The 53,083-nt window shown below is 67.1% G+C and carries 62 protein-coding genes (2 of these 62 cut by a window edge); 12 read left to right on the forward strand and 50 right to left on the reverse strand.

Annotated features, from left to right (window positions below; all coding sequences use genetic code 11):
* From nuoL to CEW88_RS09200, 28 genes are all read right to left on the reverse strand, one after another.
* Positions 1 to 373: the 5' end (the start) of an NADH-quinone oxidoreductase subunit L gene (gene nuoL / locus CEW88_RS09065; RefSeq protein ID WP_108966098.1), read on the reverse strand. Its footprint begins 1,799 nt before the window's first position; only the first 373 of its 2,172 coding nucleotides appear in the window; its start codon is at positions 371 to 373; its stop codon lies off the left edge, out of view.
* 6 nt (positions 374 to 379) lie between these two features.
* Positions 380 to 685 (reverse strand): NADH-quinone oxidoreductase subunit NuoK, encoded by a 306-nt coding sequence (nuoK, locus tag CEW88_RS09070; protein WP_108966100.1) that lies wholly within the window; start codon positions 683 to 685, stop codon positions 380 to 382.
* 122 nt (positions 686 to 807) lie between these two features.
* On the reverse strand, positions 808 to 1,416 hold the full coding sequence (locus CEW88_RS09075) for an NADH-quinone oxidoreductase subunit J (RefSeq protein WP_108966102.1): 609 nt from the start codon (positions 1,414 to 1,416) through the stop codon (positions 808 to 810).
* Positions 1,413 to 1,835 carry a carboxymuconolactone decarboxylase family protein gene (locus CEW88_RS09080; protein ID WP_108966103.1) on the reverse strand — a complete coding sequence of 141 codons (423 nt, stop codon included), beginning with the start codon at positions 1,833 to 1,835 and terminating at the stop codon, positions 1,413 to 1,415. The genes CEW88_RS09075 and CEW88_RS09080 overlap by 4 nt, the downstream gene beginning before the upstream one ends.
* A gap of 112 nt (positions 1,836 to 1,947) precedes the next feature.
* Positions 1,948 to 2,442 carry an NADH-quinone oxidoreductase subunit NuoI gene (nuoI, locus tag CEW88_RS09085; protein ID WP_108966105.1) on the reverse strand — a complete coding sequence of 165 codons (495 nt, stop codon included), beginning with the start codon at positions 2,440 to 2,442 and terminating at the stop codon, positions 1,948 to 1,950.
* A gap of 6 nt (positions 2,443 to 2,448) precedes the next feature.
* Entirely contained in the window at positions 2,449 to 3,486 is a 1,038-nt protein-coding gene (nuoH, locus tag CEW88_RS09090) for an NADH-quinone oxidoreductase subunit NuoH (RefSeq protein WP_108966107.1), read from the reverse strand.
* Between the two features lie 10 nt (positions 3,487 to 3,496).
* The gene (locus CEW88_RS09095; protein ID WP_438839463.1) at positions 3,497 to 3,865 is read right to left on the reverse strand and encodes a hypothetical protein; all 369 of its coding nucleotides are present in this window, start codon (positions 3,863 to 3,865) and stop codon (positions 3,497 to 3,499) included.
* Positions 3,866 to 3,892: 27 nt separating this feature from the next.
* Positions 3,893 to 5,881 carry an NADH-quinone oxidoreductase subunit NuoG gene (nuoG, locus tag CEW88_RS09100; RefSeq protein WP_108966110.1) on the reverse strand — a complete coding sequence of 663 codons (1,989 nt, stop codon included), beginning with the start codon at positions 5,879 to 5,881 and terminating at the stop codon, positions 3,893 to 3,895.
* An 85-nt stretch (positions 5,882 to 5,966) separates the two neighbouring features.
* A complete protein-coding gene (locus tag CEW88_RS09105) occupies positions 5,967 to 6,380 on the reverse strand; it encodes a DUF5333 domain-containing protein (protein ID WP_108966112.1) in 414 nt (137 codons plus the stop codon).
* 128 nt (positions 6,381 to 6,508) lie between these two features.
* On the reverse strand, positions 6,509 to 6,856 hold the full coding sequence (locus tag CEW88_RS09110; protein WP_108966114.1) for a hypothetical protein: 348 nt from the start codon (positions 6,854 to 6,856) through the stop codon (positions 6,509 to 6,511).
* 2 nt (positions 6,857 to 6,858) lie between these two features.
* The gene (locus tag CEW88_RS09115; RefSeq protein WP_159099584.1) at positions 6,859 to 7,254 is read right to left on the reverse strand and encodes a DUF5333 family protein; all 396 of its coding nucleotides are present in this window, start codon (positions 7,252 to 7,254) and stop codon (positions 6,859 to 6,861) included.
* 40 nt (positions 7,255 to 7,294) lie between these two features.
* Positions 7,295 to 8,590, reverse strand: a complete 1,296-nt coding sequence (gene nuoF / locus CEW88_RS09120) for an NADH-quinone oxidoreductase subunit NuoF (protein ID WP_108966117.1) — start codon at positions 8,588 to 8,590, stop codon at positions 7,295 to 7,297.
* Between the two features lie 3 nt (positions 8,591 to 8,593).
* The gene (locus CEW88_RS09125; protein WP_108966119.1) at positions 8,594 to 8,812 is read right to left on the reverse strand and encodes a DUF5337 domain-containing protein; all 219 of its coding nucleotides are present in this window, start codon (positions 8,810 to 8,812) and stop codon (positions 8,594 to 8,596) included.
* A gap of 67 nt (positions 8,813 to 8,879) precedes the next feature.
* Positions 8,880 to 9,614: an endonuclease gene (locus CEW88_RS09130; RefSeq protein WP_108966121.1), complete on the reverse strand. Its 735-nt coding sequence runs from the start codon at positions 9,612 to 9,614 to the stop codon at positions 8,880 to 8,882.
* Between the two features lie 27 nt (positions 9,615 to 9,641).
* The gene (nuoE, locus tag CEW88_RS09135) at positions 9,642 to 10,523 is read right to left on the reverse strand and encodes an NADH-quinone oxidoreductase subunit NuoE (protein WP_108966123.1); all 882 of its coding nucleotides are present in this window, start codon (positions 10,521 to 10,523) and stop codon (positions 9,642 to 9,644) included.
* Between the two features lie 94 nt (positions 10,524 to 10,617).
* Positions 10,618 to 10,956 (reverse strand): hypothetical protein, encoded by a 339-nt coding sequence (locus CEW88_RS09140; protein WP_254694377.1) that lies wholly within the window; start codon positions 10,954 to 10,956, stop codon positions 10,618 to 10,620.
* Positions 10,953 to 12,173, reverse strand: coding sequence for an NADH-quinone oxidoreductase subunit D (locus tag CEW88_RS09145; RefSeq protein WP_108966124.1), 1,221 nt, complete (start codon positions 12,171 to 12,173; stop codon positions 10,953 to 10,955). Before CEW88_RS09145 ends, CEW88_RS09140 begins: the two co-directional genes overlap by 4 nt.
* Positions 12,173 to 12,784, reverse strand: coding sequence for an NADH-quinone oxidoreductase subunit C (locus tag CEW88_RS09150; protein ID WP_108966126.1), 612 nt, complete (start codon positions 12,782 to 12,784; stop codon positions 12,173 to 12,175). The genes CEW88_RS09145 and CEW88_RS09150 overlap by 1 nt, the downstream gene beginning before the upstream one ends.
* Positions 12,785 to 12,801: 17 nt before the next feature.
* Positions 12,802 to 13,419 (reverse strand): NuoB/complex I 20 kDa subunit family protein, encoded by a 618-nt coding sequence (locus CEW88_RS09155; RefSeq protein WP_193989024.1) that lies wholly within the window; start codon positions 13,417 to 13,419, stop codon positions 12,802 to 12,804.
* The gene (locus tag CEW88_RS09160; RefSeq protein ID WP_108966128.1) at positions 13,410 to 13,775 is read right to left on the reverse strand and encodes an NADH-quinone oxidoreductase subunit A; all 366 of its coding nucleotides are present in this window, start codon (positions 13,773 to 13,775) and stop codon (positions 13,410 to 13,412) included. The genes CEW88_RS09155 and CEW88_RS09160 overlap by 10 nt, the downstream gene beginning before the upstream one ends.
* A gap of 367 nt (positions 13,776 to 14,142) precedes the next feature.
* Positions 14,143 to 14,934, reverse strand: coding sequence for a crotonase/enoyl-CoA hydratase family protein (locus CEW88_RS09165; protein ID WP_108966130.1), 792 nt, complete (start codon positions 14,932 to 14,934; stop codon positions 14,143 to 14,145).
* A gap of 27 nt (positions 14,935 to 14,961) precedes the next feature.
* The gene (locus CEW88_RS09170) at positions 14,962 to 15,816 is read right to left on the reverse strand and encodes a hydroxymethylglutaryl-CoA lyase (RefSeq protein WP_108966132.1); all 855 of its coding nucleotides are present in this window, start codon (positions 15,814 to 15,816) and stop codon (positions 14,962 to 14,964) included.
* Between the two features lie 74 nt (positions 15,817 to 15,890).
* Positions 15,891 to 16,553, reverse strand: a complete 663-nt coding sequence (locus CEW88_RS09175) for a glutathione S-transferase family protein (RefSeq protein ID WP_108966133.1) — start codon at positions 16,551 to 16,553, stop codon at positions 15,891 to 15,893.
* Positions 16,550 to 18,490, reverse strand: coding sequence for an acetyl/propionyl/methylcrotonyl-CoA carboxylase subunit alpha (locus tag CEW88_RS09180; protein WP_108966135.1), 1,941 nt, complete (start codon positions 18,488 to 18,490; stop codon positions 16,550 to 16,552). The genes CEW88_RS09175 and CEW88_RS09180 overlap by 4 nt, the downstream gene beginning before the upstream one ends.
* A gap of 135 nt (positions 18,491 to 18,625) precedes the next feature.
* Positions 18,626 to 20,230: a carboxyl transferase domain-containing protein gene (locus tag CEW88_RS09185; protein WP_108966137.1), complete on the reverse strand. Its 1,605-nt coding sequence runs from the start codon at positions 20,228 to 20,230 to the stop codon at positions 18,626 to 18,628.
* Positions 20,227 to 21,801 (reverse strand): AMP-binding protein, encoded by a 1,575-nt coding sequence (locus tag CEW88_RS09190; protein WP_108966138.1) that lies wholly within the window; start codon positions 21,799 to 21,801, stop codon positions 20,227 to 20,229. The genes CEW88_RS09185 and CEW88_RS09190 overlap by 4 nt, the downstream gene beginning before the upstream one ends.
* Positions 21,798 to 22,100 carry a hypothetical protein gene (locus tag CEW88_RS09195; RefSeq protein ID WP_108966140.1) on the reverse strand — a complete coding sequence of 101 codons (303 nt, stop codon included), beginning with the start codon at positions 22,098 to 22,100 and terminating at the stop codon, positions 21,798 to 21,800. The genes CEW88_RS09190 and CEW88_RS09195 overlap by 4 nt, the downstream gene beginning before the upstream one ends.
* 5 nt (positions 22,101 to 22,105) lie before the next feature.
* Positions 22,106 to 23,269: an isovaleryl-CoA dehydrogenase gene (locus CEW88_RS09200; protein ID WP_108966142.1), complete on the reverse strand. Its 1,164-nt coding sequence runs from the start codon at positions 23,267 to 23,269 to the stop codon at positions 22,106 to 22,108.
* 159 nt (positions 23,270 to 23,428) lie between these two features.
* Here CEW88_RS09200 and CEW88_RS09205 point away from each other — a divergent pair, with 159 nt between their 5' ends.
* Both CEW88_RS09205 and CEW88_RS09210 read left to right on the forward strand, forming a co-directional pair.
* Complete coding sequence (locus CEW88_RS09205) at positions 23,429 to 23,911, forward strand: pyridoxamine 5'-phosphate oxidase family protein (RefSeq protein WP_108966144.1); 483 nt, start codon at positions 23,429 to 23,431, stop codon at positions 23,909 to 23,911.
* A 20-nt stretch (positions 23,912 to 23,931) separates the two neighbouring features.
* Positions 23,932 to 24,399, forward strand: a complete 468-nt coding sequence (locus CEW88_RS09210) for a CreA family protein (RefSeq protein ID WP_108966146.1) — start codon at positions 23,932 to 23,934, stop codon at positions 24,397 to 24,399.
* A gap of 18 nt (positions 24,400 to 24,417) precedes the next feature.
* Here the strand turns inward: CEW88_RS09210 and CEW88_RS09215 are convergent, their stop codons facing one another.
* Together CEW88_RS09215 and dksA are read right to left on the reverse strand one after the other, a co-directional pair.
* Positions 24,418 to 25,587 carry an FAD-dependent monooxygenase gene (locus CEW88_RS09215; protein ID WP_108967681.1) on the reverse strand — a complete coding sequence of 390 codons (1,170 nt, stop codon included), beginning with the start codon at positions 25,585 to 25,587 and terminating at the stop codon, positions 24,418 to 24,420.
* Positions 25,588 to 25,695: 108 nt separating this feature from the next.
* Positions 25,696 to 26,118 carry an RNA polymerase-binding protein DksA gene (gene dksA, locus CEW88_RS09220; protein ID WP_108966148.1) on the reverse strand — a complete coding sequence of 141 codons (423 nt, stop codon included), beginning with the start codon at positions 26,116 to 26,118 and terminating at the stop codon, positions 25,696 to 25,698.
* A 271-nt stretch (positions 26,119 to 26,389) separates the two neighbouring features.
* Here dksA and CEW88_RS09225 point away from each other — a divergent pair, with 271 nt between their 5' ends.
* Positions 26,390 to 27,229: an AAA family ATPase gene (locus tag CEW88_RS09225; RefSeq protein WP_108967684.1), complete on the forward strand. Its 840-nt coding sequence runs from the start codon at positions 26,390 to 26,392 to the stop codon at positions 27,227 to 27,229.
* A 259-nt stretch (positions 27,230 to 27,488) separates the two neighbouring features.
* Positions 27,489 to 28,961, forward strand: coding sequence for a DEAD/DEAH box helicase (locus tag CEW88_RS09230; protein ID WP_108967687.1), 1,473 nt, complete (start codon positions 27,489 to 27,491; stop codon positions 28,959 to 28,961).
* A gap of 128 nt (positions 28,962 to 29,089) precedes the next feature.
* Here the strand turns inward: CEW88_RS09230 and CEW88_RS09235 are convergent, their stop codons facing one another.
* The 3 genes from CEW88_RS09235 to CEW88_RS09245 all read right to left on the reverse strand — a co-directional run bounded on the left by CEW88_RS09235 (position 29,090) and on the right by CEW88_RS09245 (position 30,373).
* Positions 29,090 to 29,515, reverse strand: coding sequence for an OsmC family protein (locus CEW88_RS09235; RefSeq protein ID WP_108966150.1), 426 nt, complete (start codon positions 29,513 to 29,515; stop codon positions 29,090 to 29,092).
* 87 nt (positions 29,516 to 29,602) lie between these two features.
* Positions 29,603 to 29,905, reverse strand: a complete 303-nt coding sequence (locus CEW88_RS09240; RefSeq protein ID WP_108966152.1) for a SelT/SelW/SelH family protein — start codon at positions 29,903 to 29,905, stop codon at positions 29,603 to 29,605.
* A gap of 12 nt (positions 29,906 to 29,917) precedes the next feature.
* Positions 29,918 to 30,373, reverse strand: a complete 456-nt coding sequence (locus tag CEW88_RS09245) for an Lrp/AsnC family transcriptional regulator (RefSeq protein ID WP_108966154.1) — start codon at positions 30,371 to 30,373, stop codon at positions 29,918 to 29,920.
* A gap of 152 nt (positions 30,374 to 30,525) precedes the next feature.
* Between CEW88_RS09245 and CEW88_RS09250 the strand changes: the two genes are divergently transcribed.
* The 5 genes from CEW88_RS09250 to CEW88_RS09270 all read left to right on the forward strand — a co-directional run bounded on the left by CEW88_RS09250 (position 30,526) and on the right by CEW88_RS09270 (position 34,651).
* On the forward strand, positions 30,526 to 30,831 hold the full coding sequence (locus CEW88_RS09250; protein WP_108966156.1) for a DUF2849 domain-containing protein: 306 nt from the start codon (positions 30,526 to 30,528) through the stop codon (positions 30,829 to 30,831).
* A 49-nt stretch (positions 30,832 to 30,880) separates the two neighbouring features.
* Positions 30,881 to 32,548, forward strand: coding sequence for a nitrite/sulfite reductase (locus tag CEW88_RS09255; RefSeq protein ID WP_108966158.1), 1,668 nt, complete (start codon positions 30,881 to 30,883; stop codon positions 32,546 to 32,548).
* 4 nt (positions 32,549 to 32,552) lie between these two features.
* Positions 32,553 to 33,344, forward strand: a complete 792-nt coding sequence (locus CEW88_RS09260; protein WP_108966159.1) for a phosphoadenylyl-sulfate reductase — start codon at positions 32,553 to 32,555, stop codon at positions 33,342 to 33,344.
* Positions 33,341 to 33,718, forward strand: coding sequence for a DUF934 domain-containing protein (locus CEW88_RS09265; RefSeq protein ID WP_108966161.1), 378 nt, complete (start codon positions 33,341 to 33,343; stop codon positions 33,716 to 33,718). Before CEW88_RS09260 ends, CEW88_RS09265 begins: the two co-directional genes overlap by 4 nt.
* 69 nt (positions 33,719 to 33,787) lie before the next feature.
* Positions 33,788 to 34,651 (forward strand): ferredoxin--NADP reductase, encoded by an 864-nt coding sequence (locus tag CEW88_RS09270; RefSeq protein ID WP_108966163.1) that lies wholly within the window; start codon positions 33,788 to 33,790, stop codon positions 34,649 to 34,651.
* An 84-nt stretch (positions 34,652 to 34,735) separates the two neighbouring features.
* Here the strand turns inward: CEW88_RS09270 and CEW88_RS09275 are convergent, their stop codons facing one another.
* Positions 34,736 to 35,377, reverse strand: coding sequence for a hypothetical protein (locus CEW88_RS09275; RefSeq protein WP_108966164.1), 642 nt, complete (start codon positions 35,375 to 35,377; stop codon positions 34,736 to 34,738).
* A gap of 131 nt (positions 35,378 to 35,508) precedes the next feature.
* Positions 35,509 to 36,144 (reverse strand): hypothetical protein, encoded by a 636-nt coding sequence (locus CEW88_RS09280; RefSeq protein WP_108966166.1) that lies wholly within the window; start codon positions 36,142 to 36,144, stop codon positions 35,509 to 35,511.
* A gap of 106 nt (positions 36,145 to 36,250) precedes the next feature.
* Here CEW88_RS09280 and infC point away from each other — a divergent pair, with 106 nt between their 5' ends.
* Complete coding sequence (infC, locus tag CEW88_RS09285; protein ID WP_203595073.1) at positions 36,251 to 36,910, forward strand: translation initiation factor IF-3; 660 nt, start codon at positions 36,251 to 36,253, stop codon at positions 36,908 to 36,910.
* A 139-nt stretch (positions 36,911 to 37,049) separates the two neighbouring features.
* Here the strand turns inward: infC and CEW88_RS09290 are convergent, their stop codons facing one another.
* The 4 genes from CEW88_RS09290 to CEW88_RS09305 form a co-directional block, all read right to left on the reverse strand.
* Entirely contained in the window at positions 37,050 to 38,042 is a 993-nt protein-coding gene (locus CEW88_RS09290; RefSeq protein ID WP_108966168.1) for a molybdopterin-binding protein, read from the reverse strand.
* Positions 38,039 to 39,043: an XdhC family protein gene (locus CEW88_RS09295; protein ID WP_108966170.1), complete on the reverse strand. Its 1,005-nt coding sequence runs from the start codon at positions 39,041 to 39,043 to the stop codon at positions 38,039 to 38,041. The genes CEW88_RS09290 and CEW88_RS09295 overlap by 4 nt, the downstream gene beginning before the upstream one ends.
* A gap of 45 nt (positions 39,044 to 39,088) precedes the next feature.
* Positions 39,089 to 40,315, reverse strand: coding sequence for a DegT/DnrJ/EryC1/StrS family aminotransferase (locus CEW88_RS09300; RefSeq protein ID WP_108966172.1), 1,227 nt, complete (start codon positions 40,313 to 40,315; stop codon positions 39,089 to 39,091).
* Positions 40,316 to 40,393: 78 nt separating this feature from the next.
* Positions 40,394 to 41,056, reverse strand: coding sequence for an HAD-IA family hydrolase (locus CEW88_RS09305; protein WP_108966173.1), 663 nt, complete (start codon positions 41,054 to 41,056; stop codon positions 40,394 to 40,396).
* 120 nt (positions 41,057 to 41,176) lie between these two features.
* Here CEW88_RS09305 and glmU point away from each other — a divergent pair, with 120 nt between their 5' ends.
* Positions 41,177 to 42,535, forward strand: a complete 1,359-nt coding sequence (gene glmU, locus CEW88_RS09310) for a bifunctional UDP-N-acetylglucosamine diphosphorylase/glucosamine-1-phosphate N-acetyltransferase GlmU (RefSeq protein WP_108966175.1) — start codon at positions 41,177 to 41,179, stop codon at positions 42,533 to 42,535.
* A gap of 4 nt (positions 42,536 to 42,539) precedes the next feature.
* Positions 42,540 to 44,357 (forward strand): glutamine--fructose-6-phosphate transaminase (isomerizing), encoded by a 1,818-nt coding sequence (gene glmS / locus CEW88_RS09315; protein WP_108966177.1) that lies wholly within the window; start codon positions 42,540 to 42,542, stop codon positions 44,355 to 44,357.
* A gap of 129 nt (positions 44,358 to 44,486) precedes the next feature.
* Here the strand turns inward: glmS and CEW88_RS09320 are convergent, their stop codons facing one another.
* The 11 genes from CEW88_RS09320 to CEW88_RS09370 form a co-directional block, all read right to left on the reverse strand.
* Complete coding sequence (locus CEW88_RS09320) at positions 44,487 to 45,707, reverse strand: cysteine desulfurase (RefSeq protein ID WP_108966179.1); 1,221 nt, start codon at positions 45,705 to 45,707, stop codon at positions 44,487 to 44,489.
* Positions 45,700 to 46,317, reverse strand: coding sequence for a YIP1 family protein (locus tag CEW88_RS09325; protein ID WP_254694378.1), 618 nt, complete (start codon positions 46,315 to 46,317; stop codon positions 45,700 to 45,702). Before CEW88_RS09325 ends, CEW88_RS09320 begins: the two co-directional genes overlap by 8 nt.
* Entirely contained in the window at positions 46,278 to 46,787 is a 510-nt protein-coding gene (locus CEW88_RS09330; protein WP_108966182.1) for a YIP1 family protein, read from the reverse strand. The genes CEW88_RS09325 and CEW88_RS09330 overlap by 40 nt, the downstream gene beginning before the upstream one ends.
* Entirely contained in the window at positions 46,787 to 48,067 is a 1,281-nt protein-coding gene (locus CEW88_RS09335; protein ID WP_108966184.1) for a SufB/SufD family protein, read from the reverse strand. The genes CEW88_RS09330 and CEW88_RS09335 overlap by 1 nt, the downstream gene beginning before the upstream one ends.
* On the reverse strand, positions 48,067 to 48,822 hold the full coding sequence (gene sufC, locus CEW88_RS09340; RefSeq protein WP_108966186.1) for a Fe-S cluster assembly ATPase SufC: 756 nt from the start codon (positions 48,820 to 48,822) through the stop codon (positions 48,067 to 48,069). The genes CEW88_RS09335 and sufC overlap by 1 nt, the downstream gene beginning before the upstream one ends.
* A gap of 24 nt (positions 48,823 to 48,846) precedes the next feature.
* Positions 48,847 to 49,443: a hypothetical protein gene (locus CEW88_RS09345; RefSeq protein ID WP_108966188.1), complete on the reverse strand. Its 597-nt coding sequence runs from the start codon at positions 49,441 to 49,443 to the stop codon at positions 48,847 to 48,849.
* Positions 49,440 to 49,757 (reverse strand): heavy metal-binding domain-containing protein, encoded by a 318-nt coding sequence (locus CEW88_RS09350; RefSeq protein WP_108966190.1) that lies wholly within the window; start codon positions 49,755 to 49,757, stop codon positions 49,440 to 49,442. The genes CEW88_RS09345 and CEW88_RS09350 overlap by 4 nt, the downstream gene beginning before the upstream one ends.
* A 10-nt stretch (positions 49,758 to 49,767) precedes the next feature.
* A complete protein-coding gene (locus tag CEW88_RS09355; protein ID WP_108966192.1) occupies positions 49,768 to 49,962 on the reverse strand; it encodes a hypothetical protein in 195 nt (64 codons plus the stop codon).
* Positions 49,963 to 49,985: 23 nt separating this feature from the next.
* Positions 49,986 to 51,506 (reverse strand): Fe-S cluster assembly protein SufB, encoded by a 1,521-nt coding sequence (gene sufB, locus CEW88_RS09360; RefSeq protein WP_108966194.1) that lies wholly within the window; start codon positions 51,504 to 51,506, stop codon positions 49,986 to 49,988.
* Positions 51,507 to 51,576: 70 nt separating this feature from the next.
* Positions 51,577 to 52,620 (reverse strand): cysteine desulfurase family protein, encoded by a 1,044-nt coding sequence (locus tag CEW88_RS09365; RefSeq protein ID WP_108966196.1) that lies wholly within the window; start codon positions 52,618 to 52,620, stop codon positions 51,577 to 51,579.
* 45 nt (positions 52,621 to 52,665) lie between these two features.
* On the reverse strand, positions 52,666 to 53,083 hold the 3' portion of the coding sequence (locus tag CEW88_RS09370) for an Rrf2 family transcriptional regulator (protein ID WP_108966198.1). The gene runs 95 nt beyond the window's last position; 418 of the gene's 513 nt are visible here — the last part of the coding sequence; its start codon lies off the right edge, out of view; its stop codon occupies positions 52,666 to 52,668.

The raw sequence follows: 53,083 nt of genomic DNA on the forward strand, positions 1-53,083 counted from the left end.
TGAAGAAGGACAGATAGGCAAAGAAGCGCGGCTTGTAGCTTTCGCCGTGCTTGAACTGCGGATCATGCGCCATGTAGCCGAAGCTGTAGAGGTGGACGAGCGCCGAGACCGTGGTGACCACGATCAGCATGATCGCCGTCAGCCGGTCCGAGCGGATCGCCCATTCGGTGCTCAGCGAGCCGGACTCGATAAAGCGGAACAGCGGAATGGTTTCCGCCTCGCCGAGCGTGAGGAACACGATCCACGACAGCAGACAGGCCAGGAACAGCAGGCCGGTGGTCACCCACATGGCCCCTTTCTCGCCGATGAAGCGCCAGCCGAAGCCGGCCAGCACCGCGCCCAGCAGCGGGGCGAAGAGAATAATCGTCTCCATGGGCGATCAGCCTTTCATCACGTTGACGTCTTCCACGGCAATCGAGCCGCGGTTGCGGAAGAAGCAGACCAGGATCGCCAGGCCGATCGCCGCCTCGGCGGCGGCCACGGTCAGCACGAAGAGCGTGAAGACCTGCCCCGCCAGATCGCCCAGGAAGGCCGAGAAGGCGACGAAATTGATGTTCACCGAAAGAAGGATGAGTTCGATCGACATCAACAGGATGATCACGTTCTTCCGGTTCAGGAAAATCCCGAAAATCCCGATGACGAACAGCACGGCCGCCACCGTCAGGTAATGTTCAAGTCCGATCATGCATCCCTCCGGGTCTCTGCCCCGATTCTTCTAGTCCCTCGCGGCCCTTTGACGGGTGGGTCCGCGTCATATCCCGTTGCCCGCCGCGCGCAGCCCTCCCGGGCGGCGCGGCGGGAAGCACCTCAGAGCCCCTGCCCGGGCTTCACGTCCTTCAGCTCCATCGCCTTGGCCGGATCGCGCCACATCTGGTGCAGCACGTTCTGCCGCTTGACGTTGGTGCGATGGCGCAGCGTGAGCACGATCGCCCCGATCATCGCGACCAGCAGGATCAGCCCCGCCAGCTGGAACAGCAGGAAGTAGCGGTCGTAAAGCAGCACCCCGAGCGCGACGGTGTTCTGCATCTGCTCGGGCGCGGGGGTCGGGGCCGAGAGCTGGCTCGACGCCAGTTCCGAGGCCTGCCAGCCGCCGAAGGCCATGCCGAGCTGCATCAGGATGACGACCCCGATGAGCAGCGCCAGCGGCATGTATTTAGCCATCCCCGCGCGCAGCTCGGCGAAGTCGACGTCGAGCATCATCACCACGAAGAGGAAGAGCACGGCCACGGCGCCGACGTAGACGATGACCAGCAGCATCGCGACGAATTCCGCGCCCAGCAGAACGAAAAGCCCCGCCGAGCTGAGGAAGGCGAGGATCAGCCAGAGCACCGAGTGCACCGGGTTGCGGGCGATCACCGTGAACAGCCCGCCCGCGATGGCGCAAAGCGAAAAGAGGTAGAAGGCGAACACGGTCATTTTGCGTCATCCTTGTTGTCTTCCATCACCTCGCGCGCAAGCTCCATGGCGCGGGTCATGGCGGGTATGCCGGCGAACATCGACATATGGGCGATGGTCTCGGCGATCTCGTCTTTCGTGGCGCCGGCCTCCATGAGGTGGCGCACGGTCATGCGCACCGGCGTGTCGGCCTGGGCGCCCTGCATGGTCAGCCCGGCCAGGGTCAGCAAGAGCCGGGTCTTGGCATCGAGCCCGTCCTTCGACATGCCCTTGCCGAACCAGAACTCCATGATGTCCTTGGGCATGGTCGGCCAGAGCTTCTCGAACTCTTTCGGCGCGAAGCTCTCAAGCGCGGGGTTGAAGGCTTTCGCCATCTCCTGCGCCTGGGTCATCATCAGCTCGAAGGGCGTCGTGTCGAAGGGCTTCTTGGGATCGGTCATGATCGCGCTCCTGTCTGCGCGTACCCTGCCCTGCCCCGCGATTGGGCGCGGAGGGCTGTGCGGAGGGGGCGGGCGAAGGTGGCGGTCATGGCTTCCTGTGATGCCTCAGCGGTCAGCGGTACGGGGCGTCGAGTTCGAGGTTTCGGGCGATCTCTGCTTCCCAGCGATCGCCGTTCGCCAGCAGCTTTTCCTTGTCGTAGAAAAGCTCCTCGCGCGTCTCGGTCGAGAACTCGAAGTTCGGCCCCTCGACGATCGCATCCACCGGGCAGGCTTCCTGGCAGAAGCCGCAGTAGATGCATTTCGTCATGTCGATGTCGTAGCGCGTGGTGCGGCGGCTGCCGTCGTCGCGCGGCTCGGCGTCGATGGTGATGGCCTGCGCCGGGCAGATCGCCTCGCAGAGCTTGCAGGCGATGCAGCGCTCTTCGCCGTTGGGGTAGCGGCGCAGCGCGTGCTCGCCCCGGAAGCGCGGCGACAGATAGCCCTTCTCGTGCGGGTAGTTCAGCGTGGGCTTGGGCGCGAAGAAGTAGCGCAGGCCCAGCTGGAACCCCTTGATGAAGTCCGCCAGCAGGAAATACTTGGCTGCCCGGCCGTAATCGATCGATGCCATGGTTGCTTAACCTCCCGTGGTCCAGCGGGCGAAGACGCCCCAGAACCATCCGAATTTCGCCGCGAAGGACACGAAGACCACCCAGAACAGGCTGAACGGAAGGAAGACCTTCCAGCCAAGGCGCATCAGCTGGTCGTAGCGGTAGCGCGGGGTGATCGCCTTCACCATCGCGAAGATGAAGAAGAAGAACGCCATCTTCGCGACCATCCACAGCACGCCGTCGGGCAGGCCGGGGATCGGCGACAGCCAGCCGCCGAAGAACAGCAGCGAGGTCAGCGCGCACATCAGGAAGATCGCGATGTATTCACCTGCCATGAACAGCAGGAAGGGCGTCGAGGAATACTCCACTTGGTAGCCGGCCACCAGTTCGGATTCCGCTTCGGGAAGGTCGAACGGCGGTCGGTTGGTCTCGGCCAGCGCCGAGATGAAGAAAAGGAACACCATCGGGAAGTGCGGCAGCCAGTACCAGTTGAACAGGCCGAGGCCACCGTCCTGGGCACGCACGATGTCGCCGAAGTTCATCGAGCCGGTCGAGATGATCACGCCGATGATGATCAGGCCGATCGACACCTCGTAAGAGATCATCTGCGCCGCCGAGCGAAGCGAGCCGAGGAACGGGTACTTCGAGTTCGACGCCCAGCCCCCCATGATCACGCCGTAGACCTCGAGCGAGCTGATCGCCATCACGTAGAGGATCGCCACGTTGATGTCCGCCAGCACCCAGCCGTCGTTGAACGGGATCGCCGCCCAGGCGATCATCGCACAGACGAAGGAAACCAGCGGCGCCATCAGGAACACGCTCTTGTCAGAGCCCGCCGGGATCACCACTTCCTTGAGGATGTATTTCAGAGCGTCCGCCACCGACTGGAGAATGCCGAACACCCCCACGACGTTGGGGCCGCGCCGCATCTGGACGGCGGCCCAGATCTTGCGGTCTCCATAGACCAGGAACAACAGCGAGATCATCACGAAGGCCACGACCGCAAGGGTTTGCGCGAGCACAAGGATGAAGATGCCGAAGGGGGTTGCGAAGAAGTCTGCCATCAAGTGTCCCTCACACCATCGGTATTCCGTTCTCGGTGCAGGCTGACGCGACGACTTCCGCGTCGATCGTCTTGAGCCCGCGGGGCAGCGCCGCCGAGATGGTGTAAACAGCATCTCCGCGCCAGAGGCCACCCTCTTCCGATACATTCGTCCGCAGATGTCGCGCAAATCCGTAGCCGCGGATCAGCGCGTACTGCGCCGCGGCGCAATCTGCATAGGTCTCTACATCCTCCGAGCCGCGCGCACCGCGCATGGACACGAGGAAATTCACCAGATCGCCGTCCAGCAGCCGCGTCTCGATCCCCTCGTAGGACGGCACGGCGCGATCCGTCGCCTGCGAGCTTTGCTCGCAAGCACAGAGCGCGGCCAGTGCCGCCATGGAGAGGGATATCCGCGTGCGCATGGCTCACTCGGCGGCCATGGGCGCGTCGCGGCGCGCCTTTGCGTTCGCCGAAAGCTCGGCCATCAGAACCGAGGCGCGGGCGATCGGGTTGCTCAGCCAGAAGTCCTTGACCGCGTTGCGGAAGGAAGCCTCGCCCAGCTTGTCGGTCTCGAGCGGGGTCCATGCGTTTTCCGGCACCACGTCGATCTGCGCCAGGTGCGGCACCGCGGCGACCAGCGCCTGACGAAGCTGCGCGAGGCTGTCCCACGGCAGGGTCTTGCCGACCTCGGCCGAGAGCGCGCGCAGGATCGCCCAGTTTTCTTTCGCCTCGCCCGGCGCGAAACCGGCGCGGAAGGCGAGCTGCGGCCGGCCCTCGGTGTTGACGAAAAGACCGTTCTCTTCGGTATAGGCAGCGCCCGGCAGGACCACGTCGGCGCGATGCGCGCCACGGTCACCGTGCGAGCCCTGGTAGATCACGAAGGCACCTGCCTCGATCTCGATCTCGTCGGCGCCAAGGTTGTAGATCACGTCCGCATCCTTGGTGGCCGCCTCCAGACCGCCCTCGGTCACCGCGCCCACGTCGAGCGCGCCGACGCGCGAGGCTGCGGTGTGCAGCACCAGGACCTTGCCGGTGAGCGCCTGCGCAGCGGCCAGCACGGCCAGACCGTCGGCCTCGCGCAGCGCGCCCTGCCCCACGATCACGATGGCATCGTCGCCAACCTTCGCATCGGCGAGCGCCGCGCGGTCCGCGCCGAGGTGCGTCACGTCGTAGGTCAGGTCGGCGGCCTCGCCGATCAGCTTGACCTCGGCGCCGGCGATCCAGGCCTTGCGGATGCGGGCGTTCAGCACCGGCGCCTCGTCGCGCGGGTTGGTGCCGATCAGCACGATTTCCTTTGCCGTGTCGATTTCCTCGATCGCCACGTTGCCCACATAGGCCGAGCGGTTGGCGGCCGGCAGACGCGCGCCGTCGGTGCGGCATTCGACCGAACCGCCGAGCGCTTCGATCAGCTGCTTGAGCGAGAAGGCCGCCTCGACCGGGGCGAGATCGCCGACAAGGCCGGCCACCTTCTTGGCCCCCTTCAGCGCCGTGGCCGCGGCGGCGAGCGCCTCGGGCCAAGTGGCGGGCTTCAGCTTGCCGTCCTTGCGGATGTAGGGCCGGTCGAGACGCTGACGGCGCAGGCCGTCCCAGACGAAGCGGCTCTTGTCCGAGAGCCATTCCTCGTTCACCCCGTCATGGTTCCGCGGCAGGAAGCGCATGACTTCGCGGCCCTTCGTGTCGACGCGGATGTTGGAGCCGAGCGCGTCCATCACGTCGATGGACTCGGTCTTGCTCAGCTCCCACGGGCGGGCGGTGAACGCATAGGGTTTCGAGACCAGCGCGCCCACCGGGCACAGATCGATGATATTGCCCTGCAGGTTGGAGTCGAGCGTCTGGTTCAGATACGAGGTGATCTCGGCATCCTCGCCGCGCCCGGTCTGGCCCATCTGGGTGATGCCCGCCACCTCGGTGGTGAAGCGCACGCAGCGGGTGCAGGAGATGCAGCGGGTCATATGGGTCTCGACCAGCGGACCGAGGTCGAGATCCTCGGTGGCGCGCTTCGGCTCGCGGAAGCGCGAGAAGTCGACACCATAGGCCATGGCCTGGTCCTGCAGGTCGCATTCGCCGCCCTGGTCGCAGATCGGGCAGTCGAGCGGGTGGTTGATGAGCAGGAACTCCATCACCCCCTCGCGGGCCTTCTTCACCATCGGCGAGTTGGTCTTCACGACCGGCGGCTGGCCCTCGGGGCCGGGTCGCAGGTCGCGGACCTGCATGGCGCAGGAGGCCGCGGGCTTGGGCGGGCCGCCGACCACCTCGACAAGGCACATGCGGCAGTTGCCGGCGATGGACAGGCGCTCGTGGTAGCAAAAGCGCGGCACCTCGATGCCGGCTTCCTCACAGGCCTGTATCAGGGTCATCGACCCGTCCACCTCGATCTCGGTGCCGTCGATGACGATCTTACGAAGGTTGGTCATTGGCATTTTCCCATGACTGGTGACACACGCGACGCGCCCGCCGCCTGCGGCGGGGCGCTGGGGGATATGCACGTCGCGTGTCGCATCATTTCTCCCTCAGGAGCGCACCGATGGCGCTGCCCCTTGCAATTTCCTCGCGGCCGACGCGGCAGAGCCCCGCGGTGTCGTCCGCAGCGACGCCGCGCGCGGCCATATAGGCCACACCCTCGGCGCGCATTTTCTTCTTCTCGGCCTTCGAGGTGACGTAATCCTCGATTTCCTCGTTGCTGTAGCCAAGCGCACGCGCCCGCTTCTTCAGCGCGTGGAGGGTGCCCATGGCCGTCAGCATCCGGGCACTGATGTCGTCGCAGCGGTTGCGGATCTCGTCGGCGATGCCGACGGCCAGCAGCCCGTCGTGAATCTCGCGCACCTCGCCGAGCGGCGGCTTGGCCATCGCGACGGAGGGCAGCGCGAGCGCTCCCAGCAGGCTGGCGAAGACGGCGGTTCTGAGGTTGCTCATATCATCTCTCCATTGGCGCAGTACGGAGGGCGCCGAAAGGCGGACTCCCTCGCCAGGGGATGTGGGGCCGGGGCCGGTGGCTATGCAATAGCCGCCGGGAAGACCCGCCCATATGAGCATGCTCCCACTCATTCCACGCAGCGCCCGCGCAGCACGAGATCGCTGCCCGAGAGCACCGGCTGCCGCCGCACCGCCGCGGGGTCCATCGCCCAGGCGATGTCCGAGGTGCCGAGGTAATGGATGCAGTACTTGGTGCCCTCGTAGATCCCGGCATCAGCCGCCGCATAGGGCGCGCGGGCAGCATTGCTGATCGTGACGACGAAGTTCGCGCGATCGTCGCCCACCGGCTTTGCCCCGCCGCGAAACTGCAAGCCGCCGAACTCGGGATCATCCTTGCTCGCCCCGCAGGCGGCGAGCAGCGTGGCGAGCGCCAGCAGGCTGCCGATCCGGACGAGCGATCCGCTGTGAGGTCCCATGGTCATCCCTTCTTCAGCGTCAGGCCCAGGTCGGACCCCGCCGCGATTTCTTGCGCGCCGACGCGGCACAGGCTCTGCGGCTGGCCCCTCTCGACGCCCTTGCGGGCCAGCGTCTCGTCGATCTCGACCGACAGCGCCCCGAAGTCCTGCGCCCGGAAAGCCGCCTCGAGCTCGGCCCGGTCGACGCCCTGCTCGGCCATTTCCTCGGTCGCACGGTGTGCCGCTCCGCCCCAGCGCGACGGGGCAAGGTAGATGCCCTCGTCGTGGCAGGCGTCGGCAATGCGCTCGGCCATGGAGATGGTCACCACGCGCTGCTCCCAGCGGTTCGCGACAGAGCCGCCCGCAAAACCGTTGCCCGAAGGCGTGGCTGCGCAGCCCGCAACCACGAGCGCTGTCATCAGACCAAAACCACCGCGTACCATCGTCACCCGCATCAGATCACTCAGCCGCCATGGCGCCCATGCGCCCGGTGCGCTTGGCCTTGATCCGATCCTCGATCTCTTCGCGGAAGTGACGGATCAAACCCTGGATCGGCCAGGCTGCCGCGTCGCCGAGCGCGCAGATCGTGTGGCCCTCGACCTGCTTGGTGACGTTGAGCAGCATGTCGATCTCCTCGACCTCCGCATCGCCGCTCACCAGGCGATCCATCACCCGCATCATCCAGCCGGTGCCCTCGCGGCACGGCGTGCACTGGCCGCAGCTTTCGTGCTTGAAGAACTTCGACAGGCGCCAGACGGCTTTGATCACGTCGGTGTTCTGATCCATGACGATCATGCAGCCGGTGCCGAAGGACGACTGGTTCTGACGCATCCAGTCGAAGTCCATGATGGCGTCTTCGAGCTTGTCCTTGGGCAGGATCGGGCAGGACGCGCCGCCGGGGATGATCGCCTTGAGATTGTCCCAGCCGCCGCGGATGCCGCCGCCGTGCTTTTCGATCAGCTCGCGCACCGGCAGCGACATCTGCTCTTCGAAGACGCAGGGCGTGTTCACGTGGCCGGTCAGGGCGAAGAGCTTGGTGCCCGCGTTGTTCTGCCGCCCGAAGGAGGAGAACCAGGTCGCGCCGCGGCGCAGGATGGTCGGGGCGACAGCAATGGATTCGACGTTGTTCACCGTGGTCGGGCAGCCGTAGAGGCCCGAGCCCGCCGGGAACGGCGGCTTCATCCGCGGCATGCCCTTCTTGCCCTCGAGGCTTTCGAGCAGCGCGGTTTCCTCGCCGCAGATATAGGCGCCCGCGCCGTGGTGCAGGTAGAGATCGAAATCCCAGCCCGAGCCGGCGGCGTTCTTGCCCAGCAGGCCCGCGTCGTAGCACTCGTCGATCGCCGCCTGCAGCGCCTCGCGCTCGCGGATGTATTCGCCGCGAATGTAGATGTAGCTCGCATGCGCGTTCATCGCGAAGGAGGCGATCAGCGCGCCCTCGATCAGCGTGTGCGGATCGTGGCGCATGATCTCGCGGTCCTTGCAGGTCGCGGGCTCGGATTCATCGGCGTTGATCACCAGATAGGCCGGGCGACCATCGCTTTCCTTGGGCATGAAGGACCACTTGAGGCCGGTCGGGAAGCCCGCCCCGCCCCGACCGCGCAGGCCCGAGGCCTTCATCTCGTCGATGATCCAGTCGCGGCCCTTGGCGATGATGCCGGCCGTGCCGTCCCAATGGCCACGCTTCTTCGCCCCGGCGAGGGAGCGGTCTTGCATGCCGTAGAGATTGGTAAAGATCCGATCTTCGTCCTTCAGCATCGCTCAGTCCTTGTCTTTCCGGCGTGACCGCCAGAGCCCGTAAATCATCCAGATCGCCGTCCCGAACCCGGCCAGCGCGGCCAGGTCGAAAAAGGCCCTCGTGCGCTGGGTCCAGCCCAGCATCTCGCCCGCGACCGTCGCGGCGATCCAGGCCAGTCCGGTCCCGGCAATGACAAGCGCGGTGATGCGCCCCTGCCGGTTGTGCTGGTCCTGTCCGCTCATCTTCGGTCCGGTTCCTTTGTCCCGCGCCGCCGGGCTGTCCCGGCGGCACCTTCATTCCTGCGGCGGGTCAGTAGACCTCGCCATCCTCGACACGCTTGGAGAACTCGGTCTCCCCGCCCGCCGCGAGTATCCTGGCCTGCCCGATCCAGTCATCGCGCGAGACCCGGCCGCGGAACCCTTTCAGGTTCTCATCCATCCATGCGACCTCGGCCGAGCTCCAGCGCGCGATCTGGTCGAAATGGTAGATGCCCAGCTCGTGCAGCAGCGACTCAAGCTTGGGCCCAACGCCCTTGATTTCCTTCAGGTTGTCCGCGCTGCCCGAGCGCGGCTGCGCCAGCGCCACGGGCTGCGAGCCCCCTTCGTTTTCATCCGCCACCGCTGCCGGAGCCGCGGCGGGGGTCTTTTCCTTTGCCGTCTCCGCAGCCGCGGCCGGGGTCTTTTCCTCCGCCGCAGCCGGGGCGGGCTCGGGCGCCTTCTCGGCCTTGGCCTCGGGGGCCTCTGCCGGAGCTGCCATCAGCGGCGCTGGGGCCGCCGGTGCGTGCTCGGGGACCGCAGGCACCTCGCCCTCGACCGAAGGCGTCAGCCGCGAGATTGGCGAGCGCTCGCCCAATTTCGGCACCGGGGCGCAGGAGAGCCAGATGAAGAGAGAGCCGAGCAGGCCGGTCGCGAGAAGACCCAGCAGCAGCGCCGCCACGATCCCCTTGTGCCCACCCAGCGCGAAGAGCGCGACGACGAGGCCGATCACGGCCGCTGATATCCAGCTCTTGCGGGTGCATCCGTCCTGCATCGTCACGTCTGTCATCTCTCTCTCCCTGGCTATGTCATTGGATCAATCGTCGTTGTTTTCCTTACCCAGCGGCTTCGGCTCTGCAGGCTCCGGGTCCGACTTCACATCGGCCGCCGGGGTCACCGGGGCCTGACGCTTGTCGATGCCGGTCTCATCGGCCGGGGCCCCTTCCGAGAGCTTCGGTGTATGGGTGTTAGGGCTTGCATCGCCCTTCTCGTTCGAGCGGTCGCGCCAAGGCGCGCGCAGCGGCACCTCGGTGCCGTCGATGCGCTTGATCGTGTCGCCAATCTCGGTCGCCAGCGCGACGGAGGCATTGAGCGTCTCGTCCTTGTCGCCGGTCAGCACCACCGGGCCGCCGAGCGGCTCGGAGCCGAAGCGGCCATTCTGCGGGCCGGGCGCGGGCACATTGCCGGCCGCCATGGCATCGAGAATCTCGGCCAGCTTCTCGCCGGTCAGGTCCTCGTAGTAATCCTTGCCGATCTGCGCCATCGGCGCGTTCGAGCAGGCGCCGAGGCATTCGACCTCTTCCCAGGAGAACTTGCCGTCGGCGGAAACCTCATGCGGCTTTGCGGCGATCTTGGCCTTGCAGACCTCCATCAGTTCGCCAGCGCCGCAGATCATGCAGGACGTGGTGCCGCAGATCTGCACGTGCGCCACGCTGCCCACCGGCTGCAGCTGGAACATGAAGTAGAAGGTCGCCACCTCGAGCGCGCGGATGTGGGCCATGCCCAACATGTCGGCGACATATTCGATGGCGGGCCGGCTCAGCCAGCCCTCCTGTTCCTGCGCCCGCCACAGCAGCGGGATGATCGCACTGGCCTGACGGCCTTCGGGGTACTTGCTGATCTGCGCCTCCGCCCAGTCCATGTTGGCGGGCGTGAAAGCGAAGCTCTCGGGCTGTTCGTGATGAAGACGGCGCAGCATGGGCAAACGGACCTTCGGTTCATGTCATTGGCCGGGGGCGGAGGCGCCGCCGCGGCGTTGGGACGGGGCCGGTGCCCCGCCGCTCTTTATTCTGTCAGCCCGCCGCTGTCTCGGCGGCCTCTGCGTCAGCCACCGGTTCGGCGGACACCGCCGGCGCGCAGCTTCCGGTCACCAGGCGCACGCCGCCGGTTTCGCTGGGCACGGCCTCTTCGGTCTTGACCTTGTAGGCGGCGATCTCCTGCACCTGCGTGCGGCTCAGGCCGCTCTGCAGCTCGACCGGCTGGTAGTCGCTCTCGGACACCAGCTCGCAGCCAATCGAGGTCACGGCGTCGTCCCAGGCCATGAGGTCCTGCTCGTCGGTGCCCTTGGGGGGCATGGCACAGGCGGCCAGCAGGCCAAGCGCGCAAAGCGCGGCGGAAACACGGATCATCATCGGTCAACCTCTCCGAACACGATGTCGAGCGAGCCGAGGATCGCCGCGACGTCGGCCAGCTGGTGGCCCTTGCAAATATAGTCCATCGCCTGCAGGTGCAGGAAGCCGGGCGCGCGCAGCTTGGCGCGGTAGGGCTTGTTGCTGCCGTCGGCGACTAGGTAGACGCCGAACTCGCCCTTGGGCGCCTCGACACAGGCGTAGACTTCGCCCGCAGGCACGTGGAAGCCCTCGGTGTAGAGCTTGAAGTGGTGGATGAGCGCCTCCATCGAGGTCTTCATCTCGGACCGCTTCGGCGGGGTGATCTTGCCGCGCGCCAGCACGTCGCCCTGGTTCTCGGGCAGCTTCAGCTTCTCGCAGGCCTGGACCATGATCTTCACGCTCTCGCGCATCTCGGCCATACGCACGAGGTAGCGGTCGTAGCAGTCGCCGTTCTTGCCGACGGGGATCTTGAAGTCGAACTCGTCGTAGCACTCATAGGGCTGCGCGCGGCGCAGGTCCCAGGCAAGGCCGGAGCCGCGCACCATGACGCCCGAGAAGCCGTGCTCCTGGATGTCCTGCTCAGTCACCACGCCGATATCGGCGTTGCGCTGCTTGAAGATGCGGTTCTCGGTGAGCAGATCGTCGATGTCCTGCAGGCGGGCCGGGAACTGCTCGCACCAGGCGGCGATGTCGTCGATCAGCTCGGGCGGCAGGTCCTGGTGGACGCCGCCGGGCCGGAAGTAGGCCGCGTGCAGACGCGCGCCGCAGGCCCGCTCGTAGAAGACCATCAGCTTCTCGCGTTCCTCGAAGCCCCAGAGCGGCGGCGTCAGCGCCCCCACGTCCATGGCCTGCGTGGTGACGTTCAGCAGGTGGTTCAGGATGCGCCCGATCTCGCAGTAAAGCACGCGGATCAGCTGGGCGCGGCGCGGCACCTCGACCTTGCACAGACGCTCGATCGCCAGCACCCAGGCGTGTTCCTGGTTCATCGTGCCGACGTAGTCGAGCCGGTCGAAATACGGCAGGTTCTGCAGGTACGTGCGGCTCTCCATCAGCTTCTCGGTGCCGCGGTGCAGCAGGCCAATGTGCGGATCGCAGCGCTCGACGATCTCGCCGTCTAGCTCGAGCACGAGGCGCAGCACGCCGTGCGCTGCCGGGTGCTGCGGGCCGAAGTTGATGTTGAAGTTGCGGATCTTCTGTTCGCCCGAGAGGGCGTCTTCGAAACCTTTGGAGCCGTCCATCACTTCGCCCCCTCCTCAGCCTTTTCATCGCCGGGCAGCACGTATTGCGCGCCTTCCCAGGGAGACATGAAATCGAACTGGCGGTATTCCTGCACCAGCTTCACCGGCTCGTAGACAACGCGCTTCAGCTCTTCGTCGTAGCGCACCTCGACATAGCCCGTGGTCGGGAAGTCCTTGCGCAACGGGTGGCCGCGGAAGCCATAGTCGGTGAGGATGCGGCGCAGGTCCGGGTGCCCCGAGAAGAGGATGCCGAACATGTCGAACACCTCGCGCTCGAGCCAGTTGGCCGACGGGTGCAGCGCGGTGATCGACGGCACGATCTCCTCCTCGCGCACCGAGACGCGCAGGCGGATGCGATGGTTCTGGTACATCGACAGGAAGTGATAGACCACGTCGAAGCGCTTGGGGCGGTTCGGGTAGTCGACCGCGGTGATGTCGACCAGCGTCGAGAAGCGGCAGGTCGGATCGGCCCGCAGAAACTCCACCAGCCCGGCGATGTTCGCCGGGGCCACGTCCACGTTCAGCTCGCCGTGGGTGACGTCCCAGGCGATCACGCAATCGGGGCGCTTGACCTCGATGTGGGCGCCCAGCTCGTTCAGTGCTTGCGTCATTGCATCCCCTCCCGCGCTCAGCGCACGATCGTGCCGGTGCGGCGGATTTTCTTCTGCAGGGCCATGAGCCCGTAGAGCAGCGCCTCGGCTGTCGGCGGGCAGCCCGGGACGTAGACGTCCACCGGAACGACCCGGTCGCAGCCGCGCACCACGGAATAGCTGTAGTGATAATAGCCGCCGCCGTTTGCGCAGGAGCCCATCGAGATCACGTAGCGCGGCTCGGGCATCTGGTCGTAGACCTTGCGCAGCGCCGGGGCCATCTTGTTGGTCAGCGTGCCGGCGACGATCATCAGGTCCGACTGGCGCGGCGAGGCGCGGGGCGCGGTGCCGAAGCGCTCGAGATCATAGCGCGGCATCGAGGTCTGCATCATCTCGACGGCGCAGCAGGCCAGACCGAAGGTCATCCAGTGCAGCGAGCCGGTCCGCGCCCAGTTGATCACGTCATCGACGGAGGTCAGCAGGAAGCCCTTGTCCTGCAGCTCGCGGTTCAGCGCCTGCGTCGCGACCTCGCGGTCGCCCCCGGCAGTATTGAGCCCGTAGGCGACCGGAGCCGAGGGAGCGGACTTGATGCGCGGCCCCTGCCGGCCATCGCCCTGAACCTCTGTCACCAGCGGCGTCTCGTCGGTCACTCCCATTCCAGGGCCCCTTTCTTCCATTCGTAGGCAAAGCCCGCGGTCAGCACCGCAAGGAAGGCCATCATCGACCAGAAGCCCACCATGCTCACATCCTTGAAGGCGGTGGCCCAGGGGAAGAGGAAGGCGATCTCGAGATCGAAAATGATGAAGAGGATCGAGACCAGGTAGAACCGGACGTCGAACTTCATCCGCGCGTCGTCGAATGCGTTGAACCCGCATTCATAGGCCGAAACTTTCTCCGGGTCGGGCCTGCGCACCGCCAGCACGACGGCCGCGAGGATGAGCACCAGACCGAGGCCCACGGCGACGGCGAGAAAAACGAGGATGGGAAGATACTCCCGCAGCATCTCGTCCACGATGTGGCTCCTTTGCGAGGCGCACCGCTTAGCGGCACGGAGACCATGGCTTTGTTGCCTTGCTGTGAGTGACTTATCGCCGAGTGCGAGCCGGGTCAACAACCGCTCAAGATATTCACGGATGCCGAAAATGCTTTCACGACAATGAGATACTTCGCATTCCGCAAGGTAATCACTGATGTTTCGGCATTTTTTCCGTCGACCGTTGCATACATTCTCCGCGCAGAGGCAGACTCACCCACCCCGCGCTGCCAAAGAAAGCGCCATGATCACGGAAACGAGATCTGATTGTCCTCGCTGCGGGCCGGCCACGGCGGAAACCCGCACACGCAGCGCGGCGCGCGGCCGCCCTGCGGCACCAGCCAGCTCAGTCCCGCTTCGGCGCGGCCCAGGGCGCCGGACGCTTGTCGAAGAAGGCGGCGATGCCCTCCTGCGCCTCGTCAGTCTCCCAGCGCGCGGCCAGCGCGTCGATCGCCATGTCCACCTGCGCGGGCGTGACCTTTCCGGCCAGCGCGGTCAGCAGCGCCTTGCTCTCGCGCACCGCATCGGGGGCGCAATCGAGATAGGGGGCGATCTCCGCCTCCACCGCCGCATCCAGTGCCTCGGGCGCGACGACTCGGTTCAGCAGGTCGAGCGCCTGCGCCTCTTGCGCGCCGAAGATGCGGGCACTCATGAAGACCGCCCGCGCCTTGGTCCCGCCCATGCGGGCGATCACATAGGGGCCGATATTGGCGGGCAGCAGGCCAAGCCGCGTTTCGGTGAAGCCGAACTTCGCGCCCTCGACGCCGACCACAACGTCGCAGACAGAGATCAGCCCCATGCCCCCGCCAAAGGCATTGCCCTGCACCTTGCCGATTAGCGGCTGCGGCAACGCGGCCAGCGCGCCGAGCGCCTCGGCGATGCGCCGCGACTCGCGGCGGCGGGTGTCACCATCCATCTCGAACTGCTGGCGCATCCATGCCAGATCGCCGCCGGCGCAGAAGCTCGCCCCCTCCGCCGCCAGCACCACCACGCGGACGCTTTCTTCCGCCGCGAGCGCCCCGGCGGCCGCCACCAGCTCGGTCATCATCTGCGCCGAGAGCGCGTTGTGCTTCTCGGGCCGGTTCAGCACCAGCTCCGCCACGCCGCGCGCGTCGATGCGCGTCTCGATCAATGCCATCTCAGGTCTCCCTTGCCGCCCCGCGGCTCATCCGTTGCGCATCCCGCGCGCCAGTGCCGCCGCCTCGTCCAGCACCGCGCGGTCGAGCCCGGTTTCATATCCAAGCGCCGCCAGCCTGTCCGCCACCGCCTCGGTCGCCACGTTGCCCGCCGCCCCCGGCGCATAGGGGCAGCCGCCAAGTCCGCCGACCGCCGCGTCGAAGACCCGCAGCCCCATGGCCAACGCCGCCTCGACATTCTCGAGCGCCCGCCCGCCGGTGTCGTGAAAATGCCCGGCGAGCTGCGCCGGAGGCACCCCCTGCGTCACCGCCTGCAACATCGCCGTCACCGCCTCGGGGGTCGCCCGGCCGATCGTGTCACCCAGCGAGATTTCGTAGCAGCCCATGGCAAGCAATGCCTGCGCCACCTTCGCCACCTGCTCCGGCGCCACCATCCCGTCATACGGGCATTCCACCACGCAGGAGACATAGCCCCGCACAGGCAACCCCGCCGCCCGCGCCGCCTCTGCCACCGGCGCGAAGCGCTCGAGACTCTCGGCGACGGAGGCATTGATATTGGCGCGGCTGAAGCCTTCCGAGGCCGAGCCGAAGATCGCCACCTCGTCGACCTTCGCCGCCAGAGCCGCCTCGAGCCCCTTCATGTTCGGCGTCAGCGCGGCGTAGCGCACCCCCGGCGCGCGGCGAATGCCGGCCATGACCTCCGCCGAGGTCGCCATCTGCGGCACCCACTTGGGGCTGACAAAGCTGGCGCATTCGATGCGCCGGAACCCCGCGCGGCTGAGGCAGTCGACCAGCGCGATCTTCTCCGTCGCCGGAATCAGCCGCGCCTCGTTCTGCAGGCCATCCCGCGGCCCCACCTCGAAGATCTCGACAAACTCGCCCATCGTCCGCCCCTCCCCGGCCCTTCTTCTCTCTCAAGATACGCACGGCGCGGCCTCTGCCGCACGCGCAGCGCCGCTCAGCTGGCTGGCATCTCCCACGCCGGATAGAAGTCCCGCGTGTAGAGCCGCGCGCCCTCCTCCGGCAGGCAGCGCCGGAAGGCGTCGCGGGTGGTGATCCGCGCGTACCAGTCCTCGAGCCGTGTCAGCCCCTCGATGCTGCGGAAATGGCGCCCGATGTAGACCGCCTGACCCACCGCGATATCCACCGCCGAGAACCCCTGCAGCAGATGCTCGCCGCTCTGCGCCAGCCGCGCCTCGATCGCCTCGAAGCACTTGCCGAGCCGCGCCGCCTCGAGCTGCATGATCACCGGCGAGCGCATGGCATCCTCGCGCAGCATCAGGTGCTGCTGGGTGAGCGCCGCGCAATGCTGGCTCATGGTCTCGGCAAAATGCAGCCAGACAAGGTAATCGCGGCGCTCGGCGTCGCCCCGTGTCCGCCCCAGCCGTTTCTCGGGGTAAAGCTCGCAGAGGTATTCCATGATCGCGCCGGATTCGAACATCGTCTCGCCGCCGATCTCCAGCGCCGGCACCCGTCCGGCGGGGGACCGCGCCAGGTAGTCCTCGCGCCGCAGCGACTTGTCGAAGCGCTCACTCACCAGCTCGTAGGGCAGCCCCAGTTCCTCAAGCAGCCACAGCACCCGCATCGAGCGCGACTGCGGCACGTGGTGGAGGCGGATCATGCCTCTTCCTCTTCTAGACGGATCAGCGCTGCCCCGGCCTCGACCTGCGCCCCCGCCTCGACCAGCACCTCGGCGACGATGCCGTCGCGCGCGGCGCGCAGCGTGTGCTCCATCTTCATCGCCTCGAGCAGCGCCAGACGGTCGCCCGCGGCGACCTGCGCCCCCGGCTCGGCAAAGACTGCGACCACCTTGCCCGGCATCGGCGCCTCGACGAGGTTGCCCCCCGCGCCTGCCTCAGCGGCGCGGTCGAGCGGCTCGACGAGGTCGAAGCGCAGCCCGTAATGGGCAAAAACCGTAACGTGGCCATCCTCGCGGAAATGCCCGGCGGCGGGACGGCCGTCGAAGCTCCAGCGGCCCTGCGAGCGGGCGGCGAGCACCGTCGCGCCGGGCACGTCGATCTCGACCATGTCCGCGCTGCGCACCCGCAGCACGCAGGGCAGTTCCTCCTCGCCCCGGCGCAGCAGGACCGAACGCGCCAGCGGCGCCCAGAGGGTGAAGCCCATGTCCCAGCCCGCGGCACCGTCGAGACCGGCCAGCACCAGCGCCGCCTCGGCCACCACCTGCGGCGCCAGTTCGGGCACCGAGACCAGCGCATCGAGATCGCGCCCGATCAGCCCGGTGTCGACCTCGCCCGCGGCGAAGCCCGCGTGCTCTGCCAGCGCCCCGAGGAAGGCAAGGTTGGTCACCGTGCCCGCCACCCGCGTGTGCCGCAGACCCTGCGCCAGCCGGCGCAGCGCCACGGCGCGGGTCGGCCCGTGCACGATCAGCTTGGCGATCATCGGATCGTAATGCGGCGAGATCACATCCCCCGAGCGCACGCCGCTGTCGGCGCGCACATCCTCGGGGAAATCGAGATGAGCCAGCCGCCCGGTAGCGGGCAGGAAGCCCGCCGGCACGTCCTCGGCGTAGAGCCGTGCCTCGAAGGCATGGCCGGCAATGCTCAGCTCCTCCTGCGTCAGCGGCAGCGGCTCGCCGCCCGCCACGCGCACCTGCCATTCGACGAGGTCAACGCCGGTGATCGCCTCGGTCACCGGATGCTCGACCTGCAGGCGGGTGTTCATCTCCATGAACCAGAAGCCGTCGGGCCGCAGCCCCTGCGAGCCGTCGACGATGAATTCCACCGTGCCCGCGCCCTTGTAGCCGATCGCCTCGGCGGCGCGCACCGCGGCGGCCCCCATGGCGGCGCGCATCTCAGCGCCCATGCCCGGCGCGGGCGCCTCCTCGATCACCTTCTGATGGCGCCGCTGCAGCGAGCAGTCGCGCTCGAACAGATGCACGGCCGTCTCGCCATCGCCGAACACCTGCACCTCGATGTGACGCGGCGCGGTGATGTATTTCTCGATCAGCACCGCCTCGTTGCCGAAGGCGCCGCGCGCCTCGGCCCGGGCGCCCTCGAGCGCCGCCGGGAAGTCCCCCGCCGTCTCGACCAGCCGCATGCCCTTGCCGCCGCCGCCCGCCACGGCCTTGATCAGCACCGGGTAGCCGATCGCCTCGGCCTCCTTGGCAAGCCGCGCCGGGTCCTGATCCTCGCCGAGATAGCCCGGCACCACCGGCACGCCGGCCGCATCCATCAGCCGCTTCGCCGCGTCCTTGAGCCCCATCGCCCGGATCGCCGAGGCCGAGGGGCCGACGAAGATCAGCCCCGCCGCCTCCACTGCCTCGACGAACTCGGGGTTCTCCGAAAGGAAGCCATAGCCGGGATGGATCGCCCCTGCTCCGGTCGCCAGCGCCGCCTCGATGATGCGCTCGCCCCTCAGGTAGCTCTCGGAAGGCGCCGCCCCGCCGATGCAGACGGCGAGGTCCGCTTCGGCCACGTGCCGCGCGCCCGCATCCGCCTCGGAATAGACCGCGACGGTCCTCAGCCCCAGCGCCCGGGCGCTGCGCATCACCCGGCAGGCGATCTCGCCCCGGTTGGCAATCAGCAGGGTGTCAAACATCGCCGCCTCCGTCTCCGCGTCCCGTCATCTTCATTCTTCTAGGCCCAAGTATCCCGGGGGAGTCGCCGCAGGCGACGGGGGCAGAGCCCGCTCTCTTCATGAGGGCAGAGCCCTCGCACGTCCAAGACCACCCCATCACATCCGGAACACGCCGAAGCGCGTCTCCTCGATCGGTGCGTTGAGCGCCGCGCTCAGCGACAGCGCCAGCACCGCGCGAGACTTGCGCGGGTCGACGCATCCATCGTCCCAGAGCCGGGCCGAGGCGTAGAGCGGGTGCGACTGCTCTTCGAACATGTCGATGGTCGGCTGCTTGAAGGCCGCCTCCTCCGCTTCGGACCAGCTGCCACCCGAGCGTTCGATGGCATCGCGCTTCACGGTCGCCAGCACCCCCGCCGCCTGCGCCCCGCCCATCACCGAGATGCGGCTGTTGGGCCAGCTCCACAGGAACCGCGGCTGGTACGCGCGCCCTGCCATGCCGTAGTTTCCCGCCCCGAAGGAGCCGCCGACCAGCATGGTGATCTTCGGCACGTTGGTGGTCGCCACCGCGGTCACCATCTTGGCGCCATGGCGGGCGATGCCCTCGTTCTCGTATTTGCGCCCGACCATGAAGCCGGTGATGTTCTGCAGGAACACCAGCGGGATGCCGCGCTGCGAGCAGAGCTCGACGAAATGCGCGCCCTTCTGCGCCGCCTCGGAAAAGAGCACGCCGTTGTTGGCGATGATCCCCACCGGGCACCCCTCGACATGGGCAAAGCCGGTGACCAGCGTCTCGCCGTAGCGCGGCTTGAACTCGTCGAAGCGCGAGCCGTCGACCAGCCGGGCAATGACCTCGCGGATGTCGTAGGGCGTGCGCAGGTCGGCGGGCACCACGCCGAGGATCTCCTCGGGATCATAGGCGGGCGCCTCGGGGGATTGCCATTCGACCCCCGCCGGTTTCACCCGGTTGAGCCCGCCCACCGCGCGCCGCGCCAGCGCCAGCGCGTGGGCATCGTCCTCGGCGAGGTAGTCGGCCACGCCCGAGAGCCGGGTGTGCACGTCGCCGCCGCCAAGCTCCTCGGCGCTGACCACCTCGCCGGTCGCCGCCTTCACCAGCGGCGGTCCGGCAAGAAAGATCGTGCCCTGCTCCTTAACGATGATCGTCACGTCCGACATGGCCGGCACATAGGCCCCTCCCGCGGTGCAGGAACCCATGACCACGGCGATCTGCGGGATGTTCTTGGCGCTCATCCGCGCCTGATTGTAGAAGATGCGGCCAAAGTGGTCGCGATCGGGAAAGACCTCGTCCTGGTTGGGCAGGTTCGCCCCGCCGCTGTCGACGAGGTAGATGCAGGGCAGATGGTTTTCCTCAGCGATTTCCTGCGCGCGAAGGTGCTTCTTCACGGTCAGCGGGTAATAGGTACCGCCTTTCACCGTGGCGTCGTTGCAGACTACCATGACCTCGCGACCCATGACACGGCCGATCCCGGCGATCACCCCGGCGCAGGGCGCGTCGCCGCCGTAGATGCCATGCGCCGCCGTGGCACCGATCTCTAGAAAGGGCGCGCCCGGATCGAGCAGGTTTGCGACGCGCTCGCGGGGCAGCATCTTGCCGCGCGAGACGTGGCGCTCTCGGGCTCGTTGCCCGCCGCCCGCCGCCGCCTGCGCCGCCGCCTGCTCGATCACCCGCAGCGCCTCGAGATGGCCGGCGCGGTTGGCCTTGAACGCCTCGGAGGACGGGATGGCCTGGGATTGCAGTTTCATGTGTCCTCCTGAACCTTTGGGCGACCCGTTTCCTGCTCGGCCTCAGCCGTGGCGCGGGCCTTCAGCTGCTTGCGGATCACCTTGCCGGTGACCGTCATGGGCAGCGCCTCAAGAAACGATATTTCCCTTGGGCAAGAATAGGTTGCCAACCTTTCCTTCACCCAGGACTTCAATGCGTCGGCGTCCGCCTCGGCGCCATCTTTCAGCACGACATAGGCCTTGACGATCTCGGTGCGGAGCGGATCGGGCTTGCCGACCACGCCGACGGTCAGAACCGCCGGATGGGTGATCAGGCAATCTTCGATCTCCGCCGGGCCGATGCGGTAGCCGGCGGAGGAAATCACGTCATCCTCGCGCCCGAGGAAGCGCAGGTAATCGCCCTCCCAGGTGCCGCGATCCCCGGTCAGCAGCCAGTCGCCGCGGAACTTCTCCGCCGTGGCCTGTGGATTTTTCCAGTATTCCAGCATCATCGAGGCCGACCCCCGGCGGACCGCCACGTCACCTTCACCCCCGGTGGGCAGGCCTTCGGGGTCAATCACCGCGATCTCATGGCCCGGCACCGGCTTGCCGATACAGCCGGGGCGCGGATCGAAAAGCGTGCCGGCCGAGCTCGCCACCATGTTGCACTCGGTCTGGCCGTAGAACTCGTTGATGGTCAGGCCAAAGGCGTCTCGACCCCAGGCCAGCATCTCGGCGCCGAGCGGTTCGCCGCCACTGGCGACGGAGCGAAGGCCCGGGATACGCGCATCCGACGCCTTCAGTATGCGCAGGGCCGTGGGCGGAAAAAACACATTTTTTACAGAGTGTTCCACGCAGATATTCGCGCACTCCGAGACCTCGAACTTGGCCATGCGCGCGGCCACCACGGGGACCCCGAGCGCCAATCCAGGCATCGCCACGTCGAAGAGCCCGCCGATCCAGGCCCAGTCCGCCGGCGTCCAGAGTACATCGCCGGGCTGGCCGAGCCGGTCGTGGCTCATCTCGACTCCCGGCAGGTGCCCCATGAGCACCCGGTGGCCATGCAGCGCGCCCTTGGGTTTGCCAGTGGTGCCGCTGGTGTAGATGAGGATCGCCGGGTCCTCGGGACCGGTGTCGGCGATCGCGCTCTCGGAAGGCTCCACAGGAAGATCGGTGATCACCTCCAGATCGAAGGGTGCCAGCATCCCGACCCCCTCCTCATCGGTCACCACCACCCGCGCCCCGCTGTCGCCGAGCCGCGAGCGCAAGGCGTCCTCGCGGAAGAGCTTGAAGAGCGGCACCGAGATCGCGCCCATCCGCCACGCCGCGATATGCGCCGCGGCGCAAAGCGGTGATTGCGAGAGCAACACCCCCACCCGGTCGCCGCGCCCGGCGCCCCGCGCCTCGAGCGCGGCCTGCACCCGGCGCGATAGCAGCGCCAGCTCGCCATAGGTCACCGGGCCGCGGCCATGCTCGAGGATCGCCACCCGGTCCGGCGCCAGCGCCGCCCAATCGTCGCAGACCTGCGCCGCCATGTTCAGCCGTGGCGGGATGCGCCAGTCGAAACGCGCGCGCATCTCCTCGTAGGTGCCTTCGGGCAACAATGGGTTCATGTCTGCGGCCCCCTCCTGACCCGCGCGTGAAGGATGCGCCCCAGCCGGTCCATCTCGTAGACATGCGCCAGATCCTCCCGCGCGCAGGTCACCACGATCCAGACCGGCGCCTCTCCGGGGCGCCCCGTGCAATCGCTTCTCGCGGCCCCCTCGGGGCCGGTCTCGGCGTAGAGCGTGGCGGCCGTGGCAATCGCCTCGGTTTCCGTCAGCTCTGCCGCCTGCGTCCCGGCGCGGTAGGCCACCAGTGCCACCAGCGCGAGAAGCGCCAGCGCAGGGGCATACCAGAGCGACCGGGACATCCTTCTCAGCCCATCGCGTTCATCAGCTCGCGGCCCACCAGCATCCGGCGGATTTCCGAGGTACCGGCTCCGATTTCCATCAGCTTGGCATCGCGGAAGAGCCGCGCCACGGGTGCATCGGCAAGGAAGCCCGCGCCGCCCATCGCCTGCACCGCCTGATGCGCCTGCACCATCGCTTGCTCGGAGGCATAGAGGCAGCAGGCCGCGGCGTCCTGCCGGGTGACATCGCCGCGGTCGCAGGCCTTGGCGACCTCGTAGACATAGGCGCGGGCCGAGTTCATCGCCGTATACATGTCGGCGATCTTGCCCTGCATGAGCTGGAAATTCCCGATTGGCTGGCCGAACTGTTTGCGCTCGGCCATGTAGGGCATGATCTCGTCGAGACAGGCGGCCATGATGCCCGTGCCGATGCCCGCGAGCACGACGCGCTCGTAGTCGAGCCCCGACATGAGGACCCGCACACCCTTGCCCTCTTCGCCGAGGATGTTCTCGAAGGGCACCTCCACGTCGTCGAAAATCAGCTCGGCGGTGTTCGAGCCGCGCATCCCGAGCTTGTCGAAATGCGGCGAGGTCGAAAAGCCGGTCATGCTCTTCTCGATGAGGAAGGCGGTGATCCCCTTCGACCCGGCGTCGGGATCGGTCTTGGCGTAGACCACCAGCGTATCGGCGTCCGGCCCGTTGGTGATCCAGTACTTGTTGCCATTGAGGATGAAGCGATCGTTCTTCTTCTCGGCGCGCAGCTTCATGCTGACCACGTCCGATCCGGCGTTCGGCTCGGACATGGCAAGCGCGCCGACATGCTCGCCCGAGACCAGCCCGGGCAAATATTTCGCCTGCTGCTCGGGTGAGCCGTTGAGCTTGATCTGGTTGACGCAGAGGTTGGAATGCGCGCCGTAGGAGAGCGAGACCGAGGCCGAGGCGCGGGCGATCTCTTCGACCGCGATGACATGCGCCAGATAGCCCATGCCCGCCCCGCCGAACTCTTCGGGCACGGTGATGCCCAGAAGGCCCAGCTCGCCCATTTCACGCCACAGCTCGTTCGGGAACGCATTGTCCCGGTCGACCTGCGCCGCCATCGGCTTGACCCGCTCCTGCGCCCAGCGATGCACCATCTCGCGCAGCGCGTTGACGTCTTCTCCAAGGTCAAAGGTCATGACCGCGTTGAACATAAGCTCGCCCCTCCCCGGCGGTTATTGAACGCTTGTTCATATCTAATCCCGCCACACGTCAGCCGTCAACAGCAAAGGCGTGTCACCCTGCCGTGATCCCAAGGAACGGCGCCGCCGAAAGCGCGTTGAGGCGATGACAAAACGAAAAGGAGCGACAAGATGGCCAAGGATGACATGAGCGAGCTCAAACAGGACTTCTGGAAACAGCTGAAAGATGTGCGCGCCGGGCTGCTGGCGGCGGACGGCGAACGCCCGGTGCCGATGGCACCGCATGCCGACAAGGAGGAGAATGCCATCTGGTTCATCACTGCCAAAGGCTCGGCTGCGGACCGCGCGGCCAAGAGCAGCGGAGAGGTGAGCTTCCACGTCGCCGACACCAAGGCGCATCTCTACGCCAATATCTACGGCACGGCGGAAATCTCGAACGACGAGGAGAAGCTCAACGAGATCTGGAGCGTGGTCGCCGGCGCATGGTTCGAGGACGGGCGGGACGACGAGGCTGTGCAGCTGATCAAGATGACGCCGAAAGAGGGAGAGGTCTGGGTGAGCAACGGCGGCGCAAGCTTCCTTTACGAGATCGCCAAGGCGCAAATGACGGATGACACGCCCGACGTGGGCGCGCATGGTCGGGTGGTGTTCTGATAATTCCACGGAGACCCGCCATGAAACCCGCCCTCCTCGCGCTGCTGTGTCTGCTGCCCTCTGTGACGCTTGCAGAGCAGGTCGGGGAGGTCGGCGTTGACTGGGTCGGCAACGACATCGAGATCGATGCAATTGCCGACCCGAAGGTGGAGGGCGTAACCTGCCACATCGCCTATTTCGATCGCGGCCTTCTGGACCGGTTGTCCAAGGGCAACTGGTTCGAGGATCCGTCCAATGCCTCGATCTCCTGTCGGCAGACGGGCCCGATCCTGATCGGCGACATTGACCGCGACAAGGATGGCGAGGACGTGTTCCGCACCTCGCGCTCGATCATTCTCAAGTCGCTGCGGGTGAAACGCATCTACGACGACAAGAACCAGACGTTGATCTACCTCGCCCATGCGGCGGAGCTGACCGAGGGCTCGGCCAAGGTCTCGCTCTCGACGGTGCCGCTTTATGGCACCGATGCGAAATGGGCCGACGAATGAGCGCCTGAGGGTAACGCCTCAGGCGACGCGTGTCGCGTCGTAGCCATAGATCCAGTCGAACTGACCGAGCATGCGCTCTGGCGCGAGGCGGCCGAGCATTCCCATGCCAAGGTGCGCAACCCCGCGCACCAGCGGGTTCCTCAGGTGATATTTCCAGGCATTGCCCGTCGCGGCCGACACGATCCTGTCGCAGCGGTCCCGGCGCAGCCCTTCGTAGCGCGCCAGCGCTGCCTGCCGGTCGTCGATGGACGACAGGCAGCAGGCAAGCACAAAGGCATCCTCCAGCGCCATGTTCGCCCCCTGCGCCATGAACGGCAGCGTGGGGTGCGCCGCATCCCCGAGGAGCGCCGTGCCCTCGCCGTACCAGCGCCGCGCCACGGGGTGGCGGAAAAGCCCCCAGAGCCCGGGGCGGTCCACCGCGGCGAGAAGTTGCGGGACATCGCCGCCGAACCCGGCAAAGGCTGCGCGGAGGTTGGCCGGATCGTCGAATTGCGACCAGCCTTCCTCGGTCCAGCCGCGGCGCTCTTCGGCGGCCACGAGATTGACCATCCTGCCGCCGCGCAGCGGGTAGCTCACCAGATGACGCCCCGGCCCCATGTGGACCCGCGCCTCGGGCGGATGGCCGGTGAGATTGGGCACCACAGCGCGCCAGGCGACCTGGCCGGTGAAAAAGGGCGCCGCCACGCCGTTGAGCGCGCTGCGCAGCACCGAGTGCAGCCCGTCGGCGCCGACCACCAGGTCGGCGGAGCAGGAATCGCCATTGGCCATCTCAAGCCGCGCCGGCGTGCCCGGGTGCACCGCCGAGACCTTCTGCAACAGCCGCACCTGCGCGCCCGCCTCGCGCGCCGCCTGCGACAGCAGTCCGATAAGGTCGGCGCGGTGGACGAAGTGATACTCCGAGTCCGCCGGGAGCCGGCCGAGATCGAGCCGCAGCACCTCGGCGCCCCGACGATGGTCGCGCAGCGACACCGCCCGGGCCCGGCAGGCGCCGGCGCGCAGGTCGTCGGCCAGACCCAGGGCCGCGATGACCCGCAGCCCGTTGGGGCTGATCTGCAGGCCCGCGCCGACCTCCGAGATCGCCTCGGCCTGCTCCAGCACGCGCACCTCGAAGCCGCGTTGGCGCAGCGCCAGCGCCGCGGCGAACCCGCCGATGCCCCCTCCGATGATCGTGACTGACTTGCCCGGCACGCCGCCGCTCCCGCTAAAGGCGAAAAAGGAAAACGCCGGAGCCAATGGCCCCGGCGTCCTGTCTTGTCAAGCTATTACACCCCGACCGCTGGCCGGGACACCGCCGGGTCAGTCGTCGCGATGCACCTTCTCACGGCGTTCGTGGCGCTCCTGCGCCTCGAGGCTCATGGTGGCGATCGGACGCGCATCCAGCCGCTTGAGGCTGATCGGCTCGCCGGTCACTTCGCAGTAGCCGTATTCTCCCTCCTCGATCCGGCGCAGCGCCGAGTCGATCTTGGAGACCAGCTTGCGCTGACGGTCACGGGTGCGCAGTTCAAGCGCGCGGTCGGTCTCTTCGCTGGCACGATCGGTCACGTCGGGAATGTTCCGGGTGGCTTCCTGCAGCGCCTCGATCGTATCGCGGCTTTCGGCGAGGATGTCGTTTTTCCATGCGAGCAACTTGCGGCGGAAATACTCCGTCTGACGCTCGTTCATGAAAGGTTCGTCTTCGGCCGGACGGTAATCGTCGGGCAGAAAAGTCTCGGACTTCATTTCTGCTCCCTCTTCATAACCGGTGTCCGGCGAGGAAATCCTGACCGGAACCGGTACCCCTTGCGAGGCTGCTGTTATCCTACCCACCCCCCCATGTCACTACACAATGGGATAGGTCGCGGACGAATCTTCGGCAGCTGCCCATTTTGTAACCGCCGTGTGACAGCGCCTTTCCAAAGCGGCTTCAAAGGCCGCTTGAAGCGAAGTTTGCGGGGCTCTATCCCTCTCTGGGACAGACGCGGAGGAGCGCCCCATGACCGAGCAGCCCAGCCTGAACTTCCAGGGCACCGAGGCCTATGTTGCCACCGAGGATCTGACCATGGCGGTCAACGCCGCGATCACCCTCGAGCGGCCACTGCTGGTCAAGGGCGAGCCGGGCACCGGCAAGACCGAGCTGGCACGGCAGGTCTCTCTGGCGCTCGGCCTGCCGATGCTCGAATGGTCGATCAAGTCCACCACCCGCGCCCAGCAGGGGCTTTACGAGTACGACGCCGTCAGCCGCCTGCGCGACAGCCAGCTCGGCGAGGAACGCGTGCATGACATCGGCAATTACATCCGCAAGGGCAAGCTCTGGCAGGCCTTCGAGGCGCCGGGCAAGGTGGTGTTGCTGATCGACGAGATCGACAAGGCCGATATCGAGTTCCCCAACGACCTGTTGCAGGAACTCGACCGCATGGAGTTCCACGTCTACGAGACCGGAGAGACGGTCCGCGCCCGCCAACGCCCGATCGTCATCATCACCTCGAACAACGAAAAGGAGCTGCCCGACGCCTTCCTGCGCCGCTGCTTCTTCCACTACATCCGCTTTCCCGACGAAGAGACCCTGCGCCGCATCGTCGAGGTCCACCACCCCGGCATCAAGCCCGCCCTGCTGACCGAGGCTCTGACCCAGTTCTACGAGCTGCGCGAACAGCCGGGGCTGAAGAAGAAGCCCTCGACCTCCGAGGTGCTCGACTGGCTCAAGCTGTTGCTGGCCGAGGACCTCGACGCCGCCGATTTGCGCCGCGACGGGGCGGACGCCCTACCCAAGCTGCACGGCGCGCTCTTGAAGAACGAACAGGACGTCCATCTTTTCGAGCGGCTCGCTTTCATGGCCCGGCGGCAGCGCTGAGTCCCTGCCGCCGTGCCTGCCGCCGTGGAAGATTCCTGCGAATGCGCGCACCAAAACGTCGCGAATCCGTGTCCCCTGCGCCTCAGAACTGGCTGAAACGGCCCTTTTTGCCGCCCAAACCCCCTACAGATTGACCTTTCCCGTCTGTTTCCGGTACAAGCCCGCATCATGGCTGCCCTCTGGCGGCTTTTTCGGGCCATCCGGGCCCTTCATCAGACGCGCGGGCCACGTTCAAGAGTCCGCATTGTATCGGACCTACATGACCAAGTTTACCGACCTAAACCTGAACCCCAAGGTGCTGAAAGCCATCGAAGAGGCGGGCTACGAGACGCCCACGCCGATCCAGGCAGGCGCCATTCCCCCCGCGCTCGAGGGCCGAGACGTGCTGGGCATCGCCCAGACCGGCACGGGCAAGACCGCGTCCTTCACGCTGCCGATGATCACCCTGCTGGCGCGCGGCCGCGCCCGGGCACGGATGCCGCGCAGCCTTGTGCTCTGCCCGACGCGCGAGCTCGCGGCGCAGGTCGCCGAGAACTTCGACGTCTACACCAAGCACCTCAAGCTGACCAAGGCGCTGCTGATCGGCGGCGTCTCGTTCAAGGAGCAGGAGCAGCTGATCGACAAGGGCGTCGATGTGTTGATCGCCACCCCGGGCCGCCTTCTGGACCATTTCGAGCGCGGCAAGCTGCTGCTCACCGGCGTGCAGATCATGGTGGTCGACGAGGCCGACCGGATGCTCGACATGGGTTTCATCCCCGACATCGAGCGGATCTTCTCGCTGACGCCCTTCACCCGGCAGACGCTGTTCTTCTCGGCCACCATGGCGCCCGAGATCGAACGCATCACCAACACCTTCCTGTCCGGCCCCGAGCGCATCGAAGTCGCCCGGCAGGCGACGGCGTCCGAGACGATCGAGCAGGGTGCAGTGTTCTTCAAGGCCTCGCGCAAGGATCGCGAAGCCTCCGAGAAGCGCGCCGTGCTGCGCGCGCTGATCGACAAGGAAGGCGATGCCTGCACCAATGCGATCATCTTCTGCAACCGCAAGGTCGACGTCGATATTGTCGCCAAGTCGCTGAAGAAATACGGCTACAACGCCTCGCCGATCCACGGCGATCTCGACCAGTCGCAGCGCACCCGCACGCTCGACGGTTTCCGCGACGGCTCGGTCCGCCTGCTGATCGCCTCCGACGTGGCGGCGCGCGGGCTCGATGTGCCCTCGGTCAGCCACGTGTTCAACTTCGACGTGCCGAGCCACGCCGAGGATTACGTTCACCGTATTGGCCGCACCGGCCGCGCCGGGCGCAAGGGCAAGGCCTTCACCATCGTCGTGCCGAAGGACGAAAAGAACTTCGAGGAAGTCGAGAAGCTGCTCCAGAAAGAAATCCCCCGCGTCGATTCGCCGGTCCGCGGCACCCCTGTCTCGGACGCACCGGTCACTCAGGACGAGGAAAAGCCCGCCAAGCGCAGCCGGTCTCGCTCGCGCCGCTCGGAGCGCAGCGAGGCCGCGCCCAAGGTCGATGCGGCTCCGAAGGCCGAGCCCGTCGCCGAGGCCCCCACACCGGCACCCGCGCCCGCACCGGAGGTGGCCGAGCGGCAGGAACGCGCTCCGCGCAACAGCGACAAGCCCCGCGGCCGTGGCCGCAAGGGCGAGCGCGAAGGCACTGTCGTGGGCATGGGCGATCACATGCCCGAGTTCATCGCCCTCAGCTTCGAGCAGCGTCGCGCCAGCTGAAGCGGTCTCATCCCGATACGAAAGAGCCGCCCCTCGGGGCGGCTCTTTGCGTCTGGGATATTGTTCAGCGCCGGGGCTTATTCCGGAGGCAAGCGCGAGGGGCCCCGCCCCTCGCGTCCTGCGCCAGGTCAGGCCAGCGTCGCATCCATGGTGATCTCGGCGTTGAGCAGCTTGGAGATCGGGCAGCCGGCCTTGGCCTTGTTCGCCGCCTCCATGAAGGTCTCCTCGCTGGCGCCGGGGATCGAAGCGGTCAGCTTCAGGTGGCTTTTGGTCACCGTGAAGCCGCCATCGTCCTGTTCCAGCGTGACCGTGGCGACGGTGGAGATGTCGTCGGCCTTGAGGTCGTAGTCGCCGAGGATGTTGCTCAGAGCCATCGAGAAGCAGCTGGCGTGGGCCGCGGCGATCAGCTCCTCGGGGTTGGTGCCCGCCTCGTCGCCGAAGCGCTTGTTGAACCCGTAGTTCTGCTTGTTCAGCACGCCGGACTCGGTCGAGACGGTGCCCGTCCCATCCTTGAGCCCGCCCTGCCAGTTCGCGGATCCGCTCTTGTTGATCATCTTTGGGTCTCCCTCTTTCTGCCCGCATGGGGCTCTGGTCGCCAACCTAGCGCAGCAGGGCGCGAGGTCACGCCTGTCGGAAAAACTTCATGTTCCGGCGCCGGTCGGCCGGTCGGAATGGCCGAGGTCGCGCTTGGGGTCGATAACGTCGCGCACGCGCTGCTTGATCACCTTGGGCTCGGGGAAGCCGCCGTCGCGCTTGCGCTCCCAGAGCAGCACGCCATCTACAGAAATTTCGTAGACCCCGCCGTAACCGGGCACCAGCGTCACCCCGCCGAGGTCCTGCCCGAAGGTCTGCAGCAGTTCCTGCGCCATCCAACCGGCGCGCAGCAGCCAGTTGCAACCTGTGCAATAGGTGATGGAAACCTGCGGCTTCGGCGCATTGGTCATGGTGCGGCCTCCTCAGAGCGGCAGCGCATTGGTGTTCTTGATCTCTTCCATCGAGAGCAGCGCGGTCACGTTGTAGACCTTCACCTCGGAAATCAGCGCCTGATAGAAGACATCGTAGGCGCGGGCATTTTTCACCCGCACCTTGAGGATATAGTCGATCTCGCCGGCGAGGCGATGCGCCTCCATCACCTCGGGCCGCTCGCGCAATGCCTTGAGGAACTTGCGCTGCCAGTCGGCTTCGTGCTCGGAGGTGCGGATCAGCACGAAGAAACAGGCCTCGAAGCCCAGCTTCTCGGGGTCGGGGATCACCACCTGCGGGCCGATGATCCCGGCCTCGCGCATCTTGCGGATGCGATTCCAAACCGGGGTCTTTGATGACCCCACGGCACGGGCGATCTCGTCCAGCGAGCGCCCCGCGTCCTCCTGCAGTTCCAGAAGGATTTTCCGGTCGGTCTCGTCGATGGACATGGCTGTTCCGCCCTTTCGCCTGCGTTGGAACGTCTGCACCATCCTTAACCACAGGACGGAACGTATGTCCTTATATTTCCGCCCCTCTGGCCGCAAGGGGGGACAAAATTCTATATTGAATGGCAACGAACCCCCTCCCGGAGTGTATCCCGATGCCGAAGCCCTTCACGCCCAAGGTCGTCACCGCCAACGCGCTGATCGAAGGCGACGTGATCTACCTCGCAGCCGATGACAGCTGGGTGCGCGATCTTGCCAAGGCCGAGGTGATCACCGACGAGGCCATTGCGCAGATGCGCCTTCTGGACGCGCAGGCGCGCGCCGCCGAGACGGTGGGCGTCTACCTCGCCGACGTCAAGCTGGGAGCCAACGGCGCCGAGCCGACGCACTTCCGCGAGGATTTCCGCCGCACCGGCCCCTCGAACTATTTCCACGGCAAGCAGGCCGAAGCCGACGCCTGACCCGGCGCCTTCCCCCACGCAGCGACCAGGCCAGACGCAGGAGACCCAGATGTACCGCTACACCGAGTTCGACACCGCCTTCATCCAGGAACGCAACCGCCAGTTCCGCGCCCAGGTCGAGCGCCGCATCACCGGCAACCTCACCGAGGACGAGTTCAAGCCGCTGCGCCTGATGAACGGTCTCTACCTGCAGCTGCACGCCTACATGCTGCGCGTGGCGATCCCCTACGGCACCCTGTCGAGCGCGCAGATGCGCCAGCTCGCACTGCTGGCCGAGAAGTGGGACAAGGGCTACGGCCACTTCACCACCCGCCAGAACATCCAGTATAACTGGCCCAAGCTCTCGGACGTGCCGGACATGCTCGACGCGCTGGCCGAGGTGAACCTCCACGCCATCCAGACCTCGGGCAACACCATCCGCAATGTGACCGCGGACCATTTCGCCGGCGCCGCCGCCGACGAGATCGCTGACCCGCGCCCGGTGGCCGAGCTGCTGCGGCAATGGTCCACCGATCACCCCGAGTTCCAATTCCTGCCGCGCAAGTTCAAGATCGCCGTCACCGGCGCGCCGAACGACCGCGCGGTGATCAAGGCGCATGACATCGGCATCGAGATCGTCACGAAGGACGGACAGATCGGCTACCGCGTGCTCGTCGGCGGCGGCCTCGGCCGCACCCCTATGATCGGCAAGGTGCTGTCGGATTTCGTGGCGCAGGATGACCTGCTGCCCTTCGTCGAGGCCACCGTCTCCGTCTGGAACCTGCTCGGCCGCCGCGACAACAAGTACAAGGCGCGCATCAAGATCACCGTGCACGAGCACGGGATCGAGGAAATCCAGCGCCTCGTAGCCGAGCGCTTTGCCGAGACCAAGGCGGCCTTCAACGGTTCCGACCTCGATCTCTTCGAAGAGATCAAGGAAAGCTTCGCTGCGCCCGCGTTCCGCAATGCCCCCGAGGACGACTTCGCTGCGGCCTATGACGCCGACCCGGTGTTCCGGTCCTGGGCCGACACCAACCTCGCCGAGCACAAAGCGCCCGGCTATGCCATCGCGCAGGTCTCGCTCAAGGCACATGGCCAGACGCCGGGCGATGCCTCGGCCGAGCAGATGCGCGTGCTGGCGGATCTGGCCGAGCGCTTCGGCCACGACGAGCTGCGCATCAGCCACGAGCAGAACGTGATCCTGCCGCATGTGCATAAGTCGGACCTGCCGCAGCTGCACCAGATCCTCAAGGCGCATGGGCTCGCGACTGCCAACATCGGCAAGATCAGCGATATCATCGCCTGCCCCGGCATGGACTACTGCGCGCTGGCCACGGCCCGCTCGATCCCGATCGCCACGCAGATCGCCACCCGGTTCGACGAGCTCAAGACCGAGCACGAGATCGGCGACCTGAAGATCAAGATCTCGGGCTGCATCAACGCCTGCGGACACCACCACGTGGGCCATATCGGCATCCTCGGGCTGGATCGCGGCGGCGTCGAAACCTATCAGATCACCCTCGGCGGCGATGCCACCGAGACCGCCGCGCTCGGCGAGCGCACCGGTCCGGGCTTCTCCTACGAAGAGATCGTGCCCGCCATCGAGCGGCTGGTGGACGCCTACCTCGAACAGCGCGAGAGCCCCGAGGAGACCTTCCTGCAGGCCTATCGCCGGCTCGGCATGGCGCCCTTCAAGGAAGCGCTCTACGAGACCGAGAAGAACGCCGAGGCAGCCTGAGGCGATGACCCTGCAGCTTCCTCCCAACACGCCCGAAACAGGCGCCAAGGCTCTGCTGCCCGATGAGCTGGCAGAGCTGCGCGCCCGGGTCGACGCGCTCAACGCGCGCTACCGGCACCACGGCGCGACCGCGGTGCTGGAGGGGGCCCTGCGCGATCCAGAGGCGGGGCGCATCGCCATGGTCTCGTCCTTCGGGGCGGAATCGGTGGCGCTGCTGCACCTCGTGGCGGTGGTGGATCGCACCACTCCGGTGCTGTTCATCGACACGCGGCTGCTGTTCGCCGAGACGCTGGAGTACCAGCTCGAGATCTCCGAACGGCTGCGGCTGTCGGACGTGCGGGTGATCCGCACCGACGAGGCGCTGCTGCAGTCCCGCGACCCCTACGGCGCGCTGCGCTTTTCGGACAAGGACGCCTGCTGCGCCCTGCGCAAGACCTTGCCGCTCGAGCAGGCGCTCGGCGGGTTCGACGGCTGGATCACCGGGCGCAAGCGCTACCAGTCGAAGACCCGCGCAGGCCTCGAGTTCTTCGAGCTCGAAGAGGAAACCGGGCGCATCAAGGTGAACCCGATGGCGCATTGGGCGCCCGAGGACATCGGCGCCTACATGGACGAGAACCGCCTGCCCCGGCACCCGCTGGTGGCGCAGGGCTACCCCTCGATCGGCTGCGCGCCCTGCACCAGCAAGGTCGCGCCCGGAGAGGACCCCCGCGCCGGACGCTGGCGCGGCGAAGACAAGGTTGAATGCGGCATCCATTTCATCAATGGCCAGGCCGTGAGAGAAGGACAGAGCCAATGACCGTCATCGTGACCGACGAGGGCTTCGGCCCCGACACCTGGGAAGCTCAGGACGCCCCCGTGCTGGACCTGCCCTCCGACACCGACCCCGCGGCGCTGGAAGTGCCGCACAACACCACGCATGTGCGCATTGCCTTCCCGAGCTTCGCCGATGGGCGCGGCTTCACGCTGGCACGCCTGCTGCGCCTGCGCGGCTTCACAGGCACGCTGCGCGCCGCCGGTCACGTGATCTCGGACCAATACGCCATGGCCCGCCGTTCGGGCTTCGACGAGGTCGAGATCTCGGACGAGCTGGCCGCCCGCCAGCCAGAGGGCGAGTGGAAATTCCGCGCGGACTGGCAAAAGCACGACTACCAGTCGCGGGTGCGCGGCTAAGACGCCTTTCCCCTGACCTGCATCACAGATATAGCCAAGGGACCGGCTGATCGGCCGGCGAGAGATACAATGACAGAGTTGAAACCCGTGAACGAAGCCACCGCAGCGAAAGCCGATGCGCCGAAGAAGATGGTGCTTCCCGACGCCCAGAGTGTCACCTTCGTGAAGCACTGGACCGACCGGCTTTTCTCTTTCCGCGTCACCCGCCCTGCCAGCCTGCGCTTCCGTTCGGGCGAGTTCGTGATGATCGGCCTGATGGGCGATCCCGATCCGAAGACCGGCAAGCAGAAGCCGCTGCTGCGCGCATATTCCATCGCCTCGCCTTCCTGGGACGAGGAGCTGGAATTCTACTCGATCAAGGTGCAGGACGGCCCGCTCACCTCGAAACTGCAGCATATCCAAGTGGGCGACGAAGTCATCCTCCGCCCCAAGCCCGTCGGCACGCTGGTGCATGACGCGCTGCTGCCCGGCAAGCGCATCTGGTTCTTTGCCACCGGCACCGGCTTTGCGCCCTTCGCCTCGCTGCTGCGCGAGCCGCAGACCTACGAGGATTACGACGAGGTCATCATCACCCACACCTGCCGCGAGGCGGGCGAGCTGGAATACGGGGCCGCGCTGATCGAGAGCCTGAAGACCGACGAGCTGCTGAACGAGCTGATCGGCGAAGGCTTCTGGAAGAAGATCAAGTACTATCCGACGACCACCCGCGAAGAGAGCCCGAAGATGGGCCGCATCACCGACCTGATGCGCTCGGGCGAGGCCTTTGCCGATCTTGGCGTGGCGCCGCTGAACCCCGAGACCGACCGTGCGATGATCTGCGGCAACCTCGCCTTCAACCTCGAGCTGAAGCAGATGTTAGAGGACTATGGCCTCGAAGAGGGCGCCAACTCGGACCCCAAGCATTACGTGGTGGAGAAGGCCTTCCTCGACTGAGGCGCCCCCACCCGGCATCAAAGAAAGCCCCGGCACAGCCGGGGCTTTTTGCGTTGCGCGCGCCGCGTAAGACGCGCGTGGCGGTCAGCCGCGGCCCGTTTCCTTGAAGCTCTGCCGCTCAGCCGAAGGGTCGAGCGCGATCAGCAGCAGTGCGGCGTAGAGCGCCAGCAGGCACGCCGCCGTGTAGATCGACATCGCCTCGACGACGGGCAAGGCAAGCGGCGAGCCGCGGTGGAAATCATGCACGAAGAGCACTGCCAAGACGCCCGACAGCCCCGCCGTACCAGACAGCATCGTAACTTCGGCCCGGTTCAGCCGCGGGCTGCCCAGCCCGGCAAGCCCGAGCGCCGCGACAAGGATGCCGGCAATCGTGCCCGGCGACATGCGGTCCGTAAACGCGCGGCTTTCGGCCAACACGTCGAAGCCGCCGTTCCCGAGCGGGATGACGATGGAATTTGTCAGCGCCACCGCCGCCGCTATGCCCGCGCAGGCCAGTACCGCGCTGCGGGGCGCCGATCGCTGCAGGTGGATGAGGATCCCCGAGAACAGGAGGGCGAAGCTGATCGCCGTGCTCGGCACCATGGCCGCGCGGTACGGCGCACCGCGCACCAGCACCTCGACCCCGAACAGCCAGCCCGCCAGAACGGTCCCCACCACGCACAACGCGATGATCGAAAGGAGCATGGGAACGCCGCGGTGCGGCAGGTCGGTTCTCTGGAAAGCCATAGTGGTCTGTCTCGGAGCTGAAGCGTTGTTCGGGGGGGGTACGCCACTATAAATCGCGCGGATCACGCCGCGCTAGAAAGAAATCCTGCACGGAAAAGATATTTTTGTGTCAACCGCCGCCCCCCCGGCGATCAGAGACCGAGCCGTTCGCGCGCCTCCTCAAGCACCGCCGCAAGCTGCTCCGGCGCGTCCTTCACCGTAGCCAGAGCGGATTTTGTCGCCTCCTTGGCAGCAAAGCCGAGGTCGGACTGCTCGATGTAAGCAACGGCCTTGTCGTAATCGAAGCCCTCGACGGTGAAGAGCTCGCGCAGCTGTGCATCGGTCATCCGGGCCACCTCGGCCCCGGTGTCGGAGGCGCTGTTCATCGCATCCCCCGCCGCGGCGCCAGCTCTGTCCATCGTGCTCTCAGCCGAGGCCATGGCGTCCTTGGTGGTATCTGTCACCGCATCCGCCGCGCCCTGCACGGTGTCCGCCGCCTTGCCCGCCGCATCGGAAATCGCCGCCATCGCGTCATCGGCGGCCTCGCCCGCCTTGTCCATGGCCTCGCGCCCCGCAGCCGCCGCATCGTCGGCCGCCTGCTCGAGCGTCTCGTCGGCTCTTTCGGCCGCGGCCTCCGCCTCGGTGCCCGCGTTGTCCATGGGGTCATCTACGGCGCCGGTCACCGCCTGGTCGCTCTCGACGGGAATGCCCTCGTCGCCGCTGCGCATGCCGAAAACCAGGATGCCGATCAGCACAATGGCCCCGACGATCAGAATCGCTTGTCTCATCTCAGATATCTCCAGTCTCGCATGAGTGTCGCGTCGGTGTGAGATAGGCATTCACATTGCCATGATCACCCGCTGGTCGGGGCATCGGCAGCGCATCGCGCACCCGATGAGCGGGTTGAGGCCCGACTTCCCCTCTGTTTCGGCCAATTGCCGCTTGAAACACCCGTCCCGCAGCACTATTTTGCGCGCCTACGAGACACGGCAACAAAGGACGAAAACCATAGCTCGCAGACCTCACAACGCGCCCCCGACGCGCGACACCGGCCCCCGCGTAAACGACCGCATCCGGGCTCCCGAAATCCGCCTGATCGGCGCCGAGGGTGAAAACCTGGGCGTGCAGACCCCTGCGCGCGCGCTGGAGATGGCCGAGGAAGCCGGTCTCGACCTGGTCGAGATCTCGCCCAACGCCAAGCCGCCCGTCTGCAAGATCATGGACTTCGGCAAGTTCAAGTACGAACAGCAGAAGCGTGAGAGCGATGCGCGCAAGAAGCAGAAGACCATCGAGGTCAAGGAAGTGAAATTCCGCCCCGGCACCGACACGCATGACTATGACGTCAAGATGCGCAACGTGCTGAAGTTCCTCGAAGGCGGTGACAAGGTGAAGATCACCCTGCGCTTCCGCGGCCGCGAGATGGCGCACCAGAACCTTGGCCGTGAACTGCTCGAGCGCGTGGCGGAAGACGTCAAGGAAGTGGGCAAGGTCGAGAACATGCCCAAGATGGAAGGCCGCCAGATGGTCATGATGATCGGTCCGGCTGCCAAGTAACGACCGATCCGCGACCCGGAAACGGGTCCGACGAGGGAAACCCGCCGCGCTGCCGCCGGCGGGTTTTGCTTTGTCTTGGGGTTTCGGTCGCGCTATGCCGGGACGCTCTCTTTTGGATGACCCCGCGGGTGCGGTGCCCTCAGGCCTCGCGCGGGCGCGGACGGGAGGGCGGCTCTTTCAGCAGGCCGCCGACGCCCATGGCGGCGATGTCCCCGGGGGTCACGGTCTGACCGCAGATCAGCCGCTCGAGCACCCAATCCGCTCCGTTGATCGCCGGCGATCGGGCGCAGCCGGGCAGGCCCACCACCGGGCGCGCGCCGAGGCGGCCGAAGAAGAGCAGGTTGCCGGGATCGACGGGCATGCCGAAATGGCTGACCTCCCCCCCTGCCGCGCGCAGCGCCTCGGGCGCGACGTCGTGCAGGTCGGAGGTCGCCGAGCCGGTCAGGATCAGAAGGATGTCACCCGGCGCTTCGCGAAGCGCCTGTGCCAGTGGATCGGTCCGGTGCGGCACAAGAACCCGCGGGCCGAGCGCAGTGCCGAAGCGCTCGAGCCGCGCCCGGGTGGCGCGGCGGCCCTTGTCGCCGGGATCGCCGCCCACCTCGGTCTCGATCAGCGTGGCGGACTTGGCCACCGGCCCGTGCAGGCGCAGCGCCCCGCCCCGGGCGGCGGCGCAGGCGGCCGCAAGCGCAGCCTCGGGCACGGCGTAGGAGATGATCTTTACCGTCGCCACCATCGCCCGCGGCGCGCAGCGCTGCCACGGGCGCAGGGTCGCGACCGTGATCATCGGGTGCACCGCGTTGACCGCATCGATCCGCGCGGCATCAACCTCGAGCACGCCGGGACCGAGCGCGTGCAGGTTGACCCGCCCCGTTGTTGCCGGGCCGATGCGCAGCTGAGCGGTCGCTGGATCGGGCAGCAGCGCCTCGGCGAGCCGCCGCGCCGCCGTGTCCTCGGCCACGTCCCCGGGCTCGAGCCGCGCGACGATCACCTCGGAAAGCCCAGCCTCGCGCATCCTGCCGAGGTCCGCCGCTGTCAGCATGTGCCCCTTCTTCAGCTTCCCGCCGGTCAGCGCGACGGAATGCGCCAGTATCGCGCCCTCGGCCTCGGCCAGCGCCACGGGGCCGAATTTCATGCGCCCTTCCTCAGCACGCGGGTCATCTCGGCAAGGATCGACACGGCGATCTCGGCGGGGCCCGAGGCACAGATATCAAGCCCGATGGGTCCGTGGATGAGCGCGATTTCGGCCTCGGTGAACCCCGCCTCGGAAAGCCGCGTCACGCGCTTTGCATGGGTGCGGGTGGAGCCGAGCGCGCCAATATAGAAGACCTTCGAGCGCAGCGCCGCCTCGATGGCGGGATCGTCGAGCTTGGGGTCGTGGGTCAACAGCACCAGAGCGGTGCGGGTATCGAGGCCCAGCTTCGTCACCGCCTCGTCGGGCCAGTCGTCGAGGATCGTCTCGCCGGGAAAGCGCGCCTCTGAGCCGAAGGCGCCGCGCGGGTCGATCAGCACCGGGTCGTAGCCGGCGATGCGCGCCATGGGCAGCAGCGCCTGCGCGATATGCACCGCGCCGACGACCAGAAGCCGCAGCGGCGGATTGTGGATGGCGACGAAGGTGCGGCTCTCTTCGATGAACCCCGAACGGTCCATGCGAAAGGCCGTCTCGTGCCCGGCGTACGCGAGCGTGCGCTGCTGGCTGTCGAGGTCGACCACATAGGCCACGGGGGTGCGGGCGGCGCGGGCCTCGCAAAGCTCGGCGAGCAGCGCCTCGGGCAGCGCCGCGCCGACCGGCTCGACCAGCACGCGGATGGTGCCGCCGCAGGCGAGGCCGACGGCGAAGGCATCATCGTCCGAGACGCCGAATTCCAGCTCGCGGGACTTGCCCTCGTCGAGCGCCTCGAGCGCCTCGACGATCACCGCCCCCTCGACGCAACCACCGGAGACCGACCCCTCGATCTCTCCGCTGCCGGAGATGGCAAGCTGCGCGCCGGTCCGGCGCGGCGCCGAACCCCAGGTCTGGATCACCGTGGCGAGCGCGGCCTTGCGGCCCTCGCGGTGCCAGGCGAGCGCGGTTTCGGGGATGGCGTCGAAGTCCTGGATGGTCGTCGCCTTCGGGTCTGTCGTGTGCTTGGTCATCACAAACGCTCCTTCGCGTCCGGTCTGGGTCTTGGTCCGCGCCGCTCAGCCGGCCTGCTGGTAGACCGCCGAGACCTCGGCGCGGATGATGCGGGCGATGAGCGCGCAATCCTCGAGGCTGAAGGTCAGCGGCAGGCGCATGTCGAGGATCCCCGTGAGAATACGATTGGTGGCGGGCATCGGTTCCGAAGGCGCATAACGCCAGCTGTCGTAGCGCGAGGTGAAGGCCACTGGTTCGGCGCCGCCGAACCACTTCAGCTCGACCCCGCGCGCGGCGCAGCGCGAGAGCACCTGTTGGATCGCCTCGGGTGCCCAGTCGAGCAGCAGCGCCTGGATCGAGGAGCCGACAAAGCGCTCGGGCTCGGGCCGCGCGATGAGCGTGAGGCCCGGGGTGCCCCGCAAGCCCGCCTCGACCACCCGGTAGCGCTCGTTCCAGCGCTCGATCTGCGCCGAGAGCTCGGCAAGTTGCGGCCGCAGCAGCGCGGCGCGCAGGTTGTCCATCCGGCCCGAGACGTTGGGGGTGAGGTATTTCACCCGCTCGAAGGCCTCCGGCCCCGGTGCCGCAAGATGCCGCTCGTAAAGCATGTAGCTGCCCGACAGCATCACCGCGCGGGCGGCCAGGTCCTCGTCATCGGTGACCAGAAAGCCGCCCTCGCCCGAGTTCATGTGCTTGTAGGTCTGCGTCGAGTAGCAGCCGATGGCGCCGTGCCGCCCAGAGGGCGTTCCGTTCCAGGAGGCCCCCATGGTGTGGGCGCAATCCTCGACGACCGGCACGCCCGCGGCGTTGCAGAGCGTCATCAGCCGGTCCATGTCGCAGATGTGCCCGCGCATGTGGCTGAGCATCAGCACCCGCGCCTGCGGCAGCTTGGTGGCGAGATCGTCGAGGTCGATCACCAGCCCCTCGGTCACCCCGACGAAGACCGGCACCGCTCCGAGCGCGGCAATCGCCCCCGGCACCGGCGCCAGGGTGAAGGCGTTGGTCAGAACCTTGTCGCCGGGCTGAACCCCCAGTGCGCGCAGGGCGCAGCCGAGCGCGTAGCCGCCCGAGGCCACCGCCACGCAGTAGCGCGCGCCGGTGACGGCGGCGAACTCCTGTTCGAGCAGCGCGGCCTCGGAGACCTCTCCGGCGGCGGTGTTGTAGCGGTGCAGCCGGCCATGGCGCATCACCGCCAGCGCGGCCTCGATCCCGGCTTCGGGGATGGGCTCCTGCTGGGTGAAGCTGCCGGTGAAACGTTCGGCCGTGAGGGTCTCTGTCTTCGGGTGCTCGGTCATGGGGCATTGATGCGCCCGCGCTGCCGCGCGGTCAATGCGCAAGGGCACACACCGATCTGCGCGCGCCTGCCGTGCGCCTCAGCCGATGAGCCGCGCCACCGCCCCGGCGAGCTCGTCGAAATGGCCGATCATCGCCTCGGGGTCCAGCGCCGAGACGGCATCGCCATCGGGGCCGAAGCCGACAAGGATGCAGGGCACGCCCACCGCCCTTGCCGTGTTGCGGTCGGTTGCCGTGTCGCCGACCAGCAGGCTCTGCGCCACCTGCCCGCCCGCACGTTCCACCGCCGCGACATAGGGCGCGGGGTCAGGCTTGCGCACCGGCAGCGTGTCGGCCCCGATCAGCGCATCGAAATGCCCGCGGGCGCCCATGCGCTGCATCAGCGTCTCGGCCAGCCCTTCGGGCTTGTTGGTGCAGATGCTGACCTTGTAACCCGCCTCGCGCAGCCCCTGCACAGCGTCCAGCGCGCCGGGGTAGAAGCGGGTGTAGCGGTCGATGGCCTCGCCGTAGACCGTCAGCAGCTCGGGATACCAGCGGACGATGAGCTCCTCGGAGAAGGTCCCGGCGCGGTCTAGCCCTGCGGTGAGCATGGCCCGCCCGCCCTTCACCGCGATGCCCGCGTCGAGCGCCGGGTCAAGCCGCACCTCGAGCCCCATGCCCTCGAAGCAGGCATTGGCGGCGGCGATCAGGTCGCCGCTGGTGTCGGCAAGCGTGCCATCGAGATCGAAGACCACCGTACGCATTCCGCTTGTCCCTTTCGCCGCGCCCTGTCACAGGCTGAAATCCAACGTGACCCGGGGCACCTTGCCCCCCTGCCCCAAGCGGATAAAACGGGCGCAGGCAGAAGACAAACAGGAAACCGCATGAGCCTCGCCCTGATCCTCCTTGCCGCAGGCAAGGGCACCCGCATGGAGTCCGATCTCCCCAAGGTCCTCCACCGCCTCGCCCAGGCCCCGCTGCTGTGGCACGCGCTGCGCGCCGGTCAGGCGCTCGAGCCCGCGCGGTCGGTGGTGGTGGCCGGGCACGGCGCCGAGGCGGTCGAGGCCTCGACCGCCGATTTCGCCCCCGAGGCGCAGGTGGTGATCCAGCAAGAGCAGCTCGGCACCGCCCATGCCGTGGCCCAGGCCCGCCCCGCGCTCGAGGGGTTCGAGGGCGACGCGCTGGTGCTCTACGGCGATACGCCCTTCATCACCGAGGCGACGCTGGAGGCGATGCGCGAGGCCCGCGCCAAGCATGACGTCGTGGTGCTGGGCTTCGAGGCCGCGGATCCGGGGCGCTACGGGCGGCTGGTGACCGAGGGCGACGCGCTGCAGCGCATCGTCGAGTTCAAGGACGCCTCCGAAACCGAGCGCGCCATCACCCTGTGCAACTCGGGCGTGGTCTGCGCGGACAGCAAGACCCTCTTCGACCTGATCGACGCCGTGGGCAACGACAATGCGTCGGGGGAATATTACCTCACCGACATCGTCGAGATCGCCCGGTCGCGCGGCCTTTCGGCGGGGGTCGTGCGCTGTGATGAAGCCGAGACTCTGGGCATCAATTCCCGCGCCGAGCTGCGCGCCGCCGAGGCCGCCTTCCAAGCCCGCAAGCGCGCAGAGCTGCTGGACGAGGGCGTGCTGATGAGCGCTCCCGAGACAGTGTTCTTTGCCTGGGACACCTACGTCGGCCGCGACGCAGAGATCGAGCCCAATGTGGTCTTCGGCCCCGGCGTGACGGTCGAGACCGGCGCGCGTATTCGTGCCTTCAGCCATCTCGAGGGGTGCCACGTCAGCCGCGGCGCCATCGTCGGCCCCTATGCCCGCCTGCGCCCCGGCGCCGAGCTGGCCGAAGAGGTGCATGTGGGCAACTTCGTCGAGGTGAAGAACGCCTATCTGGCGGAAGGCGTGAAGGCCAACCATCTCACCTATATCGGCGACGCCGACATCGGCGAGCGCACCAACATCGGGGCGGGCACGATCACCTGCAACTACGACGGTTTCTTCAAGCACCGCACCACCATCGGCAAGAATGCCTTCATCGGCTCGGACACGATGCTGGTCGCGCCGGTCACCGTCGGCGACGGCGCGATGACCGGCTCGGGGTCGGTGGTGACCGAGGACGTCCCCGCCGGCGCACTTGCGCTTGGACGGACGAAACAGGTGACCAAGCCGGGGTTTGCCACCAGGCTGCGCGACATGCTGAAGGCCAAGAAGGCGGCGCAACAGACCGCCAAAGGAGACTAAGACCATGTGCGGAATCGTCGGCGTCCTGGGCAAGCACGAGGTTGCCCCCATGCTGGTCGAGGCGCTGAAACGCCTCGAGTACCGCGGTTATGACAGCGCGGGCATCGCCACGGTGAACGGCGGCCTGCTCGACCGCCGCCGCGCCGTCGGCAAACTGGTGAACCTGCAGGATCTGCTGGTGCACGACCCGCTCGCGGGCAAGGCGGGCATCGGCCACACCCGCTGGGCCACCCATGGCGCCCCGACCGAGCGCAACGCGCACCCGCACCGCGCGGGCAAGGTCTCGGTCGTGCACAACGGCATCATCGAGAACTTCCGCGAACTGCGCGCCGAGTTGGCCGATCAGGGCCTCGCCCCCGAGACCGAGACCGACACCGAGACCGTCGCCATGCTGGTCTCGCACTACCTCGCCAGCGGCCTCGGCCCGGTCGAGGCGGCGTCGAAGGCGCTCGGACGGCTGGAGGGGGCCTTTGCCCTGGCCTTCCTCTTCGACGGCGAGGAAGACCTCATCGTCGCCGCCCGCAAGGGCTCGCCGCTGGCCATCGGCCACGGTGACGGCGAGATGTTCGTGGGCAGCGACGCCATCGCGCTCGCCCCGATGACCGACCGCATCACCTACCTCGAAGAGGGTGACTGGGCCGTGGTCACCCGCGCCGGTGCCGAAATCTTCGACGAGTCCGGGGCGCCGGTGGCGCGCGAGGAGAAACGCGTACGGCTCGACCAGACGCAGGTCGACAAGGCCGGCTACAAGCACTTCATGGCCAAGGAGATCGCCCAGCAGCCGACCGTGCTGGCCGAGGCGCTGGGGGCCTACCTGAAGGGCGACGAGATCGTCCTGCCCTCCCCGGGCCTCGATTTCGCCGAGGTCGACCGGCTGGTGCTGGTCGCCTGCGGCACGGCCTATTACGCTTGCCTCACAGCCAAATACTGGTTCGAGAAGCTCGCCCGCATTCCGGTGGAGGTCGATATCGCCTCGGAGTTCCGCTACCGCGAGCCCCCCGTCACCAAGGGCACCGTCGCGCTCTTCGTCAGCCAGTCGGGCGAGACCGCCGACACGCTGGCTGCGCTGCGCTACTGCGCGGGACGGGCAGACCGGATCGTCTCGGTGGTCAATGTCGAGACCTCGACCATCGCCCGTGAAAGCGATCTGGCGCTGCCGATCCACGCCGGCGTCGAGGTCGGTGTCGCCTCGACCAAGGCCTTCACCTGCCAGCTCAACGTGCTCTTGCTGCTCGCCATCAAGGCGGCCGAGGCGCGCGGGCACATGGAAGCTGCCGAGAAGTCCGAGCTGCTGGCGCAGCTCCGCGCCCTGCCGGGCCTCTTCAACGCGGCGCTCGACCGCGACGGCGCCATCGCGGACGCCGCGCGGAAGATCTCCGAGGCCCGCGACGTGCTCTTCCTCGGCCGCGGCATGATGTATCCGCTGGCGCTCGAAGGCGCGCTGAAGCTGAAGGAAATCAGCTATATCCACGCCGAGGCCTACGCGAGCGGAGAGCTGAAACACGGGCCCATCGCGCTGATCGACAAATCGGTACCGGTGATCGTCATGGCACCGCGCGACGGGCTCTTCGACAAGACCGTCTCGAACATGCAGGAGGTCATGGCCCGCGGCGGCAAGGTCTGCCTGATCTCGGACGCGCGCGGCATCGAGGAGGCCGGGGACGGCATCTGGCAGAGCATCACCTTGCCCGAGGTGGACGAGCGCCTCGCGCCGCTCCTCTATGCCCTGCCCGCGCAGCTGCTGGCCTACCACGCCGCCATTGCCAAGGGCACCGATGTGGACCAGCCGCGCAACCTCGCGAAATCCGTGACGGTGGAATAACCCGCCCCGCCCGCTGCGCGAACCGCCACGGGACATTGAGACCAAAAAGATAGCCCCGGACGTCTGCGCGACGTCTGGGGCTTTCTCTCTTTTCGAATTCGCAAATCCGGCGGCGGAGCCGGGTAAGGCTCAGGCGAAGAGCTCGTGGGCCAGTTCCAAGGCCTCGACCAGCGTGTCGACCTCGGCCTCGGTGTTGTAGAGGCCGAAAGAGGCGCGGCAGGTCGCTGTGACGCCGAGGTGATCCATCAGCGGGCCGGCGCAATGGTGCCCGGCGCGCACCGCGACGCCCTTCTTATCGAGGATCGTCGAGATGTCATGCGCATGCGCCGCGCCGTCGAGCGTAAAGGAGAAGATCGCCGCCTTGCCGGGCGTGGTGCCCTGCAGGTTGAGCCAGTTCAGCCCCTGCAGCTTCGATGCGGCGTAATTGGCGAGCTTCGCCTCGTGGGCGGCGATGTTTTCCATGCCGAGGCCCATCATATACTCCAGCGCCACGCCAAGGCCGATCTGCGGCACGATGCCGGGCGTTCCCGCCTCGAACTTCATCGGCGGCTCGGCATAGGTGATGCTGTCCTTGTGGACCTCGCGGATCATGTCGCCGCCGCCCATGAAGGGGCGCATCTCACCCTGGCGTTCGCGGCGGATCCAGATCGCGCCGGAGCCCGAGGGGCCATAGAGCTTGTGGCCGGTGATTGCGTAGAAATCGCAGCCCAGCTCCTCGACGTTGACGGGCATGTGCACCGCGCCCTGTGAGCCGTCGACCAGCACCGGCACACCCTTCTCGCGCGCACCTGCCGAGATCGCCTTGATATCGACCACCGTGCCCAGCACGTTCGACACCTGCGTGACCGCGATCAGCTTGGTCTTCGGCGTGATCGCGTCCAGCACCGCCTGCGGATCGAGCGTGCCGGTGGCGTCCACGTCGACCCATTTGATCACCACGCCCTGCCGCTCGCGCAGGAAGTGCCAGGGCACGATATTCGCGTGATGCTCCATGACCGACAGGATGATCTCGTCCCCGGCCTCCATGCGGGGCATGGCCCAGCCGTAGGCGACGAGGTTGATGCCCATGGTCGAGCCGTTGGTGAAGACCACCTCTTCCTCGTCCCGCGCGCCGAGGAAGCGCGCGATGGTGCCGCGCACGCCCTCGTATTTCTCGGTGGCGAGGTTCGACAGGTAGTGAAGCCCGCGGTGGACGTTGGAATATTCCTCGGCATAGCCACGGGTCACCGCGTCGATCACCACCTGCGGCTTCTGCGCCGAGGCACCATTGTCGAGATAGACCAGCGGCTTGCCGTTCACCTCGCGGGAGAGGATCGGAAAATCCTCGCGGATTTGTTGCACGTCATACATAGCTTGCCATCCCGTTCGGCATTCCCCCCATCAGGGAGGCGATCATCATCAGCGCCGCGAGCAGCGCCAGGGTCGCGAGTATCAGCACCAGCAGCGCCTTTAAAGGGCTGCCGAAACCATGCGCCTCGTCGAGGAAGGCGACCAGGATCCAGAGCCCCACGCAGAGCGCCACAAGCACCAGCAGCGCCGCCAGCCCGCCCGAGACCGCGCCGATCAGCGCCACCCCGAGTTGCGCCAGCGCCCGCAGCCCCTGCAGCCAGATCAGCAGCACGGCCACATCCTCGAGCCGCGCAGTGCCGCCGAAGCTGCGCCCGGCCCATGTCAGCGTGACGATCGAGCCCGCCAGCATCACGGCCAGCAAAAGCCCCATCGGCACGGGCATCAGCCCGCCCACCGGGCCCAGCTCGCCGCCGAGCTGCATCAGCCCGACCAGCAGCGCATTCAGCGCCACGACCAGGCCGAAGCCGGTCAGCAGCGCCTCGCGCGACAGATGCAGGCCCAGCAGCATCCGCGCCACCTCGCGCGGGGCGGTGACGGTCTGCCAGGCCAGCGAAAGAAGACCCGCCACGGTCATCCGGCGGGCCGTTCGGCCATCCGGTCCCCGGGCCATTCCGCAGCCCTGAGGCCGCCGATCCAGAACCATAGGAAGACCGCGCACCACAGCAGCCCCACCAGCGAGAGCTGCAGACCCTCGCCGACAAACCCCGCCACTAGCCCGTTGAGCAGCGCCAGCGGGCTTGCCGCCAGCAGCGCCCAGAACAGCGCCAGCCGCGCGCCGTAGCCAGTTCCCCGGCCGCGGAAGAGCTTGGCAACGAGGTGGCTCAGCGCCGCCAGCACATAGAGCGCAAGCGGCAGGATCACCATGCAGGCCAGCAGCGACGCGCCCATGAGCGGGTTGAGCTCCGTACCTTCAAGATGCGCCTGCCGCGCGAGCGCGGGCATCCGGGCGACGAAGAACATCGCGCAGGCGGCCATGACGAGCATCAACGCCCGGTCCTCTCGGGGGCCCTGCGACAGCAGGCGGCTCATCACCGCGCCCGGCCCCCGGTAGGTGGCGACGATCTCGCGCGAGAGCGACATCAGTCGCGGCGACGGCCCAGCCAGGCCGCGACCAGCTCGTTGATCTCGGTCTGGATGTCCTCGTCCTCAACCTCCTGCACCGCTTCGGCGATGAAGGCGATGGTCAGCAGGTCCTCGGCGGTGCCGCGCGGCACGCCGCGGGCGCGCAGGTAGAACAGACCGTCCTCGTCGATCGCGCCCGAGGTCGACCCATGCGAACACGCCACGTCGTCGGCGTAGATCTCGAGCTCCGGCTTGGCGAGGAACTGGCTGTCCTCGTCCAGAAGCAGCGACTGGCTGATCTGATAGCCGTCGGTCTTCTGTGCGCCGGGCTTGACCAGGATCTTGCCCTGGAAGACGCCGGTCGCGCCGTTGCGCAGCACCTTCTTGAAGATCTGGCGGCTTTCGCAGTTCACCGCGTCGTGGGTGATGAACACCGTGTCGTCATGGTGGAAATCGCCATCCCCCATGCAGGCGCCCGCGACATGCACCGCCGCATCGTCGCCGGTCAGCTCGATCACTGCCTCGTTGCGGGTCAGCACGCCGTTCACCGTGAGGGTGAAGGTCTTGAAGGTGCTCTCGGTGCCGAGCCGGCCGAAGATATGCGTCGCGGCGCGGCGCTCGTGGTCGCGGCCTTGGACCCGGATGTGGTGGAAGCCGGCGCCATCGGCGACGTCAACTTCCATCACCGCGTTGAAGCGCGCGGCGGCGGGGCCGGATTCGAGCAGCGTCACGTCGCCGCCCTCTTCGACCTTCACCACGTGGTGCAGGATTGCATCGGAGCTGTCGCTCTCGTGGCGATAAAGCAGGTGCACGGGCTTTGCGACCTTGCCGGTCACGCGGATCAGCAGGCCATCGGTCGCAAAGGCGGTGTTGAGCGCGGCGAGCGGGCGCTCGACGGGGGTCTGGCCGCTCTGTTCCAGCGTGCCGTAGAGATCCTTGGCCCAGTGGATGTCCGAAGCCTCGGCGAGACGCTCGATGCTCAGCCCTTCGAGCGCCAGATCATCGGAGTCCTCGGCGCTGAACACGCCGTCGACGAAGACCACCTTGAGCCGGTCGCGTTCGCTGAAGACCGGCGCCTCGTCGTCCGCGGCCATCACGGCGGCGGCGGGCGCCTCGACTACGGTCAGCGTGTCGGGGCGGGTGAATTTCCAGTACTCGTCACGGCCGCCGGGCAGGCCCATGGCCTGCACGCGGGCCAGCGCCGCCTCGCGGGCCGGACGCGACCAGCCACCCTCGGGCAGGCTGAGCGCGGCCAGACGCGCGTCGGTCGCGGTCTGCTTGACTTGGGGAAGTGCCATTACGCCTCCTCCTCGATGATGTCCGCATAGCCGTTCTGCTCGACCTCGAGCGCCAGCTCGGGGCCGCCGGTCTTGATGATGCGGCCGTTCGACATGATGTGCACGACATCCGGTTTGATGTGGTCGAGCAGGCGCTGGTAGTGGGTGATCACGAGGAAGGCGCGGCCTTCGTCGCGCAGCGCGTTCACGCCATCGGCGACCAGTTTCATGGCGTCGACGTCGAGGCCGGAGTCGGTCTCGTCGAGGATGCACATCTTCGGCTCGAGCATCGCCATCTGCAGGATCTCGTTGCGCTTCTTCTCACCGCCCGAGAAGCCGACGTTGACCGGGCGCTTGAGCATCTCGGCATCGATCTTCAGCGACTTGGCCTTCTCGCGGATGACCTTGAGGAACTCGGTCGAGGACATCTCTTCCTCGCCGCGGGCCTTGCGCTGCGAATTCACTGCGGTGCGCAGGAAGGTCATGTTGCCGACGCCGGGGATTTCCACCGGGTACTGGAACGCCAGGAAGAGGCCCGCCGCGGCGCGCTCTTCGGGCTCCATCTCGAGGATGTCCTCGCCTTCCAGCAGCGCCTCGCCGCCGGTGACCTCGTAGCCGTCCTTGCCCGACAGGACGTAGGACAGGGTCGACTTGCCCGAGCCGTTCGGGCCCATGATCGCATGCACCTTGCCCGCTTCGACGGTCAGGTCCACACCCTTGAGGATCTGCTTGTCCTCTTCTTCCAGCTTCACCTGAAGGTTCTTGATTTCCAGCATAGGTTTCCCTCCTTGGGGGTGCGGTCAGGGCCGCACGGACAGTTTCATGATCCGCAGCAGATCCTTCACCGGGAAGGCCTGAGGGACGATCTCGAACCGGGCCATGCGGCCGGTCATTTGCGGTCGGCCGAGCCAGTGCTCGACCTTGTGATAGTGCGCCCGCGGTGCGTAGTCGTCGAAGAGCAGCACCAGCGGTTTCTCGGTCAGGAAGGCGGCGGCAAGCGCGCAGCCCTCGCGAAAGCGGCCATCCACCAGCACCACGTCCGGCTGGCGGAACTCGGGCAGCTCCCAGACCTTCAGCGGGTACTCCGGGAAGCTGCGCCACTCGATCTCGTCGACCGGGTGGCCCCATTCCTTGGTCGGCCCGATGTCGGACCAGATCACGTCCACCTCGGTCCCCGCGGCGGGCGGGGTCTCGGCGAACCAGCGGCGCATCCCCTGCGCCCAATCCTTGTCCGACTCCACCGTGAAGACGGTCTTGCCGGGCATCTCCGCGGCCAGCACGGTCGAGCCGCCCGAGCCGTATTCGAGGATCACCTCTGCCCGCGCGTACTCGGCGCGCAGCAGCGCCGCCTCCGCCTCGGGCAGGGTCAGCTCGGGCCGAACCAACGCTTCGGTCATGGCGTGATCACCACCGCCGTGCCCGACACCGAGACCATGAGCATCGAGTCGCCCACCACCTCGTAGTCGAGATCGACGCCGACCACCGCATTCGCCCCCAACACCTTTGCGCGCGCTTCGAGCTCGCGCATGGCCACGTCGCGGGCATCCTGCAGCTTGGCCTCATAGGCGCCCGAGCGCCCGCCGATGATGTCGGTCACCCGCGCGAAGAGATCGCGCATCACATTGGCGCCCATGATGGCCTCGCCCACCACGATACCCTTGTAGGCGGTGATGCGGTGGCCCTCGATGGTGTTTGTTGTGGTGACGATCATCGCGCGGCCCTCAACCCAAGAAATAGCGGAAGGCCATCATCACGAGCAGTGCGACCCCGGCGGCCGCGCTCGCGGTGAGCAGCACCGAGCCGCCAAGAAGCCCCTCGGTATTGCCCTTCCGCTTGCGCACGCCAAGGCCGATCAGCACGCCCACAAAGACGCCGATCGCCGCACCGGCGGAGTCGAGTACCAGCTGTTGCAGCATCCGGCGTCTCCCTGCGGCGGGCCTTAGCCCACCGAGCCTTCGAGCGAGATGGCGACGAGCTGCTGGGCTTCCATGGCGAACTCCATGGGCAGCGCCTGCAGCACTTCCTTGCAGAAGCCGTTGACCACCAGGGCCACCGCCTCTTCCTCGTCCATGCCGCGCTGGCGGCAATAGAAGAGCTGATCGTCATCGACTTTCGAGGTGGTCGCCTCGTGCTCGACGCGCGAGGAGTTGTTCTTCACCTCGATGTAGGGAACCGTGTGGGCCCCGCACTTGTCGCCGATCAGCAGACTGTCGCATTGGGTGTAGTTGCGCGAGTTCTTCGCCTTCGGGTGCATCGACACGAGACCGCGATAGGTGTTCTGCGCCACGCCCGCCGAGATACCCTTCGAGACGATCCGGCTCTTGGTGTTCTTGCCAAGGTGGATCATCTTGGTGCCGGTGTCGGCCTGCTGGTGGTTGTTGGCGATGGCGATCGAGTAGAACTCGCCCTGGCTCTCGTTGCCGCGCAGGATGCAGGACGGGTACTTCCAGGTCACGGCCGAGCCGGTCTCGACCTGCGTCCACATCACCTTGGCCCGATCGCCACGGCAGTCGGCCCGCTTGGTGACGAAGTTGTAGATGCCGCCCTTGCCGTTCTCATCGCCGGGGAACCAGTTCTGGACGGTCGAGTATTTCACCTCGGCGTCCTCTTCGACGATGATCTCGACCACGGCCGCGTGCAGCTGCGCGGTGTCGCGCTTCGGCGCGGTGCAGCCCTCGAGGTAGGACACGTAGGAGCCCTTGTCGGCGATGATCAGCGTCCGCTCGAACTGGCCGGTGTTCTCGGCGTTGATGCGGAAGTAGGTCGACAGCTCCATCGGGCAGCGCACGCCCGGCGGCACGTAGACGAAGGAGCCATCCGAGAAGACCGCCGAGTTCAGCGTGGCGTAGAAGTTGTCCGACACCGGCACGACCGAGCCGAGGTACTTCTTGACCAGCTCCGGGTGCTTCTTGATGGCCTCGGAGATCGAACAGAAGATCACGCCTGCCTTCTCGAGTTCCTTCTGGAAGGTGGTGCCCACGGAAACCGAGTCAAAGACCGCGTCCACGGCGACCTTGCGGCCCTCGGCAGGCGCGTCCTCGGCACCCTCGACACCGGCGAGGATCATCTGTTCCTTGAGCGGAATGCCGAGCTTCTCATAGGTTGCCAGCAGCTTGGGATCGACCTCGTCCAGCGACTGCGGTTTGGTCTCGAAGCTCTTCGGCCGGGCGTAGTAGTACTGCTTCTGGAAGTCGATCTTGGGATAGTCGACCATCGCCCAGGTGGGCTCTTCCTTGCTCAGCCAGCGGCGGTAGGCCTCGAGGCGCCACTCGGTCATCCACTCGGGCTCTTCGTTCTTTTCCGAGATCAGACGCACGATGTCCTCATTGAGGCCCATCGGCGCGTATTCCATCTCGATGTCGGTGTCCCAGCCGTACTTGTAGGTCGAGACGGCCTCGACCGCGTCCACGGTCTCCTGCTCGACACCTTCCTTCACGGTGATATTGTCAAAAGCTGCCATCAGCCTTTATCTCCTGTCGTCCCGGGGCAAGCGCCGCGCGCCGCCCTGCGTTTCCGGTGACGCGCGCGGCTCAGAGCACGGGCGCGTATTTCTTCCGATACTGACGTGCCCAGGCTTCAGCAAAGCGCAGCACGTCTTCTTCCCGTGTCGTCGGGCCCAGGCTCACGCGGATCGCGCAGCCGGCCACGTCGTCGTCAAAACCCATTGCCCGCAGCACGCGGGAGGCGCGGACCTTGCCGCTGGAACAGGCCGACCCCGCCGAAATCGCGAAACCGGCAAGGTCCATCTGCATCACCTGCGTCTCACCCTTCCAGCCCGGCAGGGCGAAGCAGGAAGTGTTCGGCAGGCGCGGCGCACCATTCCCGACAAAAATAGTCTCTGGCGCGGCAGCCGCAATAGCGTTCTCTAGAATAGTTCTAAGTTTTTCGATTCCTGTCCATACGTCATCGGCCAGATCGCGCGCGGCTGCCTCTGCGGCCGCGCCAAATCCCGCTATGCCGATCAGGTTCTCGGTCCCGGCGCGGCGCCCCATCTCCTGACCGCCGCCCTTCATCTGCGGCGGCAGGTCTGTGCCGCGCTTCATCACCAGCGCGCCGACTCCCTTGGGCCCGCCGAGCTTGTGCGCAGAGACGATGGCCATCTGGGCGCCTGTCCAGTTGAAGGCGAAGGGCAACTTGCCGAAGACCTGCGTGGCATCAATCACCGCGAGGCCCTGCGGCAGATCCTGTACCACGCCGGTTTCGGAGTTCGCCGCCTGCAGCGCGGTGCTCGCGGGGTCGCGCACGGTCACCCGCCCCTGCCCGTCCACCGGCAGATCGCAGGTCAGCCAGGCGGCCATCGCATCATGCTCAATGTCTGCGCCCTGCAGCCCGCGCCCGGCGCAGGCCAGGGCCGCGGCCTCGGTGGCGCCCGAAACGAAGACCACGTCGGCGCCGTCGGCGCCAAGCGCCGAGGCGACCTGCGCCCGCGCCTTTTCCATCAGCCCCTTGGCCGCGCGCCCCTCGGCGTGGACCGACGAGGGGTTCCCCACCAGATCCATCGCCGCGATCATCGCGTCTTTTGCCTCGGAGCGCAGCGGCGCCGTGGCATTCCAGTCGAGATAGGCCCGCGTCACGCCGCCCCCTCTTTCATAGTGTCCAGGTTTCACGCCGGCTCGGGATCATATCTCGTCCGAGAGAATATCCTCGACCTCTTCCCGCTCCTCGTCAGAGACCGGCTCGTCGACGATGGCAAAGAGCGACGGCACCGCCGGACAGGGTGCCAGCGCATTGCCGACCACATCCGAGAGCCGCGCCTGATGCAGGTACACATAGACATGCGCCGATAGTGACTGCCAGAGCCGGTTCGACAGAGACTGCGCCCGGCTGCCCGAGGCCCCACCCGACGCGCCCGCACCCTTGTGCATCGCGTCAACGGTCTCGTCGACCGCCGCCAGCACGTCGACCACGCGGATCTCGTCGGGCGTGCGCGCCAGGCGATAGCCGCCGCCGGGTCCGCGCACCGAGGCCACCAGCCCCGCGCGTCGCAGCTTGACGAAGAGTTGCTCGAGATACGGCAGGGAAATGTCCTGGCGCCGC

It is taken from the genome of Alloyangia pacifica (assembly GCF_003111685.1).
GTDB lineage: Bacteria > Pseudomonadota > Alphaproteobacteria > Rhodobacterales > Rhodobacteraceae > Salipiger > Salipiger pacificus_A.

Excerpts from the sequence above, each read along its gene's own strand:
- nuoK (WP_108966100.1), bottom strand. The coding sequence starts at position 685 with ATGATCGGACTTGAACATTACCTGACGGTGGCGGCCGTGCTGTTCGTC.
- CEW88_RS09075 (WP_108966102.1), bottom strand. The coding sequence starts at position 1,416 with ATGACCGTGTTCGCCTTCTACCTCTTTTCGCTTTGCGCCATCGCGGGC.
- CEW88_RS09080 (WP_108966103.1), bottom strand. The coding sequence starts at position 1,835 with ATGACCGATCCCAAGAAGCCCTTCGACACGACGCCCTTCGAGCTGATG.
- nuoI (WP_108966105.1), bottom strand. The coding sequence starts at position 2,442 with ATGGCATCGATCGATTACGGCCGGGCAGCCAAGTATTTCCTGCTGGCG.
- nuoH (WP_108966107.1), bottom strand. The coding sequence starts at position 3,486 with ATGGCAGACTTCTTCGCAACCCCCTTCGGCATCTTCATCCTTGTGCTC.
- CEW88_RS09095 (WP_438839463.1), bottom strand. The coding sequence starts at position 3,865 with ATGGCGGCACTGGCCGCGCTCTGTGCTTGCGAGCAAAGCTCGCAGGCG.
- nuoG (WP_108966110.1), bottom strand. The coding sequence starts at position 5,881 with ATGACCAACCTTCGTAAGATCGTCATCGACGGCACCGAGATCGAGGTG.
- CEW88_RS09105 (WP_108966112.1), bottom strand. The coding sequence starts at position 6,380 with ATGAGCAACCTCAGAACCGCCGTCTTCGCCAGCCTGCTGGGAGCGCTC.
- CEW88_RS09110 (WP_108966114.1), bottom strand. The coding sequence starts at position 6,856 with ATGGGACCTCACAGCGGATCGCTCGTCCGGATCGGCAGCCTGCTGGCG.
- CEW88_RS09115 (WP_159099584.1), bottom strand. The coding sequence starts at position 7,254 with ATGACAGCGCTCGTGGTTGCGGGCTGCGCAGCCACGCCTTCGGGCAAC.
- nuoF (WP_108966117.1), bottom strand. The coding sequence starts at position 8,590 with ATGCTGAAGGACGAAGATCGGATCTTTACCAATCTCTACGGCATGCAA.
- CEW88_RS09125 (WP_108966119.1), bottom strand. The coding sequence starts at position 8,812 with ATGAGCGGACAGGACCAGCACAACCGGCAGGGGCGCATCACCGCGCTT.
- CEW88_RS09130 (WP_108966121.1), bottom strand. The coding sequence starts at position 9,614 with ATGACAGACGTGACGATGCAGGACGGATGCACCCGCAAGAGCTGGATA.
- nuoE (WP_108966123.1), bottom strand. The coding sequence starts at position 10,523 with ATGCTGCGCCGTCTTCATCACGAACAGCCCGAGAGCTTCGCTTTCACG.
- CEW88_RS09140 (WP_254694377.1), bottom strand. The coding sequence starts at position 10,956 with ATGATGATCCGTGTTTCCGCCGCGCTTTGCGCGCTTGGCCTGCTGGCC.
- CEW88_RS09145 (WP_108966124.1), bottom strand. The coding sequence starts at position 12,173 with ATGGACGGCTCCAAAGGTTTCGAAGACGCCCTCTCGGGCGAACAGAAG.
- CEW88_RS09150 (WP_108966126.1), bottom strand. The coding sequence starts at position 12,784 with ATGACGCAAGCACTGAACGAGCTGGGCGCCCACATCGAGGTCAAGCGC.
- CEW88_RS09155 (WP_193989024.1), bottom strand. The coding sequence starts at position 13,419 with ATGGGAGTGACCGACGAGACGCCGCTGGTGACAGAGGTTCAGGGCGAT.
- CEW88_RS09165 (WP_108966130.1), bottom strand. The coding sequence starts at position 14,934 with ATGGCATTGATCGAGACGCGCATCGACGCGCGCGGCGTGGCGGAGCTG.
- CEW88_RS09170 (WP_108966132.1), bottom strand. The coding sequence starts at position 15,816 with ATGGGCGAGTTTGTCGAGATCTTCGAGGTGGGGCCGCGGGATGGCCTG.
- CEW88_RS09175 (WP_108966133.1), bottom strand. The coding sequence starts at position 16,553 with ATGATCCGCCTCCACCACGTGCCGCAGTCGCGCTCGATGCGGGTGCTG.
- CEW88_RS09180 (WP_108966135.1), bottom strand. The coding sequence starts at position 18,490 with ATGTTTGACACCCTGCTGATTGCCAACCGGGGCGAGATCGCCTGCCGG.
- CEW88_RS09185 (WP_108966137.1), bottom strand. The coding sequence starts at position 20,230 with ATGAAACTGCAATCCCAGGCCATCCCGTCCTCCGAGGCGTTCAAGGCC.
- CEW88_RS09190 (WP_108966138.1), bottom strand. The coding sequence starts at position 21,801 with ATGAACCCATTGTTGCCCGAAGGCACCTACGAGGAGATGCGCGCGCGT.
- CEW88_RS09195 (WP_108966140.1), bottom strand. The coding sequence starts at position 22,100 with ATGTCCCGGTCGCTCTGGTATGCCCCTGCGCTGGCGCTTCTCGCGCTG.
- CEW88_RS09200 (WP_108966142.1), bottom strand. The coding sequence starts at position 23,269 with ATGTTCAACGCGGTCATGACCTTTGACCTTGGAGAAGACGTCAACGCG.
- CEW88_RS09205 (WP_108966144.1), top strand. The coding sequence starts at position 23,429 with ATGGCCAAGGATGACATGAGCGAGCTCAAACAGGACTTCTGGAAACAG.
- CEW88_RS09210 (WP_108966146.1), top strand. The coding sequence starts at position 23,932 with ATGAAACCCGCCCTCCTCGCGCTGCTGTGTCTGCTGCCCTCTGTGACG.
- dksA (WP_108966148.1), bottom strand. The coding sequence starts at position 26,118 with ATGAAGTCCGAGACTTTTCTGCCCGACGATTACCGTCCGGCCGAAGAC.
- CEW88_RS09230 (WP_108967687.1), top strand. The coding sequence starts at position 27,489 with ATGACCAAGTTTACCGACCTAAACCTGAACCCCAAGGTGCTGAAAGCC.
- CEW88_RS09235 (WP_108966150.1), bottom strand. The coding sequence starts at position 29,515 with ATGATCAACAAGAGCGGATCCGCGAACTGGCAGGGCGGGCTCAAGGAT.
- CEW88_RS09240 (WP_108966152.1), bottom strand. The coding sequence starts at position 29,905 with ATGACCAATGCGCCGAAGCCGCAGGTTTCCATCACCTATTGCACAGGT.
- CEW88_RS09245 (WP_108966154.1), bottom strand. The coding sequence starts at position 30,373 with ATGTCCATCGACGAGACCGACCGGAAAATCCTTCTGGAACTGCAGGAG.
- CEW88_RS09250 (WP_108966156.1), top strand. The coding sequence starts at position 30,526 with ATGCCGAAGCCCTTCACGCCCAAGGTCGTCACCGCCAACGCGCTGATC.
- CEW88_RS09255 (WP_108966158.1), top strand. The coding sequence starts at position 30,881 with ATGTACCGCTACACCGAGTTCGACACCGCCTTCATCCAGGAACGCAAC.
- CEW88_RS09260 (WP_108966159.1), top strand. The coding sequence starts at position 32,553 with ATGACCCTGCAGCTTCCTCCCAACACGCCCGAAACAGGCGCCAAGGCT.
- CEW88_RS09265 (WP_108966161.1), top strand. The coding sequence starts at position 33,341 with ATGACCGTCATCGTGACCGACGAGGGCTTCGGCCCCGACACCTGGGAA.
- CEW88_RS09270 (WP_108966163.1), top strand. The coding sequence starts at position 33,788 with ATGACAGAGTTGAAACCCGTGAACGAAGCCACCGCAGCGAAAGCCGAT.
- CEW88_RS09275 (WP_108966164.1), bottom strand. The coding sequence starts at position 35,377 with ATGGCTTTCCAGAGAACCGACCTGCCGCACCGCGGCGTTCCCATGCTC.
- CEW88_RS09280 (WP_108966166.1), bottom strand. The coding sequence starts at position 36,144 with ATGAGACAAGCGATTCTGATCGTCGGGGCCATTGTGCTGATCGGCATC.
- infC (WP_203595073.1), top strand. The coding sequence starts at position 36,251 with ATGAGCGGGTTGAGGCCCGACTTCCCCTCTGTTTCGGCCAATTGCCGC.
- CEW88_RS09290 (WP_108966168.1), bottom strand. The coding sequence starts at position 38,042 with ATGAAATTCGGCCCCGTGGCGCTGGCCGAGGCCGAGGGCGCGATACTG.
- CEW88_RS09295 (WP_108966170.1), bottom strand. The coding sequence starts at position 39,043 with ATGACCAAGCACACGACAGACCCGAAGGCGACGACCATCCAGGACTTC.
- CEW88_RS09300 (WP_108966172.1), bottom strand. The coding sequence starts at position 40,315 with ATGACCGAGCACCCGAAGACAGAGACCCTCACGGCCGAACGTTTCACC.
- CEW88_RS09305 (WP_108966173.1), bottom strand. The coding sequence starts at position 41,056 with ATGCGTACGGTGGTCTTCGATCTCGATGGCACGCTTGCCGACACCAGC.
- glmU (WP_108966175.1), top strand. The coding sequence starts at position 41,177 with ATGAGCCTCGCCCTGATCCTCCTTGCCGCAGGCAAGGGCACCCGCATG.
- glmS (WP_108966177.1), top strand. The coding sequence starts at position 42,540 with ATGTGCGGAATCGTCGGCGTCCTGGGCAAGCACGAGGTTGCCCCCATG.
- CEW88_RS09320 (WP_108966179.1), bottom strand. The coding sequence starts at position 45,707 with ATGTATGACGTGCAACAAATCCGCGAGGATTTTCCGATCCTCTCCCGC.
- CEW88_RS09325 (WP_254694378.1), bottom strand. The coding sequence starts at position 46,317 with ATGGCCCGGGGACCGGATGGCCGAACGGCCCGCCGGATGACCGTGGCG.
- CEW88_RS09330 (WP_108966182.1), bottom strand. The coding sequence starts at position 46,787 with ATGTCGCTCTCGCGCGAGATCGTCGCCACCTACCGGGGGCCGGGCGCG.
- CEW88_RS09335 (WP_108966184.1), bottom strand. The coding sequence starts at position 48,067 with ATGGCACTTCCCCAAGTCAAGCAGACCGCGACCGACGCGCGTCTGGCC.
- sufC (WP_108966186.1), bottom strand. The coding sequence starts at position 48,822 with ATGCTGGAAATCAAGAACCTTCAGGTGAAGCTGGAAGAAGAGGACAAG.
- CEW88_RS09345 (WP_108966188.1), bottom strand. The coding sequence starts at position 49,443 with ATGACCGAAGCGTTGGTTCGGCCCGAGCTGACCCTGCCCGAGGCGGAG.
- CEW88_RS09350 (WP_108966190.1), bottom strand. The coding sequence starts at position 49,757 with ATGATCGTCACCACAACAAACACCATCGAGGGCCACCGCATCACCGCC.
- CEW88_RS09355 (WP_108966192.1), bottom strand. The coding sequence starts at position 49,962 with ATGCTGCAACAGCTGGTACTCGACTCCGCCGGTGCGGCGATCGGCGTC.
- sufB (WP_108966194.1), bottom strand. The coding sequence starts at position 51,506 with ATGGCAGCTTTTGACAATATCACCGTGAAGGAAGGTGTCGAGCAGGAG.